Annotated in this window: 52 protein-coding genes, 2 pseudogenes and 1 riboswitch (1 of these 55 running past the window's edge); of the genes and pseudogenes, 28 read left to right on the top strand and 26 right to left on the bottom strand. The window is 67.3% G+C overall.

Features of this window, described 5'->3' with window-relative positions:
- Both HNQ07_RS22335 and HNQ07_RS22330 read left to right on the top strand, forming a co-directional pair.
- Positions 1 to 646: the 3' portion of an MFS transporter gene (locus tag HNQ07_RS22335; RefSeq protein ID WP_184115955.1), read on the top strand. It extends 569 nt beyond the left edge of the window; only the last 646 of its 1,215 coding nucleotides appear in the window; the start codon falls outside the window, past its left edge; it ends in the stop codon at positions 644 to 646.
- Between the two features lie 248 nt (positions 647 to 894).
- Complete coding sequence (locus tag HNQ07_RS22330; RefSeq protein ID WP_184115953.1) at positions 895 to 3,594, top strand: tyrosinase family protein; 2,700 nt, start codon at positions 895 to 897, stop codon at positions 3,592 to 3,594.
- Positions 3,595 to 3,674: 80 nt separating this feature from the next.
- Here HNQ07_RS22330 and HNQ07_RS22325 read toward each other — a convergent pair whose 3' ends face one another.
- A complete protein-coding gene (locus HNQ07_RS22325) occupies positions 3,675 to 5,660 on the bottom strand; it encodes a copper-translocating P-type ATPase (RefSeq protein WP_229832295.1) in 1,986 nt (661 codons plus the stop codon).
- A 39-nt stretch (positions 5,661 to 5,699) separates the two neighbouring features.
- On the opposite strand from HNQ07_RS22325, the gene HNQ07_RS24275 reads away from it, so the two are divergent.
- Positions 5,700 to 6,218 carry a hypothetical protein gene (locus tag HNQ07_RS24275; RefSeq protein ID WP_229832296.1) on the top strand — a complete coding sequence of 173 codons (519 nt, stop codon included), beginning with the start codon at positions 5,700 to 5,702 and terminating at the stop codon, positions 6,216 to 6,218.
- Here the strand turns inward: HNQ07_RS24275 and HNQ07_RS22320 are convergent.
- Positions 6,205 to 6,552 (bottom strand): metal-sensitive transcriptional regulator, encoded by a 348-nt coding sequence (locus HNQ07_RS22320; RefSeq protein ID WP_308430889.1) that lies wholly within the window; start codon positions 6,550 to 6,552, stop codon positions 6,205 to 6,207. The genes HNQ07_RS24275 and HNQ07_RS22320 overlap by 14 nt on opposite strands.
- Entirely contained in the window at positions 6,549 to 6,761 is a 213-nt protein-coding gene (locus HNQ07_RS22315; RefSeq protein ID WP_184115949.1) for a CopZ family metallochaperone, read from the bottom strand. The genes HNQ07_RS22320 and HNQ07_RS22315 overlap by 4 nt, the downstream gene beginning before the upstream one ends.
- Before the next feature lie 161 nt (positions 6,762 to 6,922).
- Between HNQ07_RS22315 and HNQ07_RS22310 the strand changes: the two genes are divergently transcribed.
- The 3 genes from HNQ07_RS22310 (at position 6,923) to HNQ07_RS22300 (ending at position 10,583) form a co-directional block, all read left to right on the top strand.
- A complete protein-coding gene (locus HNQ07_RS22310; protein WP_184115947.1) occupies positions 6,923 to 9,439 on the top strand; it encodes a heavy metal translocating P-type ATPase in 2,517 nt (838 codons plus the stop codon).
- 54 nt (positions 9,440 to 9,493) lie between these two features.
- The gene (locus HNQ07_RS22305; protein ID WP_184115945.1) at positions 9,494 to 9,925 is read left to right on the top strand and encodes a hypothetical protein; all 432 of its coding nucleotides are present in this window, start codon (positions 9,494 to 9,496) and stop codon (positions 9,923 to 9,925) included.
- A 106-nt stretch (positions 9,926 to 10,031) separates the two neighbouring features.
- Positions 10,032 to 10,583 carry a phosphatase PAP2 family protein gene (locus HNQ07_RS22300; protein ID WP_184115943.1) on the top strand — a complete coding sequence of 184 codons (552 nt, stop codon included), beginning with the start codon at positions 10,032 to 10,034 and terminating at the stop codon, positions 10,581 to 10,583.
- A 2-nt stretch (positions 10,584 to 10,585) separates the two neighbouring features.
- On the opposite strand, the gene HNQ07_RS22295 is transcribed toward HNQ07_RS22300, so the two are convergent.
- Genes HNQ07_RS22295 through HNQ07_RS22285 form a run of 3 tightly spaced genes read right to left on the bottom strand, consistent with a single transcriptional unit; the run spans position 10,586 to position 12,959 of the window.
- Complete coding sequence (locus HNQ07_RS22295; RefSeq protein ID WP_184115941.1) at positions 10,586 to 11,674, bottom strand: sensor histidine kinase; 1,089 nt, start codon at positions 11,672 to 11,674, stop codon at positions 10,586 to 10,588.
- A gap of 3 nt (positions 11,675 to 11,677) precedes the next feature.
- A complete protein-coding gene (locus tag HNQ07_RS22290; RefSeq protein WP_184115939.1) occupies positions 11,678 to 12,343 on the bottom strand; it encodes a winged helix-turn-helix domain-containing protein in 666 nt (221 codons plus the stop codon).
- A 10-nt stretch (positions 12,344 to 12,353) separates the two neighbouring features.
- Positions 12,354 to 12,959 (bottom strand): DUF305 domain-containing protein, encoded by a 606-nt coding sequence (locus HNQ07_RS22285; protein ID WP_184115937.1) that lies wholly within the window; start codon positions 12,957 to 12,959, stop codon positions 12,354 to 12,356.
- 248 nt (positions 12,960 to 13,207) lie between these two features.
- Between HNQ07_RS22285 and HNQ07_RS22280 the strand changes: the two genes are divergently transcribed.
- Entirely contained in the window at positions 13,208 to 13,714 is a 507-nt protein-coding gene (locus tag HNQ07_RS22280; protein ID WP_184115935.1) for a hypothetical protein, read from the top strand.
- A gap of 486 nt (positions 13,715 to 14,200) precedes the next feature.
- Here HNQ07_RS22280 and HNQ07_RS22275 read toward each other — a convergent pair whose 3' ends face one another.
- A complete protein-coding gene (locus tag HNQ07_RS22275) occupies positions 14,201 to 17,839 on the bottom strand; it encodes an anti-phage protein Upx-like protein (protein WP_184115933.1) in 3,639 nt (1,212 codons plus the stop codon).
- Between the two features lie 172 nt (positions 17,840 to 18,011).
- Here HNQ07_RS22275 and HNQ07_RS22270 point away from each other — a divergent pair, with 172 nt between their 5' ends.
- Entirely contained in the window at positions 18,012 to 20,036 is a 2,025-nt protein-coding gene (locus tag HNQ07_RS22270) for a hypothetical protein (protein ID WP_184115931.1), read from the top strand.
- A gap of 10 nt (positions 20,037 to 20,046) precedes the next feature.
- Here the strand turns inward: HNQ07_RS22270 and HNQ07_RS22265 are convergent, their stop codons facing one another.
- The 3 genes from HNQ07_RS22265 to HNQ07_RS22255 all read right to left on the bottom strand — a co-directional run bounded on the left by HNQ07_RS22265 (position 20,047) and on the right by HNQ07_RS22255 (position 23,219).
- Positions 20,047 to 20,925: a hypothetical protein gene (locus HNQ07_RS22265; protein ID WP_184115929.1), complete on the bottom strand. Its 879-nt coding sequence runs from the start codon at positions 20,923 to 20,925 to the stop codon at positions 20,047 to 20,049.
- A gap of 160 nt (positions 20,926 to 21,085) precedes the next feature.
- On the bottom strand, positions 21,086 to 22,072 hold the full coding sequence (locus HNQ07_RS22260) for a DNA-binding protein (protein WP_229832317.1): 987 nt from the start codon (positions 22,070 to 22,072) through the stop codon (positions 21,086 to 21,088).
- 196 nt (positions 22,073 to 22,268) lie between these two features.
- On the bottom strand, positions 22,269 to 23,219 hold the full coding sequence (locus HNQ07_RS22255; protein ID WP_184115925.1) for a tyrosine-type recombinase/integrase: 951 nt from the start codon (positions 23,217 to 23,219) through the stop codon (positions 22,269 to 22,271).
- A 167-nt stretch (positions 23,220 to 23,386) separates the two neighbouring features.
- Here HNQ07_RS22255 and HNQ07_RS22250 point away from each other — a divergent pair, with 167 nt between their 5' ends.
- On the top strand, positions 23,387 to 23,686 hold the full coding sequence (locus HNQ07_RS22250) for a hypothetical protein (protein WP_184115923.1): 300 nt from the start codon (positions 23,387 to 23,389) through the stop codon (positions 23,684 to 23,686).
- 61 nt (positions 23,687 to 23,747) lie between these two features.
- On the opposite strand, the gene HNQ07_RS22245 is transcribed toward HNQ07_RS22250, so the two are convergent.
- The 5 genes from HNQ07_RS22245 to HNQ07_RS22225 form a co-directional block, all read right to left on the bottom strand.
- Positions 23,748 to 24,473 carry a hypothetical protein gene (locus tag HNQ07_RS22245; protein WP_184115921.1) on the bottom strand — a complete coding sequence of 242 codons (726 nt, stop codon included), beginning with the start codon at positions 24,471 to 24,473 and terminating at the stop codon, positions 23,748 to 23,750.
- Complete coding sequence (locus tag HNQ07_RS22240; protein ID WP_184115919.1) at positions 24,470 to 25,396, bottom strand: phage NrS-1 polymerase family protein; 927 nt, start codon at positions 25,394 to 25,396, stop codon at positions 24,470 to 24,472. Before HNQ07_RS22240 ends, HNQ07_RS22245 begins: the two co-directional genes overlap by 4 nt.
- Positions 25,393 to 26,829: a zinc ribbon domain-containing protein gene (locus HNQ07_RS22235; RefSeq protein WP_184115917.1), complete on the bottom strand. Its 1,437-nt coding sequence runs from the start codon at positions 26,827 to 26,829 to the stop codon at positions 25,393 to 25,395. Before HNQ07_RS22235 ends, HNQ07_RS22240 begins: the two co-directional genes overlap by 4 nt.
- A 926-nt stretch (positions 26,830 to 27,755) precedes the next feature.
- Entirely contained in the window at positions 27,756 to 29,894 is a 2,139-nt protein-coding gene (locus tag HNQ07_RS22230) for a DEAD/DEAH box helicase family protein (RefSeq protein WP_184115915.1), read from the bottom strand.
- Positions 29,895 to 30,603: 709 nt separating this feature from the next.
- Positions 30,604 to 31,212: a hypothetical protein gene (locus tag HNQ07_RS22225; protein ID WP_184115913.1), complete on the bottom strand. Its 609-nt coding sequence runs from the start codon at positions 31,210 to 31,212 to the stop codon at positions 30,604 to 30,606.
- Between the two features lie 255 nt (positions 31,213 to 31,467).
- Between HNQ07_RS22225 and HNQ07_RS22220 the strand changes: the two genes are divergently transcribed.
- On the top strand, positions 31,468 to 32,364 hold the full coding sequence (locus tag HNQ07_RS22220) for a hypothetical protein (protein WP_184115911.1): 897 nt from the start codon (positions 31,468 to 31,470) through the stop codon (positions 32,362 to 32,364).
- Between the two features lie 331 nt (positions 32,365 to 32,695).
- Positions 32,696 to 33,313 carry a hypothetical protein gene (locus tag HNQ07_RS22215; RefSeq protein ID WP_184115909.1) on the top strand — a complete coding sequence of 206 codons (618 nt, stop codon included), beginning with the start codon at positions 32,696 to 32,698 and terminating at the stop codon, positions 33,311 to 33,313.
- 685 nt (positions 33,314 to 33,998) lie between these two features.
- Here the strand turns inward: HNQ07_RS22215 and HNQ07_RS22210 are convergent.
- From HNQ07_RS22210 to HNQ07_RS22195, 4 genes are all read right to left on the bottom strand, one after another.
- Positions 33,999 to 34,979 carry an aldo/keto reductase gene (locus tag HNQ07_RS22210; RefSeq protein WP_184115907.1) on the bottom strand — a complete coding sequence of 327 codons (981 nt, stop codon included), beginning with the start codon at positions 34,977 to 34,979 and terminating at the stop codon, positions 33,999 to 34,001.
- Positions 34,980 to 35,273: 294 nt separating this feature from the next.
- A complete protein-coding gene (locus HNQ07_RS22205) occupies positions 35,274 to 35,702 on the bottom strand; it encodes a hypothetical protein (protein WP_184115905.1) in 429 nt (142 codons plus the stop codon).
- The gene (locus HNQ07_RS22200) at positions 35,702 to 35,926 is read right to left on the bottom strand and encodes an SOS response-associated peptidase family protein (RefSeq protein WP_184115903.1); all 225 of its coding nucleotides are present in this window, start codon (positions 35,924 to 35,926) and stop codon (positions 35,702 to 35,704) included. The genes HNQ07_RS22205 and HNQ07_RS22200 overlap by 1 nt, the downstream gene beginning before the upstream one ends.
- Positions 35,899 to 36,192 carry a type IIL restriction-modification enzyme MmeI gene (locus HNQ07_RS22195; protein WP_184115901.1) on the bottom strand — a complete coding sequence of 98 codons (294 nt, stop codon included), beginning with the start codon at positions 36,190 to 36,192 and terminating at the stop codon, positions 35,899 to 35,901. The genes HNQ07_RS22200 and HNQ07_RS22195 overlap by 28 nt, the downstream gene beginning before the upstream one ends.
- Positions 36,193 to 36,428: 236 nt before the next feature.
- Here HNQ07_RS22195 and HNQ07_RS22190 point away from each other — a divergent pair, with 236 nt between their 5' ends.
- From HNQ07_RS22190 to HNQ07_RS22180, 3 genes are read left to right on the top strand one after another with little or no spacing between them, the layout of a single operon-like run.
- Positions 36,429 to 36,857 carry a hypothetical protein gene (locus HNQ07_RS22190; protein WP_184115899.1) on the top strand — a complete coding sequence of 143 codons (429 nt, stop codon included), beginning with the start codon at positions 36,429 to 36,431 and terminating at the stop codon, positions 36,855 to 36,857.
- 47 nt (positions 36,858 to 36,904) lie between these two features.
- The gene (gene relB / locus HNQ07_RS22185; protein WP_184115897.1) at positions 36,905 to 38,008 is read left to right on the top strand and encodes a type II toxin-antitoxin system RelB family anti-toxin; all 1,104 of its coding nucleotides are present in this window, start codon (positions 36,905 to 36,907) and stop codon (positions 38,006 to 38,008) included.
- On the top strand, positions 38,005 to 38,493 hold the full coding sequence (locus HNQ07_RS22180) for a PIN domain-containing protein (RefSeq protein WP_184115895.1): 489 nt from the start codon (positions 38,005 to 38,007) through the stop codon (positions 38,491 to 38,493). Before relB ends, HNQ07_RS22180 begins: the two co-directional genes overlap by 4 nt.
- Before the next feature lie 204 nt (positions 38,494 to 38,697).
- On the opposite strand, the gene HNQ07_RS22175 is transcribed toward HNQ07_RS22180, so the two are convergent.
- The 3 genes from HNQ07_RS22175 to HNQ07_RS22165 form a co-directional block, all read right to left on the bottom strand.
- Complete coding sequence (locus tag HNQ07_RS22175) at positions 38,698 to 39,012, bottom strand: hypothetical protein (protein WP_184115892.1); 315 nt, start codon at positions 39,010 to 39,012, stop codon at positions 38,698 to 38,700.
- Complete coding sequence (locus HNQ07_RS22170) at positions 39,009 to 39,596, bottom strand: AAA family ATPase (RefSeq protein ID WP_184115890.1); 588 nt, start codon at positions 39,594 to 39,596, stop codon at positions 39,009 to 39,011. Before HNQ07_RS22170 ends, HNQ07_RS22175 begins: the two co-directional genes overlap by 4 nt.
- Before the next feature lie 404 nt (positions 39,597 to 40,000).
- Positions 40,001 to 41,380: a replication initiator protein A gene (locus HNQ07_RS22165; protein WP_184115888.1), complete on the bottom strand. Its 1,380-nt coding sequence runs from the start codon at positions 41,378 to 41,380 to the stop codon at positions 40,001 to 40,003.
- 906 nt (positions 41,381 to 42,286) lie between these two features.
- On the opposite strand from HNQ07_RS22165, the gene HNQ07_RS22160 reads away from it, so the two are divergent.
- On the top strand, positions 42,287 to 42,496 hold the full coding sequence (locus tag HNQ07_RS22160; RefSeq protein WP_184115886.1) for an ATP-binding protein: 210 nt from the start codon (positions 42,287 to 42,289) through the stop codon (positions 42,494 to 42,496).
- A 48-nt stretch (positions 42,497 to 42,544) separates the two neighbouring features.
- Here the strand turns inward: HNQ07_RS22160 and HNQ07_RS22155 are convergent, their stop codons facing one another.
- Positions 42,545 to 43,744, bottom strand: a complete 1,200-nt coding sequence (locus HNQ07_RS22155; protein ID WP_184115884.1) for an NAD(P)/FAD-dependent oxidoreductase — start codon at positions 43,742 to 43,744, stop codon at positions 42,545 to 42,547.
- 121 nt (positions 43,745 to 43,865) lie between these two features.
- Here HNQ07_RS22155 and HNQ07_RS22150 point away from each other — a divergent pair, with 121 nt between their 5' ends.
- Complete coding sequence (locus HNQ07_RS22150) at positions 43,866 to 44,744, top strand: LysR family transcriptional regulator (RefSeq protein WP_184115882.1); 879 nt, start codon at positions 43,866 to 43,868, stop codon at positions 44,742 to 44,744.
- Positions 44,745 to 45,011: 267 nt separating this feature from the next.
- On the opposite strand, the gene HNQ07_RS22145 is transcribed toward HNQ07_RS22150, so the two are convergent.
- Complete coding sequence (locus tag HNQ07_RS22145; protein ID WP_184115881.1) at positions 45,012 to 45,926, bottom strand: LysR substrate-binding domain-containing protein; 915 nt, start codon at positions 45,924 to 45,926, stop codon at positions 45,012 to 45,014.
- An 80-nt stretch (positions 45,927 to 46,006) separates the two neighbouring features.
- On the opposite strand from HNQ07_RS22145, the gene HNQ07_RS22140 reads away from it, so the two are divergent.
- The 5 genes from HNQ07_RS22140 (at position 46,007) to HNQ07_RS22120 (ending at position 50,176) form a co-directional block, all read left to right on the top strand.
- On the top strand, positions 46,007 to 47,140 hold the full coding sequence (locus tag HNQ07_RS22140; RefSeq protein ID WP_184115880.1) for a TDT family transporter: 1,134 nt from the start codon (positions 46,007 to 46,009) through the stop codon (positions 47,138 to 47,140).
- Between the two features lie 63 nt (positions 47,141 to 47,203).
- Complete coding sequence (locus tag HNQ07_RS22135) at positions 47,204 to 48,496, top strand: molybdopterin-dependent oxidoreductase (protein ID WP_184115879.1); 1,293 nt, start codon at positions 47,204 to 47,206, stop codon at positions 48,494 to 48,496.
- 170 nt (positions 48,497 to 48,666) lie between these two features.
- Positions 48,667 to 49,074, top strand: a complete 408-nt coding sequence (locus HNQ07_RS22130) for a c-type cytochrome (protein ID WP_229832299.1) — start codon at positions 48,667 to 48,669, stop codon at positions 49,072 to 49,074.
- 55 nt (positions 49,075 to 49,129) lie between these two features.
- Entirely contained in the window at positions 49,130 to 49,558 is a 429-nt protein-coding gene (locus HNQ07_RS22125) for a hypothetical protein (protein ID WP_184115877.1), read from the top strand.
- A 12-nt stretch (positions 49,559 to 49,570) separates the two neighbouring features.
- Positions 49,571 to 50,176 carry a response regulator transcription factor gene (locus HNQ07_RS22120; RefSeq protein ID WP_184115876.1) on the top strand — a complete coding sequence of 202 codons (606 nt, stop codon included), beginning with the start codon at positions 49,571 to 49,573 and terminating at the stop codon, positions 50,174 to 50,176.
- An 80-nt stretch (positions 50,177 to 50,256) separates the two neighbouring features.
- On the opposite strand, the gene HNQ07_RS22115 is transcribed toward HNQ07_RS22120, so the two are convergent.
- Positions 50,257 to 51,483, bottom strand: a complete 1,227-nt coding sequence (locus HNQ07_RS22115; RefSeq protein WP_184115874.1) for a polysaccharide deacetylase family protein — start codon at positions 51,481 to 51,483, stop codon at positions 50,257 to 50,259.
- A 132-nt stretch (positions 51,484 to 51,615) separates the two neighbouring features.
- On the opposite strand from HNQ07_RS22115, the gene HNQ07_RS22110 reads away from it, so the two are divergent.
- From HNQ07_RS22110 to HNQ07_RS22075, 7 genes and pseudogenes are all read left to right on the top strand, one after another.
- Positions 51,616 to 52,608 carry a PIG-L deacetylase family protein gene (locus tag HNQ07_RS22110; protein WP_184115872.1) on the top strand — a complete coding sequence of 331 codons (993 nt, stop codon included), beginning with the start codon at positions 51,616 to 51,618 and terminating at the stop codon, positions 52,606 to 52,608.
- A 13-nt stretch (positions 52,609 to 52,621) separates the two neighbouring features.
- Positions 52,622 to 52,686: riboswitch (Fluoride riboswitch) on the top strand.
- 21 nt (positions 52,687 to 52,707) lie between these two features.
- Complete coding sequence (gene crcB / locus HNQ07_RS22105) at positions 52,708 to 53,103, top strand: fluoride efflux transporter CrcB (protein WP_184115870.1); 396 nt, start codon at positions 52,708 to 52,710, stop codon at positions 53,101 to 53,103.
- Positions 53,100 to 53,429, top strand: a complete 330-nt coding sequence (locus tag HNQ07_RS22100) for a putative PII-like signaling protein (RefSeq protein WP_184115868.1) — start codon at positions 53,100 to 53,102, stop codon at positions 53,427 to 53,429. Before crcB ends, HNQ07_RS22100 begins: the two co-directional genes overlap by 4 nt.
- Positions 53,426 to 53,758: a DUF190 domain-containing protein gene (locus HNQ07_RS22095; RefSeq protein WP_184115866.1), complete on the top strand. Its 333-nt coding sequence runs from the start codon at positions 53,426 to 53,428 to the stop codon at positions 53,756 to 53,758. Before HNQ07_RS22100 ends, HNQ07_RS22095 begins: the two co-directional genes overlap by 4 nt.
- Positions 53,759 to 53,776: 18 nt before the next feature.
- Positions 53,777 to 54,511, top strand: a pseudogene (locus HNQ07_RS24270) (phosphatase PAP2 family protein).
- Entirely contained in the window at positions 54,492 to 55,130 is a 639-nt protein-coding gene (locus tag HNQ07_RS22080; RefSeq protein ID WP_184115861.1) for an ABC transporter ATP-binding protein, read from the top strand. The pseudogene HNQ07_RS24270 and the gene HNQ07_RS22080 overlap by 20 nt, the downstream one beginning before the upstream one ends.
- Complete coding sequence (locus tag HNQ07_RS22075; protein WP_184115860.1) at positions 55,127 to 55,927, top strand: ABC transporter permease; 801 nt, start codon at positions 55,127 to 55,129, stop codon at positions 55,925 to 55,927. The genes HNQ07_RS22080 and HNQ07_RS22075 overlap by 4 nt, the downstream gene beginning before the upstream one ends.
- A gap of 304 nt (positions 55,928 to 56,231) precedes the next feature.
- Here HNQ07_RS22075 and HNQ07_RS22070 read toward each other — a convergent pair.
- Positions 56,232 to 56,456: pseudogene (locus tag HNQ07_RS22070) on the bottom strand (PD40 domain-containing protein); the annotation flags it as partial.

The raw sequence follows: 56,456 nt of genomic DNA, 5'->3' as shown, positions 1-56,456 counted from the left end.
GCTGTTCGTGCGGGACACCCGCCACTTCACCCAGGGCCTGACGGTCAGCGGTGTGCAGGCCCGCTTCCTCGACCTCTTCCGCGAGACCAGTTGGCGTAACCGGCGGCTGTTCGCAGGGAGTCAGGCGGGACTGGTGAACAACCTGAACGACGGCATGGCCTGGGGAATCTTCCCGCTGTACTTCGCGGCGTTGGGACTGGGAATCCAGGAGATCGGGTGGCTGAAGTTCCTGTACCCGCTGGTGTGGAGCGTGATGCAACTGGTGACTGGGCCGCTCTCAGATCGCCTGGGCCGCAAACCGCTGATCGTGTGGGGCATGATCCTTCAGGCCGTCGCCCTCGCGGGCATGCTCCTCGTCCCGAAGTTCCCCGGCTGGGTGGGAGCGACGACCCTGCTCGGCCTGGGCACGGCGATGGTGTATCCCACCCTGATTGCCCTGATCAGCGACGAGGTGTCGCCGGACGTGCGGGCGCGCAGTCTGGGGATCTACCGGTTCTGGCGTGACCTAGGGTATGCGGTGGGAGCGCTCCTGGCCGGCGTGCTCGCCGACTGGCTGGGCTACCCCTGGGCCATCGGGATCGTCGCTGTCCTGACCCTGGCTTCGGGCATGGTGGTGGCTGCGACCCGCTTTTCGGGTTCCGACTGACGAGACCCGGACCGCTGTAGTTTCCAAGGTCGGGCTGATCACGCCGTGATCATAGCCACTGGGTACGGTGAGTCCGGGATTGTCGACGGCGCTTGCTGCCGGGCACGTGTAGGCCACTATCGTCCTCCACTTCGGTGAGGGGCCGGGGCGCGCGTCCTGGTCGTTTGGGCACCCTCATCCCATGCAGGCCAGCCAGCCACCGTCCGTCTCACGTGTCCAGCGACCAGAGGGTCGCAGGAGGGTTTGTCATGGCTATAGGAGATGGAGTTCGCCGCAACGTTGCCACCCTTCCCCAGGAGGAACGCGACCGGCTGCTCGCCGCGTTCCTCGCACTCGACACCAGCAAGGTGTACCCAGACGGCGTGACGTACTGGGACAAGCAGGAGGAGATCCACAAATCTGGTCACGCTGGCGGCACCGACGTTCACAGCGGCCCGGCGTTCATTCCCTGGCACCGGGAGCTGTGCAACCGCCTCGAGGGCCTGCTGCGTGAGGTCGATCCCGATCTCTCGCTGCACTACTGGGACTGGACGACCGACCCGCACCCACTGCTCACGCCCCAGTTCATGGGTGGCGCGGGCGACCCGGCCGGGCCGCCCTTCGCGGCGTTCGAGAGCACCGAGCCGGGTCATGCGTTCATCTGGCGGGCGGTGCAGGCGGGCGCGCCGGGCATCCAGTCCGACCACGACATCATTCACGCGAGCGACGGCCAGCCCCACCCGACCCAGTTCCAGGCCTTCAACGCCGCGCTGCAGAGCGCCCACAACACGGTGCACGGTCACATCGGCGGCTCCATCGGGAACGCGCATTTCTCCTTCCATGATCCCTTCGTGTTCCTGCTGCACTCGAACATGGATCGGCTCTACGCGACGTGGCAGACGCAGCCCGGGGAAACCTGGCGCCTTGATCCCGCGCAGGTCTATGGCCTCGACGCGGCGAGCGGATCGCTGCTCGACAACGTCGAGCCGTGGTCCGGCGGGCAGGGCCTGCGCCCGTGGGCGCCGCCCGAGAACCAGCAGGTGCCGAAGCGCTACGACGACCTGTCCATCATTGCGCCGCCGTGTTACGACACGCTGGCGAGCGTGTTTGCCATCCTCGAGGTCGAGAATCCGGCCGGCGTCATCAACTTCAACGACGTGCCCGAGGGTGAGACGGCCGCCCGCGCCAGCGTGTTCCACGTGTACGCCTGCGGCGACGTGACCCTGGAAGTCTCGGCCGCGCCCGGCGCGCCGTACAGCGTGCTGTCGCCACCGAGCGGCTCCCTCACGGTGCACCACCATCCACGGCCGTACGAGGAGGTCCGCTTCTGGTTCGGCTTCACGGGGACGACGGCCGGCAGCGTGGCGCCGACCGGTTCCGTCACGATCCGCTGCGTGGAGAACAACCAGACCTTCACCTTCACGCTGCGCGGCAACACCATCGCCCGGCCGACCGTGGCGGTCATGCTGGCCCTCGACCAGTCCGGAAGCATGGACGATTTCGCCGGCACGACCGGCGCGCGGCGCATCCAGGTACTGCGCGAGGCCGCGTCGCAGTTCGTGGACGTGATCCAGCCGAACAACGGCGTCGGGCTCGTCCGTTTCGACACCGACGCCTACCCCGTGACCGGTGGCCCCTTCCCGGGCCTGCCGGTCGTTCCGATCGGCACCGGTGGGCTCTTCGACGCCAACCGCATCCAGGCGCGCAACGCGGTGCTGGCGCACGCCACCAATCCCGCCGGGGCCACCTCGATCGGGGACGGCGTGCAGGCCGCGCGGAATGTCCTCGCGCCCCTGACGGGCTTCGACCAGAAGGCGATCATCGTCTTCACAGACGGCCTGGAAAACCAGCCGGCCAGCATCGCCAGTGTGGCGGGCGCCATCGACAGCCGCACGTTTGCCATCGGCCTGGGCAGTGAAACGCAGGTGAGCACGGCGGCGCTCCGCGCGCTGAGCAACGGCACGGGTGGCTACCTGCTGCTCACCGGGCTGCTGAGCGCCAGCCTCGACGACCACTTCCGGCTCACGAAGTATTTCCTGCAGATCCTGGCAGGGGTGACGAACACCAGCGTCGTGCTGGATCCAACCGGCTTCCTCGCGCCGGGCGACAAGCTGCGCCTGCCCTTCACCCTCACGGACGCGGACATCGACACCACGCCGATCCTGCTGCATGACCTGCCGGCCATCCAGATGCGGTTGGAGACCCCCGACGGAGACGTCCTGGATCCTGGCATCGTCACGGGCTTCGGCGGCACCTTTGCGCAGGGCGAGGCGCTGAGCTACTACCGGCTGACCCTGCCCGCGCCGGTCGGTGCTGGTGCCCACGGTGGCACGTGGTATGCGCTGCTCGAGGTCGACGAGCAGGACTTCAAGAAGGCGCTGGGGAGGCTCGACAATGACCCCGTGCGCCTGCGGCGCGCCCTTGCACACGGGGTGGGGTACAGCCTGAACGTCCACTCCTTCTCGAACCTCCGTCTGGATGCGCGGCTTGAGCAGAGCAGCCTGGAGCCAGGGGCTACCCTGACCGTGCGGGCGACCCTGCGGGAGTACGGCATTCCCGTCGCCCGGCGCGCGCGCGTCACGGCGCACCTGGAGCGCCCGGACGGCTCTCTGGCCAGCCTGTCACTCGCGGAGGTCGAGCCTGGTCTCTTCGAGGTGAGCACGGTCGCCGCCGTGGCTGGGCTGTACCGGGTGCGGGTGGTGGCCTCGGGGTACACCCTGCGTGGCCTGCCCTTCACCCGCGAGCAGCTGCTCACTGGCGCGGTCTTCCAGGGTGGCGACCGGCCCGTCACGCCGGGGGACGGCGGGGACGGCCACGAGCGCCTGTGTGAGCTGATTGCCTGCCTGCTGGGAGAGCCAGGCCTGCGGGAGTTCCTGAAGAAGGCTGGCATGGACGCAAAAGCCATACTGCGCTGCGTCGAAGCCTATTGCCGGCCCACGCCGCCCCACGAGGGATCAGTCATCCGCTGACGGTGCACGACACGACGGCCCCCAGGTAGTTCCTGGGGGCCCGTGTCACGCTTGTAGGCCTCCTGCTCGCCGTGGTTGGATCAGCGGGCGGATGCTGGAACAGGCGAGGCGGACACCCGTCCCCGGTCAACAGTTGCCCGGTTCAGCAGCAAGGCGTTGACGGTCACGATGATGGTGCTGGCGCTCATCAGCAGCGCCGCCCACTCGGGGCGCAGCAGCAGGCCGTAGCTCGGGTACAGCACGCCCGCCGCGATGGGGATCGCCAGGACGTTGTAGCCCGCCGCCCAGAACAGGTTCTGCCGGATCTTCGACTCCACGCGCCGGGCGAGCACCACGGCGCCCGCGACCGCGGCCGGGTCGTTTCGCACCAGGATCACGTCAGCTGTTTCGACGGCCACATCGGTACCGGCCCCGATGGCGATGCCCACGTCGGCCTGAGCGAGCGCAGGCGCATCGTTCACGCCGTCACCGACCATCGCAACCTTGCGGCCCTGAGCCTGGAGTTCCTGCACCTTCGCCGCCTTGTCCTCCGGGAGCACATCGGCGATCACGGTGTCGATGCCGAGGTCACGGGCCACGGCGCCGGCGGTGCGGGCGTTGTCGCCGGTGAGCATCACGGTGCGTACGCCGGCGTCATGCAGTGCCCGTACCCCCTGGCGGGCGGTCTCCCGCACGGTGTCTGCGACCGCGATCACCCCGAGGGCGTGGCCGTCGGCCGCCACGTACATGGCGGTCTTGCCGTCGCCCGCCAGGGTCTGGGCCGCAACGACCAGGGCCGCGACGTCGATGCCTTCACGGGACATCAGCTTGACGTTGCCGAGCAGCACGCGCCGTCCTGTCACCGTTGCTACCACGCCCTGCCCAGGCACGGAATCGAAGGCGTCCGGTTTCGGGATGTCCAGCCCCCGGGCGCGCGCGCCGGCTACGATCGCCTCGGCCAGCGGGTGCTGCGAGGACAGGTCGGCGCTGGCCGCCAGTCGCAGCAGGTCGTCCTCGGTGGCGCCGTCCGCCGGGATCAGGTCGGTCACCGCCGGTTTGCCCTCGGTCAGCGTGCCGGTCTTGTCGAAGACGACCGTGTCCACGGCAGCCGTGGCCTCCAGGGCACCCGCGTTCTTGAAGAGCACCCCTTCACGGGCACCCCGACCGACGCCGACGGTGATGGCGGTCGGGGTGGCCAGCGCGAGCGCGTCCGGGCACGCGATCACGATGGTGGACACGGCCGCTGTCAGGGCGAAGACCACGTTCTGCCCGAGCAGCATCCACACCAGGAACGCGATCAGGCCGGAGCCCAGGGCCACGAACACGAGGTACTTCCCGGCCGTGTCCGCCAGCTGCTGGGCTGGCGCCTTGCTGGCCTGGGCGTTCTGTACGAGCTGCACGATGCGGGAGAGCGCGGTATCACTCCCGACGGCCGTCGCCCGGAAATTGAACGCTCCGTTCTGGTTGACCGTGCCACCGGTCACCCGGACGCCGGCGGTCTTGGCCACGGGCACGGGTTCGCCCGTGATCATGCTCTCGTCCACGTAGGAGCCGCCGGTGAGCACCTCGCCGTCCACAGGGACGCGGTCGCCGGGCCGCACTGCGAGTTCATCTCCTACGACCACTTGATCCAGCGGGACTTCAGTCTCCTGGCCCTGCCGCACGACGCGCGCGGTGGCTGGGGCGAGCTTCAGGAGCGCCTCGACGGCGCGCCCGGTCGCGAAGCGCGAGCGCATCTCCAGCCAGTGGCCCAGCAGGCTCAGGGCCGTCAGCATGGCCGCCGCCTCGAAGAAGACCTCGGTACCGCCCAGCGCGAGGGTGGAGTACACCGAGAACAGCCACGACACCAGGATGCCGGTGGCGATCAGCGTCATCATGTTCGCCTCGCGCTGGCGCAGGGCGCGCCACGCGGCCGAGATGAACGGCCACCCGCCCCACCACACCACGGGCGTGGCGAGTAGCAGCCCGAACCATGCCATGGACAGGCCGAAGGGCGGCATGGCCGTGAAGCCGACACTTGCCCCGATCGGGGAGTACAGGATCAGCGGCACGGTCACGATGGCGCTGATCACGAAGCGCCGCAGCATGTCATTCACCATGTGGGCGCCGTGGCCAGCATGCGCGTCATGACCGGCATCTGTGTGGGCACTGTGATCCATGCCGTCGTGCGCGTCATGGTTCGTGACGGCATGACCATCTACAGCAGCGTGTCCGGACATCTCATGCGCGTGGTGCTCGTGACCAACGCTGGGATGGCCCGGCTGGGACGCCGACGGCGCGCACTCTGTGCAGGCGCACGCGTATCCAGCGTCGTGCAGGCGCTGGCGCAGGTTCGCCTCGCTGATGACTGCGGGGTCGTAGGAGAGGTGCGCGACGGCTCGGGTGCGGTCGATATGGACGCCCTCGACGCCGTCGACGCGGGCGAGCCGGTCTTCCAGGCCGGCGAGCTCGCTGCCGTCGTGGCAATCGTGGAAGGACACTTCGAGGATGGCGCGGCGGGCGGGGCGCGGTGCGTGGTCGTGCGGGTGGTGGGTCATCCGTGTCTCCTGGAGGTGAAACGGTCGCGTGGCAGCGACAACACAACGGGGCGAACCGCGGTCCGCCCCGAAGGTGACGTGACGGGTCTGGACGTCAGGTGTACTTGAAGAGTTCCATCAGCTCGTCGACGATGCGCTTCTCGTCGCCGCGCTCATGGGCCGCGACGACGTGCGCCTCGAGGTGCCCCCGCATCACCACGCCCGCCGCACCTTCGAGCGCGCCCTGCACGGCCTTGAGCTGCCTGAGCACGTCGATGCAGTACACATCGGGATCGTCAAGCGACTTGCGCACGCTTTCGAGGTGCCCGCGGGCGATGGCCAGGCGCCGCGACGCCCGCTTGCGCGCGTCCTCGGGCATGCACAGGTGGTGTTCGGCGGGCGGGTCGCACTTCCCCCCCGGGTGGGTCGTGTCGGTCGCAGGGCCGGTTGCCTTGGTGGTCACTGTGGAGTCGCCACCTGCGCGCCGTACCCCTCTTCGAGGACGGCCTCGACGAGCGCGCTTGGATCGGCATTTCCGTGCACGACCGCTGTTCCGGCCTTGAGATCCACCTGAGCGTCGGTGACACCGGGCACCGTCTTGAGGGCCTGGGTGACGCCCGCCTGGCAGTGCCCGCAGGTCATACCGGTAATAGTCAGTTCGAGTGTGCTCATGGGACGATCGTAGACCCACCGGGGGGGGATGTCAAGTAGTTTGGGGCAATAGAGTCGTTATAGAAGGAAGATCAACACTGGCTCTCTTGCAATCCACCCCCAGGGGTTCTATGCTGAGCATGTTCCATCCCCCCAGGGGGGATCAAGCAAGAAGGAGACCCATGAGCACAACCATTGAACTCGGAGTCCAGGGCATGACCTGTGCCAGTTGCGTTGGTCGGGTCGAACGCGGCCTGAACAAGGTCGAGGGCGTTGAGCGCGCCAGCGTCAACCTCGCCACCGAGCGCGCCACCGTCACCTATGACCCGGCCGTCACGACCCCCCAGGCCCTGCTGGACAAGGTCAAAGACGTCGGCTACGAACCCGTCGTCAGCACCCTCGATCTTGGCGTGCAGGGCATGACCTGCGCCAGCTGCGTGGGCCGCGTCGAACGTGCCCTCAGGAGGGTAGACGGCGTGCTGAACGCCTCGGTCAACCTCGCCACCGAACGATCCACCGTGACCTACCTCCCGTCCAGCGCAAGCCCCGGGCAGCTCAAGGCGGCCATCCGCGGCGCGGGCTATGACGTTCTCGAGGAACAGGCCGGGCTGAGCCGGGAGGATCAGGAGCGCGAGGCGCGCGCCCGGGAAGTCGAGCACCTGCGCGGTCAAGTCTTGTTCAGCACCCTCTTCGCTGTGCCGCTGCTGCTCCTGGCCATGCTGCCGATGGTGATCCCCGGTGCCGAGCACTGGCTGATGAGCACCTTCGGCGAGGGCGTGATGACCATCCTGACCTGGGTCATGCTCGCCCTGGCCGTGCCCATCCAGTTCGGCCCCGGACGGCGCTTCTACCGCCTCGGATGGAAGAGTCTCACGAACAGGTCACCCGACATGAACGCCCTGGTGATGATCGGCACGAGCGCGGCGTTCCTGTACTCGCTGGTCGCTACGGTCGCCCCCGGCATCTTCCCGGAGGGCACCGCACACGTGTACTACGAGGCGTCCGGCGTCGTCATCACCCTGATCCTGCTGGGCAAATACTTCGAGGCCATCGCCAAGGGCCGCTCGAGCGAGGCCATGAAGACGCTGCTCAGCCTGCAGGCCAAGACGGCCCGCGTGGTTCGGAGCGGCCAGGAACTCGAGCTGCCCACCGACGAGGTGCTGGTTGGCGACGTGATCTCGGTCCGTCCCGGCGAGAAGATTCCCGTCGACGGCGAGGTCGTCAGCGGCAACTCCTTCGTGGACGAGAGCATGATCACCGGTGAACCCGTGCCCGTGAACAAGCAGGCCGGCGCCCCTGTGGTCGGCGGCACCATCAACCAGAACGGCGCTCTGGCCTTCCGGGCCACCCGGATCGGCGCCGACACGGCCCTCGCACAGATCATCAAGCTAGTCGAGACCGCCCAGGGCAGCAAACCCCCCATCCAGGGTCTGGCCGACCGGGTGGTGGCGGTGTTCGTGCCGGTCGTGCTGGGGATCGCCGCCCTGACCTTCCTGCTGTGGCTGTTCCTTGGCGGTCAGTCGGCGCTCAGTTTCGCCCTGATCACCACTGTGGCCGTCCTGATCATCGCCTGCCCCTGCGCGATGGGCCTGGCCACTCCGACCAGCATCATGGTCGGTACCGGCAAGGCCGCCGAACTCGGCGTGCTGTTCAAGGGCGGCGACGCCCTGGAAGGCCTGCAGGACGTGCAGGTGGTCGCCGTCGACAAGACCGGCACCCTGACCAAGGGCCGCCCCGAGCTGACCGACCTGGTCACGGCAGCGGGCTTCGACCGGATCACGGTCTTGCAACTGGTGGCAGCCGCCGAGGAACAGAGTGAACACCCGATTGCCCGGGCCATCGTCGATGCCGCGAAGCGCGAAGACATCGCGGTCGTGACGCCCGAGTCCTTCGAGGCGGTGCCCGGCTACGGCCTGGAAGCGCGTGTGGACGGTCAGCTCGTGCAGGTGGGGGCAGACCGCTACATGACCCGCCTGGGCGTGGACGTGACGGCCTTCGCGTTGCAGGCCGAACGGCTCGGCGACGAGGGCAAGAGCCCGCTATACGCCGCCATCGGCGGTCAGCTCGCTGCAATCATTGCCGTCGCCGACCCCATCAAGGACGGCAGCGCCGCCGCCGTGGGCGCGCTGCACCGCATGGGCCTGAAGGTGGCCATGATCACCGGCGACAACCAGCGGACTGCGAACGCGATCGCCCGTCAGCTCGGCATTGACGAGATCCTGGCCGAGGTGCTGCCCAGCGGCAAGAGTGACGCCGTGAAGGCGCTGCAAGCGAAGGGCCAGAAGGTGGCCTTCGTCGGGGACGGCATCAACGACGCGCCTGCACTTGCACAGGCCGATGTCGGTGTCGCGATCGGCACGGGCACCGACGTCGCCGTCGAGACCGCCGACGTGATCCTGATGAGCGGCGACCTGCGCGGCGTGCCGAACGCGTTCGCACTGAGCCGTGCCACCCTGCGCAACATCAAACTCAACCTCTTCTGGGCGTTCGCGTACAACATCGTCCTGATTCCCGTCGCGGCCGGCGCTCTGTACCCCACCTTCGGCGTACTGCTCAGTCCGGTGCTCGCGGCGGCGGCCATGGGCTTCTCCAGCGTCTTCGTGCTGACCAACGCCCTGCGGCTGCGCGGCTTCCGTCCGCCCGTGCAGCTTGACACGCTCCCGGTCCACACGCATTCCTCTCGCCCCGCGCACAGCTGAACGTCCTCGTGGTCGGGAAGCCTGGCGCTTCCCCACGCTGCTTTGGAGAACCCCATGACCAAACTCACCGTCGGCCCGTATGTCGCCAGCCTCAAGGCCGGCCCCACCCTCGTCCGCGACCGTCAGGCGTTCCTGGAGCGTGCCCGCCTCCGTGATGACGTACCCGTCGTCGCGGGACTGCCACTCATCGGCCTGGGGGGGTCGTGCGGCAAACCTGCGTTCCTACTGCCGTACCTCGTGACGTGGACCAACGCGACGACACTCGCCCTCGAGGCGGTGGCGGAGGCGTTCGATTGCTTCGTCGAGTACGGTGCGTACCCCCACCTCAAGCTCAACGACGGGGGTCAGGAGGTCGCGGCGGTGCAGGACTGGAGCACCCTGGCCATGGTGTTCGTGCGGCCCGGTTACGAGCGCGGCGAGGAACTGCTCATGGAGCTCAGGGACGCACTGGCGCCGGGCGCCCAGCGTCCTCCACAGATCCCATGACCCCTGGTGCAGATCATGGTTGCGCCGTCGTAGCTGGCGTTGAAAACCAGCGTGCTGCACCGTTCGGGGGATGTGAAGACGCGCTCCGGGCCGCACACTGTGACCGATGACGACCGACTCCCTGCAACACGCCCTGCATGCCGCCGCCACCGGCCAGCCGCTGCTCGGCCACCTGGCCGTCTTCCTGGCCAGCGGCCTGATCGCCGTGCTCGCCGCCGGCTTCGCGGCGCTGGTGTGGGTGTACCGCGGTGTCCTGACGCGGGCACTGGCCGTGCGCCTCGTGGTCTCGGGCGCCCTCGCCGTGCTGCTGGCCCTGCTGACCGGACACCTAATTCATGATCCCCGCCCGTTCATCGTCGATCACTACACCCCCCTCGCACACGCTTCGGTGGACAACGGCTTCCCCAGCGACCACACGCTGGTCGCGGCCCTGCTCGCCGGCTGGGTGGCCTGGCTCGCCCGCCGCTGGGTGCCGGTGTTCGTCCTGGGCGTGCTGGCGGTGCTGCTCGGCCGCCTCGCCATCGGCGCACACCACACCCTGGATGTCGTGGGCAGCGTGCTGATCGCCGGTGTGGCCCTCGGGATCGCGGCGGCCCTCCCCCTGAAAGGGGAATGGCTCACGCCGCTGATCGCCCGGCGTCCCCTGACCACGGCCTGAGATCACGCCGGCCCCACGGGGAGGGTCAGAGTGACCGCGGTGCCCTGCCCTGGCGCCGAGCGCGCCGTGAGCGTGCCGTGCATCGCTTCGGCGAGGCCGCGCGCGATGGTCAGCCCCACCCCGCTACCACCGTCCACGCGCGCGCGGGCCGGGTCAGCACGGTAGAAGCGGTCGAAGATGCGCGGCAGTTGCTCCGGCGCGATGCCCGGGCCGGTATCGGTCACCGTCAGGCGCAGCAGTTCCTGGTGCCGATCGACATCCAGCTGCACCTCACCGCCCGGAGGCGTATGGCGGAGGGCGTTCCCGAGCACGTTCGTGAGTACCTGCATTACACGCTCCCGGTCTGCCCACACGGACATGCGCTGGTCGGTTGAACACCCCAACTGCACGCCCTTCTCCTCAAAGGCCAGTTCAAAACGCTCCCGCAGGGCGTCCAGCACCGCATTCACGTCCACCACCCCTGGGTGCAGTTCCACCTGCCCGGCTTCCACCCGGGACACCAGGCTGAGGTCGCGCACCAGGCGCTCCATGGCCCCCACCTCGCGGCCGATAGCCTGTGACGCGTGCCCCGGCGTCATAACCTCATCTGTGAGGGCGTCGGCGTAGCCGCGCAGCGCTGCCAGCGGCGCCCTCAGCTCATGGGCGACGTTGCCGATCAGTTCCACCCGGCCCTGCTCCACGCTCTCCAGCGCCGCCGCCAGGACGTTGAAGTTGTGCGCCAGATCGGCCAACTCGTCCTGTCCGGTCTCTTCCAGGCGCTGGTGGTACTCGCCCTTGGCAAGGGCCATGCTCCGCTCGCGCAGCACCTGCACGCTGCGGAGCACCCGCCGCGACGAGACATACGCGGTGCCCATCGCCACCAGCGCGGCCAGCGGCAGGGCGGCCCACAGCGCCCGCGTGAGCGTCAGACGCATGCCGCGTTCCAGGTCACCGCGCAGCGTTGCGCCGGTAGGCCCCATGGCGTGCACCATCTCCTCGACATGCGCCCGGTAGAACCGAGGTGCGAACAGCTCTGCTGAGATAAAGATGCCGGCGACCACCAGCGCGATTACCAGTAGGTGCGACAGCAGCAGGCGGGGAAACAGGCGCATGCCCTAGTCTTCCCTGAACCGATACCCGACGCCGCGCACCGTCTCGATGAACCTGGGCGCGTCCGAGGTGTCCCCGAGCTTGCGGCGCAGGGCCGTGATGTGCACGTCCACCACCCGCTCGGTGCCAGAGCCATCTGAGGCCCAGACCCGCTCGAGCAGCCGTTCCCGCGTCCACGCCAGGCCCGGGTGGTGGGCCAGGGCTGTGAGCAGGTCGAACTCCAGGCGGGAGAGTTCCAGCGGCGCGCCGTCGAGGGTCACGGTGTGGGCGCGCAGGTCGATGCGCAGTCCTCCGTGATCCACCTGGGCCTGTACCCCGGCGCGCCGGAGCAGGGCCCGCACGCGGGCCACTACTTCGCGCGGACTGAAGGGCTTGACCACGTAGTCGTCCACGCCGGTGTCCAGGCCACGCAACTTGTCCTCCTCCTCACCGCGCGCGGTGAGCATCAGCAGTGGCAGGGTGAGACCATCCCGTCGTGCGTCCTGTGCGAGCTCGGCGCCGGAGACGCCCGGCAGCATCCAGTCGAGGATCGCCAGGTCGGCTCTCGGGAGCAGGGCCCTGGCGTCCTGCCCGTTCGCCGCCTCGAACACCGTATGACCTTCAGCCTGCAGATAGGCCCGCAGGATCTCGAGGATGGCGGGGTCATCGTCGACGACCAGGATGGTGGGCACAGCTGGTCGCTTACTGCCTCAGGTACTGCTGGAAGTCAACCATTTCCTGCGCCTGCGCCGTGACGATCCCCTGGGCGAGCTTCAGGATGGCGGCGTCCTGGGAGCGCATCAGGGCCATGTCGGCCATCATGATGGCGCTGCCGTGGTGCGGGATCATCGCCTGCACGAAGGCCTGGTCTTTATCGGTGGACGCGGCGCCGCTCTTCATCCCGCCCATCATGCCCATCATCTGCCGGGCCATCTGGGTGTTCGGGCCGCCGTAGGCCCGGAGCAGGGCCGTCATTTGGGCGATCTCGCGGTTCTGGTCGGACACGATGGCGGTGGCCCAGGTCTTGATCTGCGGGTCGGTGGTGCTCTTGAGGATGGCCTGGCTCATCTGCACGGCGGCCTGGTGATGGGGGATCATCATGCTCAGGAAGGCGCGGTCGAAGGAGCGACCGGTCAGGTGGTCGAGGCCCCCCATGGATCGCATCATCGTGCCCATGCTGCCGGCCATGCCCTGACCGCCCATCATGGTGACGCCGGTCGTGGAGGTCATGTTGGCGTGGTTCATCTGCGCGGTCGCGAAGGACGTCAGGGTCAGGGTGGTCAGCAGGGTAACGAGTGGGCTGTTCATGGGAAGCACCTCTAGGTGCCATGCTGGGCGCGCCCTGTTAAGTTCGTGTAAAGCGTGATCTGGACGTGCGCCGGCGCACGCTGTTCGAGCCAGGAACGCATAGAACCGGTCGGGCACGAAGCGGGTGACCAACGCGCTGAACGTGCCCTGGATGTGACGCTGGCGGACAGCGCGAACGTCACCGTCGGCGTCGTGAGCACGGTGGCGTTCTCGTTGCCAACCTTGCACATATGTGCTAAGTTAGAAGAGTGAACGACCTCAAGACCATCCGCGTCACCATCATCAAAAAGCTCGGAGATCGCCTCATCGAGCATTTCGCCGAGCAGCCGCGCCTCTACGAGTCCATCTTTGGAGCCAAGGACGCCACACTGGGGCTGTACGAGTCCCTGCTGCAGCCCACTCCTGGGCCCACCGAGCAGTTGGCGGCCGTGCGGCGGTTCGACGCGCGTCTCGTGACGGTCGGGCGCGCGCCGCTGCTCAGCAGCGAGGAATGGGCGCAGCTGGACGAGGCCGATGCCGAGAACCTCGGCATGCTGCTCAGCATCCATGTCCATGCCACTTACCGCCCCACCATCACGGTGCGCGAATGGGCGGCCCGACGCGGCATTCCGGTGCGCACCGCCCTGGGTTGGGCCACGCGTGGCGTCCTGCCCGCTTTCCAGAGCCCCCCGGTGCGTGGCGGCGCGTGGCTGGTGGCGGCGAGCGCGCCGGTGCCGGACGCACTGCCCGAGGGGGCAGCCGCGCACCGACGGTAAGGCAGCATAGAAACCGAGCGCGCCAGACCATGGGCGCGCTCGGTCGTGATGTCAGCCTGATGTGATCACCCCACAGGTCCCGAGCTCAGTCTGCAGGTTCCGCGCCCTCCGGCAGTGCGACGTGGAGCCACTCCAGTATGACCCCGCCTGGCAGTGGTCTCCGTCAGCGCCTCACCCAGCCGCTCGTCCGTGCTGCCCTGCACTTCCAGGTCGCCATGCTGGGCCCTGAGGTGCTGCTGGAGCGCCCACGCGCCCGCCGAATCGGCGCCGCCGAACAGTTGGTCACCCAGGCGTCGGTCTGGTGCCGCTCGATTGTCGTCGATGGCATTCACACAGGGCGAGGCGTGGCCCCACCGCTCGCCTTCGTATGCCCTGCGCCGTGAGCGGCGCCCGGTTCACGGACGGTGATTTCTCTCGAGGTGGAGGTCACGTCAAGGGAACACTTGGCCCAAGGAGTGTCCAGGCACATACACATGTCCGGTTCCTTCAGTACGCCTGACGACGTGTTGGTGCACAACTTGCGGTCATGCGCTGAGCGAACTGTTCAAACGACAGCACCGGGAGAGGCGAGGCCGAGAGCGGGTAGGCCACCGAGTCGTGCTTGAAGACGATCAGTCCCTCCACCACCCACCCCCCAGGACTGAAGCTGAAATGCTCCAGAACGGCGGACAACTGATCGCGCACGTGGTCGACCCGCCGGACATGTCGCTCGACGATAGAGCGTTCTCCTGGCCGCCCGTGTTCCAGCTCCTCAACGAGGCCGTGAACCTCAGCCGCCGTGCGCGCCACCGCAAAATTCTTGCATTCGACGCAGTAAATACGGCGCCCCGGCTCATCGACCGCGAACACGTCGATGTCTCCCAGATCCTGACCCTGCCCGTCACGCATCCGTACGGCGCCAAACACCTTTGCCTGCTCCTGGACGGGGCGGAGGCCCAGGCTGAGGACAAAGGCAGCAACCTGCCGGTTGAACGCCCGGCCACGGCGTGTGTTCACGTCACCCAGAACCCGGCGCAGTGCGGTGCTCCGCGCCCGGTAGCGCCCGGTCTGCAGCAGGTCGAGCAGGTAGTGCGCCGCCGAGGTCACGGCCCTGGGGCCCCAGATGACCCGGAGGGCAGGGCCGTCCTGCCACAGGATGATCGGACGACGCAGATACGACAGCCCACGGTTGAACCGCCACGGCTCGACGTCCTCCCGCCGCCAGGGTTGAGAAGGCCGCAGGAATGCGGCGCGCCCGGTGAGGCTGAACTCGGCCAGACACCGGCGGACAGCCTCCTCATCCCACCCGAGCTCCTGCGCGATGGCCGCAACGAACTCGGGTTCGGCGCGCTGCTCTACTCCTCCCGCCCCACCGGGCAGCGCGCTGACACCGTCAAGGAAGAGCAGCAGGTCGCTCAGCGTCCAGCCGACTTCAGCCAGCATTGCGGTATCCAGTTCTTGGCGCGCCGGCAGCTGGTCGTCCCTAGCACCATCGTTACCCAGATAAGCCTGGGCGATCCGCAGCGACTCCCGGGTGACGTCGCTGAACATCGTCACCTCGAAAGCCGCGCGCGCCGGCTCGTACGCTCCACGCGCCGTGGCGACCCGGCCAGACGGCAGGATTTCAGCTGTGACCTGGGACAGTTCATGGAAGGCGAGGTCGCTGTTGGTACCGAACGCATGGATCAGGGAGGCCAGCGCCACCAGGCGGTCATACCGCTCCAGAGTCGGCGGGAACGATCCGGTGGGCTGTCGCGTCGCCAGGTACTCGAGAACAAACCGCGACGCGATCGCAGTGTTGTTGTTCTGTCCGTACTCTTCCTGGAGCCTGCGCACGATCACCGGGTGAGCCGCGAAACAGCGGCGGGTGAACTCAAAATTGAGCTGTCGAACTGCTGTCCGCGTCACCGTGGCTTCATGCTGCTGCACGAAGTATGGCAACGCCGCCTCGGCACCGAGCTCATCGGCAAGGCGCGTGAACTGGCCAAACAGCTTCGCCACAGCAGCATTGAGAAGCGTGGATGCCGCCTTGCCTTCCAGGACAGTCCCCACGGGGAATTCCGGCCCCAGGTCATTGGCCAGGTCATCCAGGGATCGACTGACCTGATGTTCCTGTACCACCCGGCTCCGCCCCAGCCCGCGGCCATCCAGCAGGAGGGTGGGCCGATCGACCACGCTGATCTTTTTCTTGGCCGGATCACCCATGACCTCGGCAACCACCGCCTCGCTGCTGGGCCAGGGCACGGGTGTGCCGTGGAACACCATGACTTCGATCAGGGCGTCCAAGACGGCGTGCATCCACGTGCGTTCAGGCGTGTTGTCCGGCGTCGTGAAGGCCGCCGTGAACGTTTCATCGACCTGAATGACCACGGTGAATCTGGCGGCGGCGACCAGGAGGCGCAGCCCCGGCAGGGCCGCCGCCGGATCAACCGGCAGCGGCGGCACCGCCACGATGACGACGCGTAGCGGGACGTCCGCCTGAGGGGGCTTGATCACCGGGTGGGCCAGGAGCTGCCACAGCCAATACGCCAGCGTTTCGGCCAGCATGGGAAGATTGATTCCCGGCGCGCCTCCCCGCTCGGCCACCACCCAGCATCGGAAGGCTCCCTCGACCACGAAGTTCAGGAGGCCCTCACGCAGTAGGTCGGTCGACTGGAAGATCCTGATGGTGGGGTCGAGGTAGAAGTTTGTGACCTTGATGGTCTCCGGCCCATAACGCACACCATGCGTCGCCAGCTCTATTCGCCGCTCGCGTCGCACCGTGCCTGCCCCACCGGGCATCACAAAGAGCGTAGCCGGCGGGGCCTGATCCGAGAGGTAAAAGCTGTCGTGGTGACGACAGTAGGCGTCGAACAGATCGAGCATCCCGACTGGGCCAAGGTGATGACGCCGGAACAGACCGTCAACGGCCTGCGCGAAGTAAAGCAGGCCCAGTGGGTTTCCCGCGAAGTCATACGACATCAGGTCGAGGTCTGACACCGCCACGCTGAGGGCGTACGCCGTGCGCGCCGTCAGACTCGGCAGCTGCACCAGGTTGCCGAGCCCCTCAAACACCACCAGGGAAAAGACATGGGGCCCTGCAGGACTGGAAACCGTCAGAGAGGTGGCTAGGGCTGCGTAACTGTCATCCAGCGGCGTCTGGAGCGCGCTCAGATCTGAGGGCTGAAACAGGTCGTGCGGCCGGTAGTTCCTGAAGGGATCGCCGACCAGCACGACGTGCAGCACCGTGTCTCGGTCGATCTGGAACGCCGCGCTGTGGATGGGGAGGGTCAGCTTCCCGGTGAAGCCGGGCAGGCGCTCGACGATCCCCATGCGACGGAGTGACGTCTGGACACCCGCCCAGGCGATCGCGTAGTACCGGGCCTCCAGTACCGCTGTAAAGGTACTGGGCGACAGAAGCAGATGACGCACGGCCCGTAACACGTATCCGACTGGAAAGACCACGTACTGTTCGCCCACGGAGACGATGGGCTGGAGGGACAGCATCCCGCCGTCCAGCATGGGCGAGTGATGCGCTGCCGCCCCAAGGTGGGTGATGCACCGCGCGAGATCGCCGAGCACCAGTCCGCGAGCCGCGAGGAGCTCCGTCAATTGAGATGCCGAGTACGTCGCGGCGTCCATCAAGCCGGCCAGGTCGCTCTCCCCAGGAAGGTAGGGGCTCTGTTCTACCTCACCGGAATTCGTGAACCGGGCACTCCTGCGATGGACATCATCACTGATGGTCAACAGCGCCACACACGTGCGAACGGCATGATCAAGGTCGGATATCTCGTGCTGACGCAGGGTTCGTGCGGCCTCAAGCAGTTGCTCAGCGTGATGTACCGCCTCCTCTTCAATCCCCGGAAACACCACAAAATCCCCGTAGGGCAGAACCAGATGCTCGGTGAAGGTGTTGTCAGAAGGATCTTCCATGACGGAAAAGCCAGAGGCACTCCCTGCCCTGTTGACGAGCATCCGTAGTTCTTGCACGTCCGGACTGCGCCCAGTCTGCGTTGGAGCCACGGTCAGCACCGCCTGCGCGAACGCGCCGAGGCGCAGCAATCGGTCGGCATTTTGAGGGCAGAGCGTCAGTGCAGCGGCTGCCCGCAGCAATGCCAGGGGTGAAAACGGGGTCAAAGTCGTCGAGAAGTCACTCCAGGGTGTCACAGTGAATCATCTCACGTCGCCAGCGGACAGCCCGGAAAGCCAGCGGGTTCAGGGCTGATTCCTTGATGCACGCCACCCGCGCCTATGACGAAGACGGCGGTCGTTAACAGTCACCCCATGGGCATATCCTGCGGCCCCCGCATCGCTGCACACCTACACTGGATGCAGCCACATGTACCTCCTCGCGCACGTCCCCGCCGCCCGCATGATCCTCGGGCAGGTGCAGGATCACCTCACCGCGCAGGGACAACGGCACCCGACCGTGACCGTGCTGGGTCACGACGAGCCGCAGGCCTTCGACCTGTGGACTGGGCTGCACGTCATCGACCACGGCACCCGGCAGCCCTATCTGACCTGCATCCTGTGTCCACCCGGCTCCGGGCATCACCTGCGGTACGAATTCCGCGTGACGACCTTGAGTGGAGAGGTCGTCGGGCCGGTGGGCAGCTCCTGCGTGTTCGTGAGGGTGCTCGGCGAGGACGCGGCGCGACGGATCGGCACCGACCTGGCCGCCCAGGTGCGGGCCCACCACGCCCGGACCCAGACGCTGTCCCAGCAGGCCCTGCTGACGGCCGCCGGCAACTGGCGGGAGTACCTGCGCCGCCAGGGCCTCGACTGGGTGCTCACCGCCATGGCCGGCACCACCGACCTTCCAAAGGACGTCCGTGAGGCCCTGGCCACGCTCCAGGCCAGGCAGAAGCCGCTGACGCTGTCCCTTCACAAGCGCTTGCAGACCCTGACCGCCGAACGTCAGGCCAGGACGGCCTCTACATCACCTGACGCCTCGCGGCTCCCGGCCGTTCCTGCTCCTTCGGCCTTTCAACCGAGCACGCCGGCGCTCGCCCGCCCGAAGGCCACCCAGGGGCGACGCCAGGCCGGGGCTGGGAACCGCATGACGACCGACGACTGGGAGGCCTACCTCCGGACGCACCGCCTCAACGTCCTCGTGGGGCACTGGCAGGACATCGAACCCACCCTGACCCTGGAGGACGACACGCGGGCGTTCCTGAAGGAGACCATCCAGGGCCGTCGCCCCTTCCGGCTGGACGACCTCACGCTCCTTCAGGGGCTGGTCAGGGACGGCGCCATGCGTGCGCAGCTTCGAACGCTCGGCGCTCCACCGAGGCTCCTCGGACGGCTCCCACCGCTGGCTCCGGCGCGGCGCATCGATGTCGAGACCGGCCTGGAAGTGCTGAACGTCCGGGATGATCCCCAGCTGCGAGAAGCGCGGGCGTGGAACCGCGGCCTGCAGGCTGTCCTCCCGGACGAGGTGTGGCAGCGTCTCCAGCACGCCTTCGGGGATGGACGGCTGCGCGCCGATGATTACGCGGCGGTCTGCCGGACGCTGGACTGCCGCGCCAATCCGCCACTGGATCCCGGGCTGCGCACGCCAGAGCGCTTCCTCACGCTGGTGGCCCTCCTGCTGGGCCAGGAGATGAAGTTCAGCCGGGCCCGGATGCTGCTCAACCCGTCACGCCAGGCCGAAGTGGTCGGCCACCTCAGCAGGGAGTGGCACCGATATGAGGCCGGCCAGCGGGTGAATGACCGGGAGATCGTGGCACGCGCCTTGCAGCCCACCCGAGCAGAAGCGGAGGCCGAGCGGGTGATCCGGCTGCGCGAGCTCGCACGTCCGCCGGTGACCGCACGTCTGTCAGGGCGGGCGAAGCGTCCAGGCAACGCCACGCCCGCGGTCACACCCTCACCGGCCAAGATCGGCGCGGCCAGCATTTCCACCACGGATCGGGCCGCACGTACAGCAGTCCCCGTGCCTGCCCCCAGTGTGGTTCTCCTACAGGCCCAGAGGACGGCCCTGCAAGCAGCGTGGGGGCGCGGACTGAGCCACCTGATCCCGCAGACCTACCGCAGGCTGGCCAGCCGGGCCGTTCACCAGGGCACGGGTTCCCTGACGTCCGAGCAGGTGCAGGTGCTCGTGGCCGCCCTGATGGTCTTCGAGGCGAAGACCCTGCTGGAGCCACCTGCCTTCACCGTACCTGGGGATGAGCCCCGCACTCCCGTCCGGTACGCCGCCGCCCTCCACCGCCTGTTCGGCGAGCTCGGCGTCTCGTTCCTCCAGGGAGCGCTCGCGCAGAAGGGGTACGGCTGGCTGCACACGACCTTCCCGGCGGCCTACCAGGCTTACGTAGACACAGGGACCCTGCACCAGGGCTTGGATGTCCTTTGGATCGCCCTACTGTGATCGCTGTCGATCACCAGTAGGTGATATCGCGGGTCGTGGTCTCCGTGGCCACCACCGGCAGACTTTTGGCCTCTTCTGGCCCGTCTCGGACGGTCACGACCCGCTTCACCCAGTTGCCCTTCGCGTCGTATACGTAGGTGGTCTTGATCTCGGAACGCTCAGCCGGTGCGCTCACGAACTCCGTCACGGGGTTGCCACGCGCATCGAAAAAGCGCTTGGACTCGCTCTCCCATCCGGTTTCCACCACGGCCTGCTGCGTATCCTTCCATGTCCACGTGCTCACCTGCGTGAACGGCTTGCCGGTACTGGCCGGGGAAAAGATCTGTGCGATGAGCTTTGTCGGACGTCCCCGCGCATCGCAGAAGGTCTGATGCTCGCGTTTCGTCGCCGGCGGGCGGGTGACCGGTGGCAGGCCCACCACGAGCGGCGCATCCCAGAACAGGTCGGTCGTCGAGAGGTTGCAGCCCGCGGCGTTGAAGCGCTTGGTGCTGTGTACCCGGTGCAGGGTCTCGTCCTCCAGCCAGTCCTCCTGCAGGACGATCTGCCGCTTGCCGGGCGTGACCGTGGCCGTCATGACCGCCCGCGTCGCCTGCTGGTACGAGAGGGTGAGCGACGTGTTGTTCTCGTTCACAGTCACGTCCACGCTATACGCCGACTGGGTAATATCCGCGCGGCTGTCGAAGGCATCGACCTGAATCAGCATCTCCCGCACGCCTGGCGTGTGCTTGACCAGGCCACCTTCCGGGTACGAGAAGGGATTCAGGGCGGACAGGTCGAAGGCAGCTGTCTCGCCGCGTGCCGGTGCGGTGGTGAGCGGACTGCACAGCAGCAGGGTGGTGAGGATCAGGTGCTGTCGCGTCATGCGTCTCCTGGGGATGGTGGTGGTCACGGGTGGTTCCTGCAGCGTACGCGACTCCCGGAGGCTACGGGTGCTGACCTGCTTTCCAGCGTGCCAGCGCATGCGGGGGCCGGCTTCTGGCCGTGGAGTCTTTAACGGGGCGGGCTTGCGACCCATGGCCATGATCAGAGTCCTCGGATTTTCCTTGTCCTCAGGCTTTCGGAGGGCGTTTGCGCGTGGGCGGACGTTTCGGCGCAGGCGCTGGCTTGGCCGTATCGGTGGGGGCACGGGGAGTGTCGGCCGCTTGAGTGCCCTGTCCATCGGGGCGGTGCGCCATCGCCTGCGCGAGCAGTTGCGTCTGGGCCGCCAGTTGTGTCCGCAGGTCGGTCGCTGCGCCCTGGGCCTGTGCGCCCTCACGGACGGCCAGCTCGAGCTGCCCCCGCATCTCGGTGACAGCAGCGTCGTGGGTTTCCCGGGCCGATCGCAGCTCGAACTCCAGCGATGCGGCCCGGGCATGTTCGATGGCCACACGGTCGTCGGCAGCCTGGGTGACACGCTCGAGCGCGGCCGCGTGCTGCTGCCGCTCCATCTCACGCTCCGCCGCGAGCTGCTCACGTTCGACCCGCTGGGCCTCATGCAGCCGCTGGAGTTCAGTGTTGAGGTCAGCGGTATGCGCCTCCAAACCGGCAACCCGGGTCGTCGCCCCCTGCAACGCCTCACGAGCCGCGGCCAGTTCCTGCACCACCACGGCGCGCTCAACCGCTCCCTGCTCCTCACGCTGTAGAGCCGCCGCCAGTTGGTCGTTCAGTTCGGTGATGCGCGCCGTCAAGTCCTCGACCTGCGCCACAACGGTATCGCTGAACGCTGCGGCTTCGGTCTGAGCGGCCATGGCCTCCGCCAGTTGCTGGAGGTGATGATCCCGCTCGCCCTGGAGGCGTTGATCTGCCACCTCACAGGCCATCGCCCAGATGTCCTGCGTGGCACGCTCCAGCACCTGCGCCACCTGAGGCGGAAGCGGGGACGGCGCGACGGCCGCCGTGGCCTGTGCCTGAGACGCCGCCTGGGTGGTCTCCCACTCACGCACCAGCGTGGTCAGTGTGGTCAGCGATCCCGTCCCCAGGACGCTGCGAACGGTCGCGGCCGTCACACGTTGTCCCTGCGCATGCAGCGCCTCGGCCACCGGGGCCACATCCTCCATCGTCACACCTAGTCGTCCCATCAATACCTCCTGCTCATAGCATAGCATAAAATAATTACATATAACGTAATATACGTAATATCGTACGTCATGTCAGGACAGAACAAGGCAAGTGAATGTGGCGTGGGCCGAGCCCACGCCACACCCTGGACGCACAGACCGCTCGTGATTCAGCCTCCGTCTACACGACGAACGGTTACCAGCTGCTCAGCACGCTCTTCAGACCATCGTCGGCCCATTTGGCGTAGATGCGGGTGGTCTCAATGCTGGCGTGCCCCAGGTGACGGGCCGCAGCATCCAGACTCTGGCCCTCGCGCAGCAGGCGGGTACCAGCGTAATGGCGCAGGGCGTGATAGCCGCGCGGCTCGACGTGGGCGCGCCGACACACCCAGCCGAGCCGCTCACGGGCCGCGTCCGCCCCGCCGCCGATGACGGGGCCCGTTCCGGAACCCAGCGTTTCGAGCGCATCGACCAGCGACCGGGACATGTTCACACGCCGAGATTTGCGTCCCTTGCCGTTGATGACGGTGACCACCCGCGCGCCCAGGTCGACGTCGGCCCAGGTCAGGGCGAGTGCCTCGGAAATCCGCAGACCCGCATGGGCACACAGCAGCAGCAGGGCCTGCATGCGGGGATCGGCGGCCCTCAGCAGGCGCTGCACTTCGTCCTCGCTGTAGGGCTGCCGCTTGTCCCACGCGGGGGTGAGGTCACGGGCCGCCTGGGCATCGATGAATGGGTCGACGTCCGTGGCCCCAGCCCAGCGCAGTGCCCGGTACAGTGCCCGCGCGCCAGCAAGCTTGACGCGCACGGTGGCGGGCGACCTGCCCGCCGCCTCCAGGCGCCTCAGGTACAGCGGCCCCACGGTGCGATCCGGGTTCAGCAGACTCACCGCCTGGTCGGCGGCATGGGCCACGAAGGCCTGGACGGCTTCCCGGTACACGCGGAGGGTATGCGGACTGATCCGCGCCCCGGTGGTGCCGTACGACGTCAGGTGGGCCTCGGTGATCACCCACAGCGCCGCCACATTTTTATCCCGTGCCGCTTCGACGGCGCGCCGCTTCAATTCATCCCGGTGCAGGGAAGCGACCTGGGCCGCCCGGCCGACGAGGTCACCCCGGTACAGTTCGATCGCTGTGCTGACGGTCATTTACCCCCATGATAACAGGTCTTGTCGGGGGGTTTGCCTCCCCCTGGGTGGCGCCGGGACTGAATCCCCAGGGGGAATGTCGGGCCGAACCGACACGCCCCCGCCTGTTGTGCTCCGATAGGGTCATGTCACCTCGAGGCCCCCACCCACCGTTTCAATGGCCGGATGTGCCCGACGTGTCCACCGATCGCCTGAAACGCGAGGCGCTCGCGTGCGTTCAGACCGTCGCACCGCTCTACGCACTGCTGCACCTGGTCGCCCCGACAACACCCGGGGGCCTGGGGCTTCTGGCCACTCTGGCGGCGGACCTCTGCGCGTGGGTGCTGACGCCGCTCCTCGGACTGTGCCTGGTCGGTGCTGGCCTGTTCGCCCTCACCGACCGTTCGCTGCGCGACCTGCTCCCCGTGTGTGCCCTGGGCCTCCTGTCCAGCCTGATGCTGCGCGACGTATTCAACGCGCTGGCGTGAACAACGCCAGGTCATCTGTGCATTCGTACCGACACACGCGCCGCCGATCTGCTCAGCGCGCTCAGAGCGTCAGCCACCACCCGCTCTCCAGCTGTTCCACCCGCGCCACGCCCGGCAGCTGGGCCCGACCACCCACGCCCGGCACCGCGGCCCAGGCCTGCTGGAGTTCCGCCACCGACGGCAGGGTCTCCCCCGCTTCCCGGTGCCGACGCAGATCCTGGCGGTACCTCGCCAGCTGAGCCCCGCGGAGCCGGATCGTGGTGCCCTGCGCCCACGCGCACCACGCCAGCCGCTCGTTCCGCCAGCCCTGCACCACCGCAGGCGGCACCGTGTGGTGGGTCAATTCCGCCTCCACCGCACCGTCCACCCCGGCCAAGGTGACAAGCTCGGGCGTCCACACGCTCACCCAAGCAGGGCCAGCAATGGTGATGTCGTAGCGCTCCCACACGTGCGAATACGGCCGTAGGCGACCTGTCTGCTGGCGCTCTTCGTGGATCGCCCGCCAAGTCTCAGTGATCGTCTCGACGAGCACATCGGCCGGGAGATCTGTAAACGACGACAGCAGCAGCAGCGCGGCCACCTCGTCATTCACGGCGTTCGAGGTGGCCGGAGCGCCGTACGCCAGTTCAGCCAGGGTGGTACCGGGCGGCACATGTCCGACCGCCTGGGCGTAACACCAGGTGCGGAGGGTGTTCAGCCGTTCGCCCATAGAGACGAGCCGCCTGGTCTGTTCAGTGGTGGGGTGAAGGGGGACGGTGACGGTGGGCGGGGTCGAGGGAAGGGTCATGGCTGTCCTTTGTGGGATGAACGAACACGCCCGCTGAACGCGAGCGCGCGGGCGACGGTGACGGTGGCGTAATCCCGTCCGTCGCGGTGGGCGGGCCGGGCCCAGCGTTCAGGGCGGTGCAGGGCGCTGCGCGCCCACAGCCGGTGCAGCTGTACAGGATCCAGCGTGTACCAGCGCAGCATGGCGAGGAGGGCGAGATCACCTCGACTGGCGTCGTCACCGTGGGACGACAGGTCTCCCCTGTCGAACAGCGCCGCGAATCGGCGCCCATTGCGGGCGGCGCGGGCGCGCTGGAGCACGAGCTCATCGTCCAGCACGCCAACAGCCACCGTACGGACGGGTGGAGTCGGGGCCTGAAACAGGGTCTGATGAAGTTCGGCCAGTTCCCTGGAGCGAACGTTGAGCGTGGCTGGCGTGCCGGGCAGCCGCAGGCCGGTGACCGCCACATACCCACAGGTGATCACCTCCACCTCCAAGTCTTTGATGTGACCGCGCCGACCCGCCAGGGGCACCTCCCCCGCGACCAGGACATGCAGCCCCGTCCCCGAGACGCTGAGCTCGGTGTAGCTGTCCAGACGCGCCACGAGTTCGCGGGCCGCCGGATGAACTTCCCCACCGCTCACCACGCCGTCGAGGTCGATGGCCACCAGGGGGAGGCCAGCACGCCACGGCTCCATCGCCAGCACGATGCCGACCCCGTCGCACCCGCCCTGGCGCAACACGTCCAGCGCCTGACCGAACCCCAGGTGATACTGCCGGTCGAACGGATCGACCCAGCGGCCATGGGCAGAACACGGGCGCTTGCCCAGCCGGCCCGACGTGCGGGTCACGAACCGGTACGGCAGGTAGGCCCGAACCCCACGCAGGTCGGCCGGCCAGGACGCCGCGAGGTGGTCGGCGTGTGCCGTTTGGATCACCGTCACCGCGTCCCCCGGCGCCGTGGCCTCGGTAGGGCGGCCGGCACCCACGGGAGCGTCGTCACCGGCCACATCGCGGCGGCGCGCTGGTAGATGTTGCGCGCACCGTTGACGTCACGGTCCAGTCGCACACCACAGCCGCGACACCGACCCACCCGGCGCCAGTAGCGCATGGCGTCGGGCAGGCCACAGACCGAGCAGTCCACCGAGGTGCCCTCCGGGGGCACCCAGACCGCGATCCGGCGCGCCGGATCGTGCTGCGCCAGATCGGTCAGGAACCGTTCGTACTGGCGCGTCCCACTGAAGGCCACGAACGGGGCGTAGTCCAGGCCGCGCTGGGCCATGCGGGCGAGCGCCGTGTCCTCGATGGCGACGCCCGCGAACGTCAGGAAGTGGGCCAGGGCGCGCTCGAGACGCGGCTGCAGCTGGGTGGCGTACAGCAGCTGGTGACGGCGCACATGGGCGTACCGCAGGTCATGGGATCGCCGGACGAGGCCGTCTGGCGGCGTCGGGAGCCCTGGCTGCCACGGGTGCGTCTGGGCCAGCGGATTGGGCACCTGGCCCTGGCCGTGGTGAGCGGTGATCCACGTCCACAGGGCCCGCTGCCCGGGATCGATCGCGAGCAGCGCCTGGTGGCGGGGTGGCGAGAGGTGGGTGAGCTGGAACGCCCAGCTGATCTCGTCGCCGGCCACGCTGCGGTGGAGTTGCACGCCCTGGGCCAGGTGCAGGGTGATCGGCGATCCCAGCGCCGGAGTGGATCTCGCCGCGGCCAGATGGAGCTCCAGCGGGCCGTACCTGGCCAGGTGAGCGAGGTACCGGGCACCGGCGTCAGTGTCGCCGGTCAGCAGCGCGGCCTCGAGGTCGCTCCGGGTGGTGCTGAGGCTGGCGAAGAAGGCGTTCTGCCACGCGTGCACGGCGAGCCTGGCCGGCCCGGGCATCAGATACACCGGGGCGAGCACCAGCCCCGAGATGCCCGCAATCTCGACATGCAGGTCGTCCACAGGCCGCGCGAGCCCACGGTACGTCAGCGCAAAGGTCTCTGGCGGGTTTAACGAGATGCACGCCGGATCGGCGACGTGACCCAGAGCGCGCACACTGCGGCCGAATGCCTGGACGAGACCGTCGAGCGTGCTGCTGCCGAGATGCGCCCGCCAGCCCAGCGCGCGCGCGACCGCCTCGAGTTCATTGCGCCGCTCGGCCGTGGTGCGCCGTGGAACGGATCGCGCGGCCCGACTGGTGGGTGGCATGGCCCCGGCCACGACGAGCGCCGCGACCTCCTGCAGGGACTGCGGCTGGCCGTCCGCCTCCAGTCGCGCGTGCACCGCGAGGACACGCCAGATCTGTCGGGCGAGTGCCCAGAGGGCGTCCAGTTCGCGCTGTTGCGTGGGGGTGGGATACAGCGGGTGTCGAAGATGGATGTGCGGATCGGGTGGGGGCATGCTCCTCCTGATCGGTTGCGTTCCTGGCCGCCAGGGCCCCTTGCCCTGGTTGAGGTTGCTGCCGATGTTGCCCCTGTTCCTTGGGTGCCCTTGGAGCTGTTTTGCGCGATTCCTCCTGGGTTCCCCGGCAGTGGGGTGCTCACCCTCAGGTGCCCTGAGGTGGGGTGATGTGTTCCCATCCCCTCCCCGTGTCCATGCGGTTTCGCATTCCAATGAATTCTCGAGCGGGTCACGTCGAGTGGGGTGACGCCCGCAGGGTTCGTTGTCCTGCGCAGTTGCGATCACCCCTTGCCACCTGGGGTCGTCGTGCGGGGGTCACGCGAAGCGATTTCTCAGCAGGTGCCCTGGCGTGCGCAGTCGTGCCGCAGTCGCGCCGCACTTGGACACCTGGGTCTGGAAGCAGGGCCTGAAACGGGTGCAAAATCGGGCCGAAATCTGCCTGAACTTGGGCCGAGATTCCTTAGCGAACACGAAAAGAAACATGGATCACATGTTGCGTTTTAATGCCGACCAGCACGGCGTTTTCACTTAGCGAACAAAAAACCGATGTCTAGGACTGTTCTGACAATGCGCCACCCGCGCCCGATGATTTTTGACCGCATCAGGCCGCCCGAAATCCGACCCCGTCAGAGGGCGAAACCCAGGCCGCCCCGCACCCCCGCAGTGATGCCGCGGTGGGGTGGAAGGTCACGTCACGTGCGCAGGTCGACCGGGTCACGAGGTGTGGGGTCGAGACCGACGGGTGCCCTGCCCTGGGGTCGGATCGACAGGGGGCGCGATGTGGGGTGCTTCCCGTCACTCCCTCTGGTCTGGGGTGACGGTGGTCGGGTCGCGTGCCGTGGGGTGACGGCCACCGGGTCATCCGGTGTGGGGTGACGCGGTTCAGGTCACACGAACGGCCCCGCGTGCCCCCCTCATTCCTGGGGTCAGGGCGCCACCACCGTCAGCGCACGATCCGCTTGTGTCTCGTCCACGGCCCAGACCACGTGGGGCGACCGGCGCGGCGGCCGGGCGATCCGCCAGCGCTGCCACGCCCAGGGCGCAGCACACAGCACCTCCTCGACCAGCCGGTGTGAGTTGTCCCTGAGCTGCGACGTTCCAGGCCACACCTGCAGCCGGCGCCGCTCATGGGGGCCGCTCTGCGCCAGCCAACGGGCGCGCCACGCCGCGAGGGTTTGTAAGTCTTTCCGCGTGGCGTGGCGCAGCAGAATCTGGGTCGCGCGGTAAAGCTGGGCTGGATCCAGCCCAGCCTGCGACGGCACCAGTCCGATCGCCTGCAACGCCAGCAACGGCACGCCCCCGCACAGCAGGTGGAGATCTCGGGCCACAGCCGCCAGGGTGGCGCGTGCGGTGGGGTTGCGGCTCAGCGCCTTGACCGGCACCGCCGCGTGATACGGGCTGACGGTGATTCCGCCGTCCCACTGGGTACAGGGCTGCGGGTGAACCTCCGCCTGCACGCGGCACGCCGTCCGGGCCGCACGCGGGCACAGGGCGCACGGTAGGCCGTGCAAGATCGCGCGCGGCGCGGCCCCAGGGGGATGCTGGCCCTGCCGGCCCCGATGAAGCAGCTGCAGCAGTTCGGCACGCTCATGGTGCCTGTGCAGGGCCCGGCGCTCCGGTGCCTGCGCGGCCAGCGGGTAAAGCGCGCTCAGCGTGCAGACCTCGTGGCTGAGCGGCAGATGCGGCAGGGTCAGGGCCCGCACGTCGCGGCCGTGAAAATGATTGACGCCGCGGCCGCTGTACCAGTGGGTGACGGCCACGTCAGCGGCCGGCGCACCGGCCAGCGTGGCTGCCTCAGCGAGCAGACCCTTCACCGACGGCACAACGTCCTTGGGGACCAGCAGGAGTTGACCCTGTGGGCTGCGCGCGGCATGGGCCTGCACCTCCTGGGCCACCAGCCGCGCCTTGCGGGACTCCAGGCGGGCCGGCTCCAGCGCCAGGCCGGGGGCGAGCTCCACGTGCAGGGGCGGTCGGTGCCCGACGTCGACGATCTGTACCATGTCACCAAAAACCGCCCGGTACTGGGCCTCATCGGCATAGGCATCTAGGACAATGACGGGCCGGTCGACATGCACGCGCTGCAGCAGATCCCACGCCAGGCTCTTGCCGTAGGTCGCTGCAGCGCCGCCCTTCCACACCAGCCCGTAGCGCGTCGTCACCGTTCCGGCTTCCCAGGCGACAAGGTCGGCCAGCAGCTCTCGCACCACGAAGTCGGCGACGGCCTGACGCGCGCCGGCACCGAGTGGGTCGTTCGCAGAACCAGGCCGCAGGTGGACCGCGAGGGCGTCCTCCAGCTGATTCCGCGCGGCGCAGGACGTCTTGAGCAGGGCCAGCGCCGGCGCCGCCGCTTGCCAGAACCCGGCGCCACGCAATCCCGACTCAGTGGGGGACTGACCTGGCGGGAACACCCCGAATTCCTGCACCTGGTGCGCGAGGGAGACGTCCGCCGCCGACCAGCCGAACTCTATCCGGGCGAGCCTGGCGACCGCGGCGCGATCCGCCGCGGTCGCTGTGACCGCGTCCAGGATGCCGACCACTCGCCTGAGCGGCAGGGAGCGCAGCCCGCCCGGCTGCAGGCCACCGTGAAGCGTGAGCGCCCCGAGTGGGTCTTCATCAACGATGATCGCTTGGGCGGCGCGCAGCTGGGTGATCGATCCCTCAAGCCCCGACTGCAGGATCAGCGGCAAGTGGGCGTGTGAGACGACCGCCACGGGGAGCGGCCACCGGAACTGCGCGAGGTACGCCTTTTCGGACAGGTGCTGTTGGCCCAGGATGATCTGCGCACACTCATGCCCCGCCGCCTGATTCAGGGCGGCGACCGTCTGGCTCGCGAGCGATTGCCCAGCCGGCCTTTTTCGTTTCTCAGTTGGCCCTTTCCTTATGGCGACCGTCTCCCGCACCGCCCACACGATGCGCGCCGGCGGATCCTGAAGCCGCTCCACGATGGCCCGCACGGCGCCCGCAGTCTTGCCGCTGCCGGGGGCCGCACGGATCACCGTCACCCCCGGCCCGGCTGCCATCGCCTCCATCACCACCTGCGTCACCTGCTTCTGGATTCCGGACACTGCCGGGCACTCTACAACAGAGACGAGCGCGACATCGACAGAGGCCGTGTGGCACAGTGGATTTTCGCTATTCCAGAATTCTCCGGAGTGCATCTATGTGGATAGCACGTGCACTGAGCGTGACGTTCGAGTCGGGTGCAGGTGTGACGTTCGAGCTGGAACGATGTACAGGTTGTGTGACCCAGGGCCAGGCCTGTGGGAGCACGCAGCGCTCAACTTCGAACATGCTGCCGATCGACTGACCGAGTACGCCACCGTGAACGGCTGGCCGGCACTGTCCAGTCGCCCTGAGCCCTGCGAGCACGACGCCCGTGACCGCCCGCCTGTGGGCATCTGAGCCCCGTCAGGCCAGTCCACCGGGCACTGAACGGCCCGATTCCGCGCCGGTTTGGCCACGACGCCACGGCGTGCCCAGTCCCCGGGATTCCTCGAGCGCGCCCAGCCCGCCCCGTACCCCTGGAGGCCTCACTGCCCCTCGATCGGACGGCGCCCACCGCACCCACCTCTGGCGTCCCCACGTGATTGAACGGATCCAGCACACTTCCGTAACCACCACAGGGGCACGCCCGACGTTGCATGCTGGCCATCGGGCGCGCCCCCCTGCGCGATCACGCGCGTTGTCCTCGCAGGCTGTCACTGATCCGAGTCGGCTCCGAAGACGTGACCTGGTGCAGCGAGCGAGCCGCAGCGCGGCGCTGCGCTCGCGATCTCAGGGGCGTTTCAGCGTCGCCAGATCCTGCACGAGCACCTCGAGCGCGTGGATCACCGGCGTCAGCACCACGTCCGCGATCAGCACGGGGCGCACCCGCGCCGGTTGCCGCACGAGGGGTGCGAGGCACCGCACGACGCTCCTCAGCTCCCAGATCAGCGACCTCACCAGGGTGGGGTGGTCAAGGTAAATCCCTGCGTGGTAGTGGATCGCGGTGGCGAGCGCGCGCTCCTGGACGGCCACCACCGCGCACAGCGCGTCGTCGTTCCAGCTCAGCACCTCCCGCATCTCGGGATAGACCACGGCGATGTAGCCGCGGCTGATCAGCGGGTTCTCCAGACAGAGCATGGTGGCCACGTCACCGGCAACGCACGCCGCATAGTCGGTCGCGACGGCCGCCGGAGTCTCTCCCTCGCGCAGCCGCTCGGCCAGCGCGGGCACGACGATGGTGCGCAGCCACGCCGCGCGGTCGAGGGGGCGGGCCGGCAGCATGGTCGGCAGGGGCTCGAGGTTGTCCAGGGCGTGCAGCAGACCCGGCACGGGGCACAGGCCCTGCGCCATCTGCGCCACGAGCCGAACACGAATGAGATCAAGGGAGGTCACCGTCATGCCCCAGATCCTGGCACCCACCCCTTCGCTGACGTCGACGGATCCGCGCCGCGGGACACATCACAGTTGCGGTCATGCCCTCACGGATCTCGCCACGCTGACTGCCATCGACTCGTGCGCGAAGCCAACGGTCTCCCCCAGCGGGATGAACGCGGCCAGCTGACGTGGCCCGCCCAGCACTGGCCACCCGAGGCCGACTGAGGTTCCAGGTCGACGGCCGGTTTGATCGACCCCCCCCCCTGCCAGGCTATGGGGATGCGACCCTCGCTGCCCAGCCCCCTCCACCTCCCGACCGCCCTGCCGGCCGCCCTGACGCTGACCCGGCACCTGCGCCGCGCCATGACTCCGTATGCGCTGTATCGCCAGCTCATCATCGACATGCACGGCGTCCAGGTGCTGTCCGGGGACGACGAGGCCGACCCTACCGCGACGCTGCTCGTGACGCACAACCTGGGCGATTTCATGACCGACGCCGCCCTGGAGGGCGTGCTGACGACGCACGGGCCCCAGATCAAGGCACTGCAGCTGCTCAGCCGGTGGAGCACGGGCGAGCTCGCGCGGTTCGCCCAGGTGACCAGCCTGCAGGTGGAACAGGCGCTGCTGGTCACCGAACTCGACCCGGCCAAGCACATCCAGCCCTGGACGGCGCCCGAGCTGTTCTCCGGCCTGGCGTGGCGGCTCGCCCGCATGACCGACGTGGAGGCGCACGCGGCCATCAATGAGCTCCTCGGGCCGGAGGGCACCTTCGAGTGGGGCGGGTTCCAGCACTACTGCGGCGGCGACGGGGTGCAACGGTTCGTGGCCGCCGTGCGCGCCGGTCAGTGGCCAACCGAGCGCACCTACACCGGGCAGACCTGCGTGCTCCCCACCAAGGACGTCGGTACCCACCGGGTGGAGGATCGCGACGACTTTTACGAGCAGTTCCAGGCGGTCGCGGAGCTGATGTTCCCGGGCCTCGAGGTGCGGGTTGCCGATTCTGGGGTGACGACCTGCGTGCACCCGACGGTGATCACGGAGACCCTCAGCCGCCAGGCCTGGAACGTGCGTCAGCAGCTCAACCACCGCAATCGCCTCACCACTCAGCTGGCGGCCCTGCGGCAGCAGGAACACGATCTGGTGCTGGCGCCGACCGGTGGGTTCGGCCGGCCCTGACCGCCCCGGGCGTGGTCAGGACGTCCTGACCACGCCCACTCATCGTCGAGTCCGCCGCCTCACCACACCACACTCAGGCCCACTCGCCGCCCACGAGGTATCCATGACGATCCTTCCCACCCCGCCGAACCACATGGCTCCCCTGTCGGCTTCACCCGCGGCCCTGGCCACCACCGGCTCCGAGGTGGCCCTATTCACCGCCCTGGATGCACACGGGTTTTGGCTGACCGGCCCCACCATCAGTCTCCGTGGTGAATCGGGCTCGGTCTATCTCAGCTCGGCACACCACCCGATGTGGGAACGCCGGCGGCCCACACACAGGTGGACTGCCGTGGACACCGGTACCGTGCTCGACGGCTCGCAGGGGCCGGTGGTGGTGATCGTGCGACAGACCACCGGCAGAACGCGGGTGAACCGTTCCCGCGGCCGGCCGAGCCGGGCGGCCGTGCTGGCCGAGGCGACGGCGACCACCGACCGGCTGCTCGCGGCGCTGGCACACGCGCGTATCCCCACGCTCGTGGATCACCAGCACGGCACCATGCTGCGGCACCGTATCCCCGACGTGCCCTACGGCCTGCGGACGCTCATGAACGACCTGGGAAAGCCCCACAGCGCCCAGGTGCAGCTGGCCCCGGTGCTGAGCGCCTGGTTGGCCGGTGGCCAGCTTGATGCCCATGATCCGGACCTCGTGGCCGCGTGCAGCCATGCGGACGTCCAGCTGTACTGGCTGGAACAGGTGGATCACCTCGTCCGGTACCAGGAGCAGCTCACGGACGCGGATCTGGGCCGGCTCGCGCTCGTGGGGGCAAACGACAATCCCGCGGCCGGCGACCTGGTGACGGCGGATCTCCGTACGCTGCCGGGGGATCGGCTGTGCCGGGTGGGTCAGTACGTTGAGGCCCGCTGTGCGCAGGTCTCGGCGCGGCGGCCGTGGTACCAGACCTTCTGAGCTCGACGGGTTCACTCCGCGCGCCGGCAGCTGGGCCGGCGCGCGGCTCATTTCTTCAGACCTCCCCCGAATCACCCGGTCATGCGGGCCAGCCAGACCACAGTCCCTGCCGGCGGCGCCACGCGCGGTATTCAGGAGGCTGTGGGCAGCCGACTCGCCATGGCCGCCCCAGCGTGAGCCGGGTCTCGAGACCATCGGGGTCGACGCTCGCCAGCAGCCGATCCCCGAGTCCAGCCAGCACCGCGGGCCCAACACCCTGCCGGCGCAGGCTGGACTCGGGGTGTCCCGCGAGCAACGCCAGGGCGCGCACGAAGGCGATGTGGCGCTCGGGGAGCGGGCGTGCGGCCCAGCCCCAGGGCGGCCAGCGTCATGTGGCGCAGCACGCAGGAACCCGGCTCCCCGCCGGACTGTGTGAGGAAGGGATTGCGGCAATCCACGCATAGGCGCAGGGGCTCGTGGACGGGCGCATGCAGTACCGCGAGTTCAACGGCCAGGAGTTCCGCTTGCGGTTGGTCACGCACAGTGACCGCCTGCACCAGAGTGCGACCCGGCATGACGGCCGCGATCATGGCCACGCTGGTATACGGCTGCATGGACGCGTCCGTGTCCACCACGCCTTTGGGCGGCTTGCGGGACTGGGATGCTGTGGGAGGTGGCTTCAGCCGCTGAACCCTCAGCGCCCGCCCTATGCCTTCACCTCGCCGGGATACCGGTCACCCTGAATCTGCACAGCCGCCGCTGCCCGCTCAATGTCAGTCAGGTCTGCCGCCGTCAGATCCACGCTCACGGCCCCCAGATTCTCCTCCAGGCGGTGGCGCTTCGTCGTTCCCGGAATCGGCACGATCCACGGCCGCTTGGCCAGCAACCACGCCAGTGCAATCTGGGCCAGGCTCGCATTCTTACGCTCCGCAATCTCCCGCAGGAGCGCCACCAGTTCCAGGTTGGCCTTGATGGCTTCCGGGGCGAAGCGCGGCAGCGTACTGCGGTTGTCATCCGCCCCAAACGCACTGGTTTCCGTGATGCTGCCCGTCAGGAAGCCCCGCCCGAGGGGACTGTACGGCACCAGGCCGATCCCCAGCTCATCCAGCGCCTGCATCACCCCGTTGTGCTCAATCTCGCGCCACCAGATGGAGTATTCACTTTGCAGGGCCGTCACTGGCTGCACCGCGTGGGCACGCCGGATGATGTCCGCCCCCGCCTCGGACAGCCCGAAGTGCCTGACCTTCCCCTCCTGGATCAGATCCTTCACGGTGCCGGCCACGTCCTCGATGGGCACGGTGGGGTCGACGCGGTGCTGGTAGTACAGGTCGATGTGATCCGTGCGGAGGCGCTGAAGAGAACCCTCGATGACCTGCCGGATGTGCTCGGGACGGCTGTTCAGGCCCACGTGGTTGCCTTCCGCGTCGTACTCGTTGGCGAACTTGGTGGCGATGACCACCTGATCCCGGTAGGGGGCGAGCGCTTCACCCACCAGGGCTTCGTTGGTGTAGGGGCCGTAGGCTTCCGCAGTATCAAAAAAGGTCACGCCCAGTTCGACGGCGGTGCGGAGGAACTGGATGGCCTCCCCTTCGGGGAGGGTGGTGCCCCGGTGGTAGTTCAGGCCCATGCACCCAAGACCGAGGGCGGACACGTCCAGGTGATCCTGACCAAGTGTGCGGTGCTGCATGCTTCATCTCCTGTGCCCTGGGAAGCTCCTGCGCGGGCACGTCGCTGGGTGGTGTCCTACGAGCTTACCGGGTGGTGGGGGAGCTCAGGCCGCCAGGAGGTGGCGCAGCACGAGACGCATGGGGTTGAGGTGGTGCGGGGGGCGGCGCGGCAGTCTACTCGGCCTGCTGGGGGCCGCCCTGCCCATGACCGCGTGCCCGGCTTCTCCGCGGCGCTGCTTCCCTGCATGGCCCACCACGCGTGGCAAGGGCTCGGAAGCGGGTTCCCGCAGTGTGCACCTGCCCTGTCAGGAACGCTACTCCTCCCACCCCAGCTCCTGGTGCAGCGCGCGCAGGCGGGCGATGTAGACCCCCAGGGCGACGTGATCCTCACGGGTCATGGCTGGACGTTCGGCCAGCAGCTCAGCGGCCACCCGCGCGGCCTCGACGGCCGTGGGCGTAGGCGGCAGGGGTTCCTGATAGGGCGCTGGGGGCGGCTGCGGCGTCCACGCGCTGGGTGTGATCACCACGTCGGCCGCCATCAGGCCCAGGGCCACCAATTCCCTGCGTCGGGCCTGCCACAGCGCATGTGCGGCCACCCCGCCCGCTGCCAGGGCCATCAGGAGTTCGTGTTCCAGGATGGTGCGCTGCACTCGCGCGTTGTGAAGCTCCAGGGCGCGTACCCGCTGCACGGCCTCAAGCTGCGCCGCCTCCGGGCTGCCCCGCCGAATCCGGTCACGGCCCATCAGGCGGGCGTGACGGTCAGGATCCGCGGCTGCCAGCTGGTCAGGGCGGCGGTGCGGGCCTGGGCCGGCGGGGCGTCCAGCCAGGCCACGATGTCCTTGCTCAGCAACAGCGCTGGCATGCGGTCGTGCACGTCCACCAGATCCGGCGTGGGTGGACGCGTGATGATCGTGCAGCTCTCCAGTAGTCCGTCCGGCGTCACCGTGCGGTTCCACAGCCCCGCCACCAGCAGCGGCTTGCCGTCCTTGCGCCCTTGCGCTTGTACTCCATGGCGAAGTGGCCGCGCTTGAACACGTCCGCGAAGCCGCTGTCGTCCGTGCCGACCTTCTGCACGTGCTTCTCAAAGGCGTAGTCCTGCCCGGTGGTGTCGCTGCTGGGCGTGGGCTGACCGACCAGGGCACACAGGTCACGGAAGTGCTCCTGGTAGGCGGCCCGTTCCGTCACTTTCGGGGCCAGCTCCCGCCACTTGGCGGCGAATTCGGCGGGGTTCACTCCGGCAGTATGGCGCACCACGCGCCCCGGTCAGGGCGCACATGTCGCGCTGGCACGCAGATTCTGGGCAGGCTGAGGGCGCCCGTGCCGTGTCCCTGAGGAGGGTCAGCTCACCGTGCGGGATGGGCAGATCGGGGTGACCGGCTTGCCGGTGTGTCCAGCGGTGCGCGCTGGTGACCTGCCGTATTCCCCGACCTCGACGCAGGCGTCCAGAGCGCACCCCCTGTTGAGCGGTTATGACGGAGTCTTTCGGCGGTACACAACGGAGGTGGGGTGACGGGTGCTACGGGGCCTTCGGCTTCGCCGCTGAGGGAGGGGACGCAGGCTCTCGGTCGAACAGCCCGATCATGGCGCCCGCGACTGCAAAGACGATGCCCGTGGTGACGGCGACCCCAGACCAGGGCAGGAAGAGCTTGAAGCACGCCAGGCCGACGCTCACACACCACAGGGCGAAAAGGATGTTGAAGATCCAACGGCGTGCGGTAAAGCCCATAGGGAACCTCTACTTCGTCTTGACAGGGCGTTTGATGGTCTCGACCACGTGGGTCTGTGGCCTGCTGGTCGCAATCTTCACCGTGGTGAAGCGGCCAGTGCCGGCGTTCCGTCCAATTTTCTGGTTCACATTTGTCACCTCCTTCTGTCCCTCACGGTACCACCTGATATGACAATTGTAAACAGTAAAGCGGCTATACTATGGTCAAGGAGTGAACATATGTCAACCCGAATCAGGGAGCTCCGTGAGCGCTCGAACCTGAACCAGGACGCCCTCGGCGAGCGGCTCGGCGTCACCCGTCAGACCATCGCCGCCTGGGAAAAGGGCCAGCGCGATCCAACGATGACCCAGCTCACCGCCCTCGCTGCCGCCCTCGGCGTGCCCCTCGACCTCCTGCTCCGACAGCCTGAAACCTCCCCCGGCGCCGAGCGGCCCACCCTGCTGTACCGCGCCGACAAGCGCAGCGCCCTGAGCGACCTCGACGAGGCGCTCATGATCCGCAAGGCCCAGGACTACGCCCTGGTCGAGCGCGTCACCGGCACGCTTCCCCTGCTGCCCGAATCCCGCCCCATGACCGGCTTCGACCCCGAGCAGGTCGAGCGCGTCGCCGAGGAGACCCGGGACTGGCTGGGCGTGGAGCACGCGCCCCTCGGGGACGCCATCGCGCTCGTGGAGCGGCGGGGCCTCAAGGTCATCCGGGGCCGCTGGCCAGCCAGTGTCTTCGGCTTCTCGGCCTACACCGAGGACTGGGGTGGGTTGATTTTCGTGAACACCCACCAGGAAGAGCACCAGCTGCCCTATGAGCGCCAGGCGTTCACCGTCATGCACGAACTGGCGCACCTGATCTTCCACCGCCGGGAATACAGGGAACCCACCACGCCGGAGGGCAAGAAGGATCCACGTGAGGACGTGGCCAACCACTTTGCACGCGCTGTGCTCTTGCCAGCCACCGCGCTGCGCGCCGACCTCCGGGGGTACCGCGGACGCTGGTTGCCCGAGCCGCTGCTGATCGACCTCAAACTCCGGTACGGCGCCAGCGTGCAGACCATCCTGTACCGGGCCAGGGATCTGGGCATGATCACGGATCGCCAGTTCGGGATGCAGCTTGGCCAGCTCCGCAAGCGCTACCCCGACAACTTCGCAGAGCCCCCGGAACCCAAGTGCCCGGCATCCCAGGCGCGCCCCCGGCTGGAACTGCTGGTATTCACCGCACTGGTCAACGAGCAGCTGGGCGAGAGCAGAGCGGCGGAGATCCTCGGGTGGCCACTGCAGGCGGTGCGCAAGGAACTGGAATTGTGGCTGCCTGAGGACGACGCCGCTTGATCCTGCTGTCCGACGCCAATGTCCTCATGGATCTCGGCTACGTCGGCGGCCTGCGTCTCCTCCCGTTGCTCGGCCGCTGCGAGGTGCTCACCACGGTACTGCTGGAGTGCATGCACGAACTCCAACCGGGACTGATGCAGCAGATCCTCGCGGCCGGCATTGTCCCAGTTGAAGTGGAACAGCCACTGGTGGAGAGCGCCGTGAATCATCCCAACGAGATCCTGAGTCTGAGTGACCGGCAGTGTCTGATCTATGCCCAGCAGGCGGGACGGATTCTGCTCACCGGCGACCGCTTCCTGCGGGCCGAAGCAGAGGGACTCGGCGTAACCTGCCACGGCTCAGTGTGGCTGGTCGAACAGGCTTGGCGACTCGGGGGATTCAGCCGTGGGGAGCTGTGCGGCTGGCTCAGCACGTGGCCTCTGCAGAAGCGGCGTCTGCCCAGGGCAGAGTTGCAACGTCTGAAACACCTGATCGGCTGTCCCTGAGCCCACCTCTCCCCTCTTTGATCACCACGCTCCGCTGCCGGGGAGGCACCTCTTTGGGTGGCGACTCAGGCAGCGCTTCCGAGAACTTTGGCGAAGTGTCGCTTGAGAGCCGGGCGAACCGTGGTCTGCAGGTTTCTGACCCTCTGGGAAGTCGGTCAAGGCTCAGCTCCGAGACAAGCTAAGGCTCTTACTGAAATACTGAAGTCAGCCTTTGCTTATTGCAGTAAGCACTGCGTTGCGAACCTGCGGATCTGAGTGCAGGATCGCCAGCAGAGCGCGCATGACCTCGCTGGCGTCCGCATCCGCCTCAAGCGCGAAGCGTTTCAAATCTTTATGCACCTCGGGATTGAGATCAAGGGTGAACCGCACGCGCCGGGCCCGCGGGACGGCTGGCGCCGGCGAGGTGGGGGGCATGTCGACGCTGGGTTCATCCGGCGCCGAAGTGGTGCTCGCTGGCTTCTCGCGGCTGGCGGCCGCCTTCATGCGGCTGAGGACGTCGCTGGGCTTGCTCTTCGTCATGCGCGCACCTTCCCGTGCAGATCTGCGAGCACATCGGCGTACTCTCCGAGATCTTCTGTAAGCGGCAGTCCAAACGCGTTCGCATACGCCTCGCGGAGGGACACCTCGGCGTCCAGAACATTCATCCCCAGCTCGGTCAACACCTCGCGGGCCGCGCGGCTGCTGCGGGTACCGCGGCGAACCCGGGTGAGCAGACAGACGATCTGCGGAGTATGCAGGCCCTCGAGGTCGGCCAGCATCTCGAGGGTGGGGCGCAGCCGGTCAAGATCCATCAGGCTGGGCGGGATGGGAATCAACACAATCTCGGCAGCGAGCATGGCCGAGCGCGTGATGGCCAGTTCACCTGGCGGCGTATCGATCACCACGTGGAGGAATCCGTCGGCGAGCTGCGGCACCCTTCGGCTCAAATCCTTGACCGGCGCGGACACCACCGGTAGTGGAAAGGAGCCTGCAGTCTCGCTCCACGACAGTGCGGACCCCTGGGGGTCGGCGTCGATCAGCAGGGTACGACCCTCGATCGCGAGTGCATTGGCCAGGTAAACCGCTGTCGTGGTCTTGCCGGCCCCACCCTTGAGGTTGGCCACGGCCAGTCTCATGACCGTGCGCCCGGGAATGGATCGGGCTGGCGACGTGACGTCAGCTGGCGTTGTGAAGGGATGGAGATGAGAACCACCGTGGGGGCCATGGCCACATTCTAGTCTACTGATCGGAGCAAGACAGCAACGCAGTATTGCAGTATTGAGCCGATCCACCACGCCGCCCCGCAGGGCTGCGCCGCGATGACAGTTGCAACACCAACCTGGATGCGCCCTGAATTCATGTGTGGGTTCAGGGCGCTGCTGCACAGCGAACCCCGCACCTATGCTCGGCCTCGCTGGCGTTGAACCATGTGGACGAACCAGGCAGCACCATTAAGCAAGGGTTGGATACAGTAATAGAGTAGATACTGAATGCAGTATCGCAGTAAATTCCCGAACTGGGTGGCACCCTACGCCGGCTGTTGCAGACGCTTTCTCAGGGCGTCGAGATGCTCCTGGATGCGCAGGTCGGCCATGGCCGCAGCAGCCTGATCCCGCTCGTCGAGCGCCAGAAGTACGCCCGTGCGGCAGCGTTCTTCAAAGACCTCCATCAGATCCTTGCCCAATGGCTTGAGGAGCAGCCTGAGCGAGGGGCGCACCTCGTCGTACTGCTGTGAGGGGCTCAGGGCGGCCACGCGCGACCGTTCACGCAGGGTTTCCTGATCGGCCAGTTCCTCAGCCCTCTGGAGGGCTTCCACAGCCCGCACGGCCGTAACGGATGGCCGCGCCGTACCAAGATGTTCTGGGAGGACGTACTTCCCGTCGTTCCGGAGGAAGTCGACGACCAGTCCCGCAGGATTTTTGACCCCCCCCTCGCGCTGGCGGTGTCGGACGAACGCGACGGCGATCTCGACCCTGTCACCGTGATCGCCGACCAGTGACGCGGCTGCGGTTCGCCCTACCCCCGCGCCGATCAGGAGGTCGACAAGCGCGGGGTCAGGCGCACCAGCCTCGGCAAAGTGGTACCGGATCGTCTGCGCTGTCCCACGACCGGTGATGACCACGTCGGCCAGGTAGCCGATCGACCTGAGCTCGTCGTGGGCCGGCGCGAGGGCTCGGCGGACGAGTTCTGGACGCTCGGTCTGAATACCGCAGGCCAGTCGCCAGTCGACCAGGGTGACCTCCAGCGTCATCCGGCGTTCACCGCTGAAGTCCACCCGGTGGGCCTCCAGCAGCCGGTAGAGGGCCCGCGCCGGGGGTTGCTCGAGCTGCACCAGCAGGCGCCCGTCGAGCACCTGCACATGCCGCTCGCGGATGCTCTGGGCGAGCTGCTCCCCGAGCTTGATGCTGAGGGTCGCCGAAGGATCCAGGCCGGGCAGCTGCTCGAGTTCGCTGTCCATCTCGTGGTACCGAATACGCTCGATGTACCGCAGCGTGTCCGAACTCCACACGCGGCGTCCCCTCACCGGGTCATGCCAGCCCTCACCCACCAGGAAACCCGTGCTCCACAACCTTTTCAGACTATCTCGAAGCCGGCCATACGTGCGGCCATTGTCTGGCAGTCCAGCCGCGCCGCGAAGCTCGTAGGCAGTGGTGTGCAGCCAGTCGTGCTCTGGGCAGCCGTTACGAACGAACAAGGTCTGGGCGGCCAAAATGATGTCGGTATCGATACCGTGCGGGCGTCCGTAGGGCGCCGCGCACTCGACGCGGTAGGGGCGACCGTCGATCTCAAACTCGGCCGTCCAGGTGCGAACCTCATCATTGACCCGGGACTGGATGCTGATGATGCCGAGGCGAGCGATGTTTCGCTCGTCCCGGCGCTCAGTGGTTTTGATGGGTTCGTCAGTCATCCAGGTTCCTGTTGTTGTTCTTGAGATTGATAGTAAAAGATAAAAGCAACAACAGGGGAGTACGCCTTGTGCGTTCTGGCCGCAGTTTTCTGGTCTGAATCACGCAAAGGTGTCGGGGATTTTGCCATGAATCACGCAAAGGTGTCGGTAGTTCTGGGCGTGAATCACGCAAAGGTGTCGTGGGGTTGATGGGCGTACGGTTCAAGGCGCATAAAGCCTAACCTGACCGCTGTTTTCTGCCCAACCACGCAAAAGTGTCGGGCCTGGGGACGCAGCGATCACGCAAAGGTGTCGGTAGTCTTCGGCGCAAACCACGCAAAGGTGTCGGTAGTCGGATCTGTCGGGATCAACTGCCAGATAACGTGCTCTGGAACGCTGAATCGTGATGATGCGTGGGTTGGATGATCCAACGATCACGCAAAGGTGTCGGTACCTGGTAGTGCGGTCAGGGCGACCTCCAAGTAGCATCGAAACCCACTGCAGTCAGTATTTAATGAGTTACTGCATTAAGCAAGTCCTGTATTACGTGTGCATGCCGCGACCCGAGTCGGACGACCTGCCGATGTAGAGTCCGGTATCAGAAACAGCATTTAAGACTGGATATGAGAAATCGGTCGGCACGGGTCTGTCATTGATTCGTTTGCGAATCCCTTGGCTGCCGGAGCTGGAGTTGAAGGCTGTCGTGAGGCGATCCAGCAACAGCCAGGGCAAATAGGGGAGAGCCGCAGACGACACGAAGGTCGGCGCGTTGTGGTTCGTTCCCAGTCTCAGGGTGCTGTCCGGTCATGAAGCGAGTCGAGAACGGAATCCGTTGCGTCAACGTCATATCCAAACTACGATCTCTTGCCCCAACCATTCAATCGATCATGATCTTCGGGGCAACCATTTCGTCCTTGAGGGTTGAAGATGACGGGCCAGAGCGCCCACACGCCGCATTCCGCCATCTGGGCGAGGAGTTCTACCGGGCCGACACCCACTGGAACCGGACTGGGCCTGAGTGTCGTCAAGCACGTCGTGCAGACTCACGGCGGCCAGGCCACTTTTACTCCGGCCTCGCCTCACGGCCGGCGCGTGACGCTTCATGATCAGGCCGACGACGCCTCAGCGCCGGCCTGAAGGTCACATGACGCTGGCCGGGCTGGCGTCAACCGGCCAGCAGCGTGTTCAGGCCAGGCCCTTGAGCATCAGATTCCAGTACAGGAACGGCAGGCCGTGCCGTTTGAGCAGGTACATGTCGTACCGCTCCTTGGCCTGATCAAAGGGGAACGACGGCGTGGCCTCGTTCTTGTAGTTGAATTCGGCCAGGATCAGTTTGCCGCGCCCGGTCACCAGCGGGCACGACCCGTAGCCGTCGTATGCCCCGGTCATGGTTAGGTGCTGGCGCGCCGCGAGCAGGTTGGTCACGACGGTGGGGGCCTGCTTGCGGATGGCCGCGCCGGTCTTGGCGTTCGGCGTGCCAATCACGTCGCCCAGACCGAAAACGTTGGGGTGCGTGGTGCTCTGGAGGGTCGTGTGGTCGACCGCCATCCAGCCCTTGAGAGGGCCTTCCTGGAGGGCCAGCGGGCTCTCCTGCACGAAGGCCGGAGCGCTCATGGGGGGCACCACGTGCAGCAGGTCGTACTTGACGACGACTTCTTCCAGACCAGCGTCGGTCGTCTTGCAGAACACCGCCTCGCGCGACTCGGGGCGGATCTCGTGCAGATCATGCTTGAATTTGTAGTCCAAGTCTTTGCGGTCGGCGACTTTCTGGAGCGCGTCGGCGTACACCTTCACACCGAAGATGACGCCGCCACCGGTGTAGAAGCTGACCTGACTGTTATGCTTTATGCCCTGCTGGACGAAGGTTTCCTCGGCCAGGAACATGATCTTCTGTGGCGCGCCGCCGCACTTGATGGGCGTGGCGGGCGCGGTGAAGATGGCGTGGCCGCCCTGGAAGGTACGAATCATCTCCCAGGTCTTCTCGGCCTGCTGGTAGTCGTAGATAGAGCACACGCCGTTCTTCCCGAGCGTTTCTTTCAGGCCTTTGACCTTCTCCCAGTCGATCCGCAGCCCTGGCGCGACGACGAGTTGCTCGTATTCGACACGCTGGCCGCTGGACAGGACGACGGCGTTTGCATCCGGCTCGATTCGCTCGACGCGGTCACGGATCCAGGTCACGCCACGCGGCATAACACTGGATTCCAGTCGGACGCTGGCTTCCTTGGGTACGATGCCGGCCCCGACCAGCGTCCAGTACGGCTGGTAGTAGTGCACTTCGCTGGGTTCGATGACCGCCACACTCAGCGAGGGATCGCGGCGGCGCAGGCGGGCCGCTACGGAGATGCCCGCCGAACCGCCGCCGATAATCAGGATCTGGTGCCGCATATATACCTCCAGGGGATATCTGGAAGTGTCGCCGCCAGTTTGCCCAAATGCAAATCGCATAAAAGAATAGGATTTATAGGAGTGGCTGATATCATTGGAGAAAGGCTGATAGGCTGCGTCCGTGCGCATCAATCCGGAGTACCTGGTGACCTTCAACGTGGTGGCCGAACTGGGGAGTGTCAGCAAGGCGGCCGAGTACCTCAACCTCAGCCAGCCGGCCGTGAGCGGTCAGCTCCGGGCGTTACACACCCTGATCGGCGAGCCGCTGTACATTCGTCACGCGCGCGGCATCACCCTCACCCCCGCCGGCTTCGACCTGCTGCCGCATGCCCAGACCCTCGCGCGCACCATGAAGCGCGTCTCCGAACTGGCGCACGACAAGCGCCACCGGCTCAAAACGCAGGTACAACTGGGGGTGTCCTGGACGCTGGCGCCCCGGGCCGTGCACCTCGCCGCCGCCTTCCAGCGGGGCACGCCCACCGTCACCATTCAGGCCGCGCACACCCCGGAACTGATCGCGCGGGTGGGCCGCGGCGAACTCGACGCGGCCCTCACCGTGGACGCCAGTCAGGTGCTGCCTGAGGGCCTGGAGGCGCGCCGTTTTTCGAGCGAAGACCTGCGGCTCATCGTGCCCCCAGGGCACGTCCTGAACGGGCAGGGATACGCGCCGTTACACGCGCTGGCTGGTGAGGTATTGCTGCTCCCGATGGTTGAGTCCAGCGTCCGCAAACGCGCCGCGAAGTTGCTGGATCACGCCGGCGTGTCGCCCTGGGCACAGCTCGAGCTGGGGTCTTTCCTGGCCGTCAAGGACGCTCTGGTGCGCGGCGTCGGCGTCGCCATCTTGCCGCGCAGTCTGGTCGACGCTGAGGTGGATCACGGGCTGCTGGCCAGCGTCGGCCTGGAGTCCCCGGAGGTCACTCTGGGGTACCACGCCGTGAGCGCGCCGCTCGCCCTGCTCCCGACCACCGTGCGCGAGGTGCTTGACCAGCTGACCCGCTAGCCTCCGGCACCATAGCGGAGGCAGAACGCTGCATTTTACCCTCTACCAGAGCCGACGCATTGCATTCAGGCGCAATAGGTGAGAAGCGGAGGACACGTTCGTCAAGTATCTGACGCTTAGCGCAACGCCCGGATTCCCTCCGCTCCGACGCCCTGAACCACGATGACCTGCAACTCCACGCGCTTGCTGTTCGGTGATCGACAGAAGGTAGTAAGGCCGTTGTGTATCCAACAGCCAGACACGCCTGTAGGCAGGCCCGAACCGTCTTCAGGTTCCGCCTGGCCCAGCATCCGTGGCGTTCTGCGCGGTGTGCTGCAACAGGTGCAGGAACGCCCGAGCGGCGCGGGACTGCTGCTCTGGCGGGGGTGTGACCTGCGTCAGCGGCCGGCGCAGTCCGGGGAGCTGCACGGGCACCTGCGTGAGAATCCCTGCTCGCAGTTCACGCCGCACCCGCAGATCAGACAGGAAGGCCATTCCCAGGCCACCGATCACCGCTTCCTTGACGGCCTCCGTGCCGGGGAGTTCCAGGAGCGTGATCGTTGACAGACCGGCCCGGGCCAGCGCGAGTTCGGCCACCTCCCGCGTGCCGGATCCGCGTTCCCGCCACACCAGTGGCAGGGCCGTCAGGTCGCTTCCAGCACGCGCCAGTGGATGGTCTGGAGACGTGACCAGCACCAGGTGATCCTCAGCGAAGACCTCGGCCTGCAGATCAGGGCCGAGGGGGCCTGGCGAGCCCTCGATCAGTGCGAGCTCGACCTGACCACCGTGCAGTGCGGTCATGACCTCGCTGGTGTTGCCCTGGCGCACCTGAATGGCCACTGCCGGGTACTGCGCGTGAAAGAGGGCGAGTACGGCCGGCACGATGGCTGCCGCGATGGTGCTGCTCGCGGCCACGCTGAGTGTGCCAGACGCCAGACCGCGTAGATCACGCACGTAGCCCTGGGCACCGTCCAGCGCGCGGGTGAGCGCCAGCGCATGGGGAAGCAGGCCTTCCCCCGCTGTGTTCAGGGTCACGCCAGAGCGGTGTCGGGTGAACAGCGGCTCTCCAACCGCGTGCGTGAGCAGCTTCATCTGGCTGGACACCGCGGGTTGCGTCAGGTTCAGGGTCTCTGCCGCCCCGCTCAAGCTGCCGTGCCGTACCACCTGAACGAACGTGAGGAGATGCTCGGGGTTCAGGGACATGCTCGTGATATACACCAAATTTGGGTCGCTGCTATGAGATGCTATTTGAGTTTATAGCTTGGCATCCCTACCCTGTGGGTATGACCATTACGCACCCGCTGAACCGGCTGGCGGCCCCCACGGAGGCCATCCGGGGCTTCACGCCCAACTGGTTTACCGCCTGTATGGGCACCGGCATCCTGTCACTGATGCTGCCCAAACTGCCCCTCCCAGGGACAGCAGCCATCGGCGAGGTGTTGTGGGCGCTGAATATGGCGCTGTTCGCGCTGTTCACCCTGCTCTCGCTGGCCCGCATCGTGATGTACCCGGCCGACAGCCGGGCCACACTCCACCACCCGGTGCAGAGCATGTTCCTGGGAGCCGTCCCGATGGGACTGGCCACCATCGTGAACGGCCTGATCACCTTCGGTGTGCCGCACTGGGGGCTGGACGCGGCGCGGCTGGCCCGCGACCTCTGGGCCTTCGACGCGCTGCTCTCGGCCGCCGTCGGCCTGCTGGTGCCCTACCTGATGTTCACCCGTCAGGATCACGCGCTGGAGAAGATGACGGCGGTGTGGCTGCTTCCCGTGGTGGCCTCGGAGGTGGCGGCTGCCAGCGCCGGACTGATCGCGCCGCACCTGGATGTCGCGGGCGCTGGAACGCTCGTGTACTCCGGCTACGTGCTGTTTGCCCTCTCGGTCCCGCTGGCCCTGATGATCATCACGATCCTCGTGCTGCGCCTCGCGCAACACAACCTCCCGGGCGCCGAGCTGGGCGTGAGCATGTTCCTGCCGCTGGGGCCGCTGGGCACGGGCGCACTGGCGCTGCTGCAACTCGGGGAGGCCGCTCCACGTGTGCTCCAGGCCCAGGGGCTGAGCGCGCTGGCCCCGGTTGCCGTGGGCGTGGGCCTGGTCGGCGGCGTGATGCTCTGGGGGTTCGGGGCGTGGTGGCTCGCCCTGGCGACCCTGACCACCCTGCGGTTCCTCAAGGGCGGCCTACCCTTCAACCTGGGCTGGTGGGGCCTGACCTTCCCGCTCGGTGTGTACACGGCCGCCACCTTCGGGCTCGCTGCCCTGACCCACCTGGGCTTCTTCACCACCTTGGGACACGTGCTGGTCGTCATCCTGGCGGCTCTCTGGATCCTGGTCACGGCCCGCACGACTCACGGCGCATGGCACGGTCACCTGTTCCAGAGCCCACCCCTGTCGAAGGAAACCGGCCTGCCCCGTCCTTGAGCACCTTGGCGTCCATGCCAGTGCATCTCGCGCTTTCCCCGCTCTCAATCTTCTGGAGGCCACATGAACGACGACACCGACCTACACCCTACGCTCTCGCGCCGCTCGGCCCTGGCCCTGCTGGGCGGAGCGGGGGCCACCCTCGCCCTGGGCCGCAGCGCCCTGGCCCAGCGCAGCGTACCCACCAGCGCTGCCCCGATCTTCAGCGGCCCCGGCCCCCTGAGCACCTGGAACGGCCTGGGGCCGTTGATCACCCTGCCGCAGAAGGTGCCGCTGATCCGACTGGTCGACCGGCCACCGCTCTACGAGACACCCCGCGCCTACTTCGCCAGCGCCTTCACGCCGACCGCCGCGTTCTTCATCCGTTCCAACCTCTCGATCTTCCCAGCCAGCATCGACCTGAGCACCTGGCGGCTAAAACTGGAGGGCCACGTGGATCGAAGCGTGGACTTCAGTCTGGCTCAGCTGCTGAGCGAGTTCGAGCCGGTCACCGTGAACGCCGTGATGCAGTGCACCGGGAACAGCCGCGCCCGGTTTCAGCCGCGCCGTCCCGGCGGACAGTGGGGGAATGGGGCGATGGGCTGCGCCACCTGGACGGGGGTGCGGCTGCGCGACCTGCTGGGGAAGGCCGGTGTGAAGGCGGGCAGCGTGCAGGTGCAGTTCCAGGGCCTGGATCGGGGGGCGGGCGCACCCGGCAGCGGCGGCGCGGAGTACAAGAAGAGCCTGAACCTGGACGACCCAGTGCTTGACCGGTGTGTTGTCGCGTATGCCATGAACGGTCAGCCCCTGCCCCTGGTCAACGGCTTCCCGGTGCGGCTGGTCGTGCCCGGGTACTTTGCCACCTACTGGCTGAAGACCTTGAGCTTCATTCGGCTGCTGACCGAGAAGGACAGCAACTTCTGGATGGCGACCGCTTACCTCCAGCCCGACAATCTCCGGGGGACAACCACGCCGCAGGCGGTCAAAGACAAGACGGTGACGTTCCGGCCCGTGGGCAGCATGCCGGTGCGGTCGTTCATCGTGACGCCCGATGAGACCGTGAAGGTGCCCGCTGGGCTGCCGATGACCGTGTCTGGCCTGGCATTGAGCGGGCGCGGCGCGGTGACGAAGGTCGAGGTGTCGACGGACGACGGCAAGACGTGGAAGGAAGCGAACCTGGGTGAAGACCACGGTGAATACGCGTTCCGGCCCTGGAGCTTCGCCTGGACGCCAAAAAACGCCGGAACCTACACCCTGGCGGTGCGGGCGACGGACGCCAGCGGTGCCACGCAGACGGACGACGCCATCTGGAATCCATCCGGGTACCTGTGGAACACCACCGAGCGCCAGACGGTCACCGTCGGCCGTGCCGGGTAAGGAACAGCATGAAATCACCGGTACTGAAGGCCCTGCTCATCCCGCTGGGGGCGCTCGCCATCGCCGCGCCCTTGTTCGCACTCACTATCAGGCCAGACGCAAACCCAGCCAGCCACTCTGGAGGTACCTCGACCACCGCAGCGCCAGGGAGCGGCACGTCAGGTGCCGTCATGACAGCGTCCCAGAATGGGCAGGCGACCACCATGCCAGCTACCACCGTTGCCCAGTACGTCGATCAGCGACGCGGCGTGATTGATCAAGTGGCCAGGACGCCTTACACCACCGATGCCAACTACGCCATTGGCACCATCCCGCAGGACACACCGCCGCTCATTCCCGGCCAGGACGTGGAACTGGTGCAGACGAACTGCAGCGTCTGCCACGCCACCACCTTCATTTCGTCTCAGCCGCCTCTGCCGGGGAGCACGTGGCACGACGAGGTGTACAAGATGAAGGAGAAGTACGGTGCGACCTTCATCAGCGACGAGACTGCCGGGAAGATCATCGCCTACCTGAGCGCCCACTACACACCGGAAACGCGCATAACAGAACCAACCCAGGCGGCGGAACAGCCATGACCGAACCGCGGCACAGTCCCACCGACTTCCTGCACTCTGGAAGGAGGTTGCCCACATGACCGACATCACCCCTCACCGCCCCCGGATGCTGGCCTCGTTCGCCAACCACCTGATCGCCGTGCTGGATGACCTCGACCACGCGCAGGCGGCCCTGCACGCCCTGCTGGAGCGGGAGCACCTGGATGAGCACGACCTGGAACTCCTGATCGGCGAAACTGGTGAGGCGCGACTCGACTTCAGCGGGGAGCGGCACGGCCTGCTCGCCCGCTTGCGCCGTAGCGTCCAGAAGCTCACGGACGAGTACGAGCACGCCCGGCTCTACGAGCTGGAATTGTCCAGTGGACACGTCCTGCTGGTGGTTCACGTGCATCACGAAGCGCAGGCGCGGCGCATGTGTCACCTGCTGCGCAGGTACGGCGGCCATTTCATTCACTACTACGGGCCGCTGCTCACTGAGTCGTTCTGCCCGGATCCGGAAGAGTGAAGGGAGCGCCGCATGTCTCCTTCCTCTACAGCACGCGTGATGATCCTGGCCCGCCAGACCCTGCTGCGCCAGGGGTTGCGGCGCGCCCTGTCGTCTGCGGGCTTCCAGGTGGTCGCCGACGTGGCAGATGGCCCGGCAGGCGTGCGGTACGCGGCGAACCTGCGCCCTGACGTGATCCTGCTGGATCCTGGCGGCGTGGCCGGGCCGGAACCGTCCCTCTTGGGTGCCCTCCTGAGCGCCGCGCCGCGCAGCCGGGTCATCGCGCTCACGGACGATCTGGGAGCCGCGCCGGGGCGGTATCAAGTGTGCCTGCCCAAGACGGCCGACCTGCGGGCGCTCGCCACCTTGATCCGGGCTGTGCATCGGGGAGACTTCTCTCCGGCAGGTCCCCCGGCCCCTCTGCCGCCCACCTGTACCGCTCCCGCGCTGGGCGAGGGAGACCGCGCCCTGCTGACGCTGCTTGCCGGTGGCCTGAGCAACCGACAGATCGCCGCGCAACTGCACGTCTCGGAGAAGACGGTGCGTAATCAGCTCACCAGAACCTTTGGTCGCCTGCGCGTGCACAACCGTACGCAGGCGGCGGTCTATGCCCTGCGGGCAGGTCTGGTTTATCCGTAGGAGCCGCAATAGCTTGGCCCCTTGGCGACCATCTTGTCTTCGTCCATCAGTTCTGATAACTGCGTGAAATATCCGGCCACTCAGCGCGGCGCGACCATCTGGCTCACGGTCGTTAGAGTGACTCCACGCTCCCGCGCCACACGCAGGAACTCACGCAGCACGTCGATGGCCTCAGGCGCATTGTCGTGGAGCAGCACAATGCCGCCAGGTCGGAGATGAGACACCAGGCGCGACTCGATCACGGCGTCACCCGGGTTGTCGAAGTCTCCCGGATCATCTGTCCAGAAGGTCGTGGTCAGCCCCTCCTGACGGGCCACCTGAAGGGTCAGGGATGAGTAATCGCCCCCGGGCGGCCGGAAATAGCGTACGGCCTGCCCGGTCACAGCCGAGATGGCGGCGTTGGCCTGCGCGAGTTCAGCCTGGACTTGCGCTGGACTCAACCCGGGCAACCGAACGTGATGGTAGGTGTGGTTGCCGACCTCATGGCCTTGCTCGACCATATCGCGCACGAAGTACGGGTACGCGACCGCGTTGCGCCCGATCACGAACAGGGTCGCCCTCACATCTGCACGGCGCAGCAGGTCCAGCAGCAGGGGCTCGTACAGGGGATGGGGCGCGTCGTCGAAGGTCAGTGCCGCCACGCGCCGATCCGTCGGCCCCCGGAAGAGCAGACCGTCGCGCTCGCCCCCGCGGGACTGGGACACGCTTTGCGTCAGGCGCTGGCGAAGTCGGTCGGCGGAACTGCCGAAGAATGTCAGGGCGTCCTCGCGCACCCGTGCAATCACCGTTGGGGACGTGGTGGCGGGCGCGCCGCCCTCATACGCCCGGTCGTACGTACCCTGACCCTGCACGTAGGCCTGGAACTCGGCCAGTCGTGCGCGCGGCACAGACGCAGTGAAGAGCGGCAGCGGACCACCAAAACCCCCATACGAGTCCCGGTCATACACACTCACGTCGACTTCGTTCAGTTCAGGCCGGGCAGTCAGGGCTCGGCTGGCCACGTCCAGCGCCACTTGGCGGCGACGGGCGAGTCCCTGCTCGCCTGACGGAAGGAGCACGATGCCGTGCGCGACCTCAATGAATCCATTCCCCCGGTAGTCCAGCCGCTCAAGCTCGGGAAGCGCTGGCGTCAGGGTCAGTTGCGGCAGCGCCTCTGCCTGGCGTGCGCCGGGCGCCACCGGCTGAACTTCGCCCGGCACACTGCCGCTGTTCGCTGGGGGCGTCTGCACCTTAGGCACCGGCGCCGTACCTGTCTGCGCACCGGCAGTGGAGACGAGAAGGAGCGTGGTGAGCAGAAGGGATCGCACGACTCGACAGTAGGGAGCTCCCACCGGCTTGGGATGAGCCCGGGCCGCACGCCGCGTTTAGGGAGCGGCGCCGACGAAGGGCACCGTAAAATGGAGTGTCATCTGCTTTTCCCGTCGCTTACAGTGGGCCCGATGACCCGACTGTCCGCTCGCCACCGCCCCCGCCTCTGGATCGTCCTCGTGGTGCTGGGCCTGCTGGCGCTGGCCGTGTGGATCAACTCGCCGGTCGTGGGCCGCCTCTTTGACCGCAGCGGCGAGCGGGTCGCCGCCCTGCCGGCCGCCGCGCCGTTCCGCGCCGGGCAGCGCGTGCTGATGCTCTCGCCCCACCCCGACGACGAGACGCTGTGCTGTGCGGGCCTGCTCCAGCAGGCCCAGGCCGCCGGCGCGCAGGTGTCCATCGCGTGGATGACGGCCGGCGACGGCTTCGAGTTCGACGCTGCCCTGACCGAGCGCACCCTGAAGCCCGGTCCGCAGAACATGCGCGCCCTGGGCAACACCCGCGTGGGCGAGGCCCGCCGGGCCGCCGCCGTACTGGGGGTGCCGGCGCAGCGCACCTACATGCTGGGCTACCCGGACGGCGGGCTGTTCCGGCTGTTCACCACCAACTTCACCCAGCCCTACACCGCGCCACGCACCCGCGCCGACGCGGTGTACGTGACGGGCGCCCTGACGCCCGGCGCGCCCTTTACCGGTGAGGCGCTGGAGGCCGATATCACGCGGGTGCTGGACAGGGTGCAGCCTGACTTGGTGTTGGCCCCCGCCCCGCAGGATTTCCACACCGATCACCACACCCTGTCGTACATCGCCCTGCAACTCATGAGCCGGCGCGGGCAGGCGGACCGGCTGCACTTCTGGGTGGTGCACGGCGGGCTGGAATGGCCGGTGCCCAAGGGCCTGCATGCCGAGCTGCCGCTGACGGTGCCGCCGCTGGCGACCCGGCTGCCGTGGACGCGGGTGGACCTGACAGACGAGCAGCGTGAGCACAAGCTGGAGGCGGTGCGGGCGTACCGCACCCAGACCCAGATCGAGCCGCGCTTCATGGAGGCCTTCGTGCGGGCCAACGAACTCCTCAGCCCCCAGCCGCTGCCCGAGTCCGGCTCGGGCGTGGCCGCCAGCGGGGAATAAGAACTGCTATGCTCAATGACCAGGTGATGGCATGCACCTCGAACCGCCCAGCGTCCAGCTGATTATGCCTACTTCTTTCTCAGGACGCCGGGAGTTCGCATGCCAATCTGGATTGGAATTGCACTCGGCGGCGCACTCGGCGCCCTGGCCCGCTACGCACTCAATACCCTGGTGCAAAGCCGACTTGCCCAGGGAAGCTGGGCAGCCTTCCCGCTCGGCACACTGCTGATCAACGTCGTCGGTAGTTTCTTACTGGGTCTGACCATCGCGCTGAATGCCCGAGGGCTGATCAGTCCGGAGCTGCGGCTGGCGTTCGGTACGGGTTTTGTCGGAGCATTCACGACGTTCAGCACGTTCGAATGGGAAAGTGACCTGCTCTTGCGAAGCGGAGAGGGCGTTCGCAGCGCGCTGTACATCTTCGGGAATCTCCTCATGGGCTACGCCGCCGTGCTGTTTGGCCGCTGGATTGCGGGGCGGATCGGAGGCCTGGGATGACCTGGCTGGACGCAGTGCTGCTCAAGGTCTATCTTGGCGCCACCGATCATATTCACGGCGAAAGCGCCTCTGACTGGCTGCTTCAGCGCGCGAAAGCGGCGGGGCTGCGCGGAGCCACGGTCACCCAGGGCAGCCTCGGCTTCGGCCCTGACGGCGTTCTGCGCCGGGCCGCGCTGTTCCACTTCGCCCAGAACCTGCCGGTCATTGTTGAACTGGTTGACGAGGCCGCCGCCATCGACTCTTTCCTGAGTGGGGTCACGCCGGAGCTCCCCGCGTCCACGCTGATCACCACGCAACATGTACAAACGCTTCAGAGAACGCCGTGACGGCGACGTTGGCCGTGCTGCGTATCTATCTTCTCGTCGGCGACCGGATGGAGGGCCGGCCAGCCTCTGAGACGATTCTCGAGGTGGCCCGCACACTGAATGCGTTGCGGGCCAGCTCGCGTCCGGGGATCGCCGGCTTCGGACGCCATGGCGTGGTGGTGGATCTGCTGCTGCTGGAGGTCAAACCGGACCGGATGCCCGTGACCGTTCAGGTGCTGGCGCCGCTGACCACCCTGCAGGCGCTATTGAGCAACCTGCAGGCACGTGGTCTACCTGACCGTGAGGTGGTGCTTGAGCGGCCAGTCGAGGTGTCCTCAGCCACACCCTGAACCCCGGTCCGGCGGTGGATGGTCTGCCGCTTACGTCCTCCGATCCTTCTTCGTTTCGTCAGGAGTCCGCTGATCCGTATGTTCCCCAATGCCATCACGTCACGCCTTCCCACACTGCTGCTGGCCCTGCTGCTCGTCCTGTTGCCCCTGGCCATCTTCGCGAAGACAGCGCAGGAAGTGTGGTCCGAGGGCGGCTTCAGTTTCGATGTCCCCACCCTCCTGTTCATCCACCGCTTCGCCACCCCCGCCCTGGACAGGGTGATGGTGTTCATCACGACCGTTGCTGGGCTGTCCAGCCTGCCGTTCATCACACTGGCCGTGTGTACGCTGTTCTGGTTCCGTCGTCACCACCGCTGGGCCGTTTTCATCCTGCTGGCCGTTGCGGGCTCCGGCGCCCTCATGCTGACCATCAAGGTTCTGTTCCGCCGCGTCCGGCCACACCTGTGGATCTCGCCGGCCCCAGAGACGGACTACGGTTTCCCGAGTGGGCATTCCATCACCACCATCAGCTTTTTTCTGGCCCTGGTGCTGCTGGCCTGGCCCACCCGCTACCGCTAGCCAGCGGTGGTCGTGGGCAGCGTCTGCACCCTGCTGGTCGGCCTCTCCAGGATGTACTTGGGCGTGCACTACCCGTCGGACGTGGTGGCGGCGTGGGCTGTGGGCGTGCTCTGGACGACTGCAGCGTTCCAGATTCTGTTCCGCCGCCATCCACTGAACCAACTCGAGAAGCGTCGTGCTGCTGAGCGCCACTGATCTGCGGCGAACCGTCGCTGATCGCGTCGTCTGGTCAGGCGTGGAGCTCACCGTCAACCCGGGCGACCGGGTCGCGGTCACTGGACCTTCCGGGAGCGGGAAGACCCTGCTGCTGCGGACCCTGGCCGGTCTCGACCCGCTGGAGACGGGCGAGATCACGCTGGCCGGACGGCCGCAGGCGCAGTGGGCGATGCCAGCATACCGGTCACAGGTGATGTACCTTCCCCAACGCCCATTCGTCGGCACGGGAACAGTGCTGGATGAACTGAAGCGGCCCTTCCAGTTCAAGGTTCACGCTGCGCGGCGCTTTGAACAGGACGCTGCGGCGCGCTGGCTGACTGCGTTACACCGACCCGACCTCCTGCAGCTGAATGCCTCCACCCTCTCGGGTGGGGAGGGGCAGGTGCTTGCCCTCGTCCGGGCGCTGCTCCTCAACCCGGCGCTGCTGTTGCTGGACGAAGCCACCGCGTCGCTCGATCCCGAAACCACCCACGCTGCCGAAGCGCTCCTGGCACAGTGGCTCATTGACGGGCCGGAACGGGCAGTGATCTGGGTGACCCACGATCCCGTCCAGCGGGCACGGGTGGCGACCCGTTTGCTGCCGGTGGTGCCAGGATGAGCGTTCCGATCAGCCCGCTGCAGCTCCTCCTGGCAACGCTCCTGATGCTGATCAGCGTCATCCTGTCGTGGCGGCTGCGGCTGGGTCTGGAGCGCGATATCATCATGGCCAGCCTCCGCATGACCGTGCAGCTGCTGCTTGTCGGGCTGATCCTCGGTTGGGTGTTCGCCCTTGAGCACCCGGTCCCGGTCATCGGAATCGGGTTGATCATGACAGTGCTGGCTGGACACGCCGCCGTCAGCCGCTCCCCCAGGCGCTACCCAGGCGTGTACCTCGACAGCTTTCTGGCCGTGTTCGGAAGTTCATTCCTGCTGACGGGTCTGACGCTGTCCGGGATCCTCCAGATTCATCCGTGGTTCACGGCCCAGTACGCCGTGCCCATCCTCGGCATGGTGCTGGGCAACACCTTGACCGGCGTGTCCCTCTCCCTTGACCGTTTTACATCCGACGTCATCACGCACCGGGGCGAGATCGAAGGCCTGCTGGCCATGGGCGCGTCACGGGCAGAGGCCGCGCACCGCGCCATCACGGCGGCTGTCCGGACAGGCATGGTGCCCGTGCTCAACAGCATGGCCGTCATGGGACTGGTCAGCCTGCCGGGCATGATGACCGGACAAATCCTCGCAGGGGCGGCTCCCAGCACCGCCGTGCGCTACCAGATCGTGATCATGTTCGTCTTATCGGCCAGCTCAGCTCTCGGCAGTCTGGCAGTGACCCACCTGGCCTTCCGGTCCCTCTTCGATCATCGGGACCGACTCCGCACCGAACGCCTCACGGACACGGTCCGGCGGCCCTAGCGTGAACCGTCAGGCGCCAGGCGCACACCCGTTCAGGGTGATCCCAATCATCCATCTGTCCCTGTGGCGTCACCACAGTTCGCGCTCCCAGCCGGATACAGCAGTTGCTGGTGTGGCCGACCAGGTCAGAGGGTGCTGACTCCATTCATCTCAGCAGAGCACCGCAATGACCCTGCCCGTGGTCTGACAGCCCTGAAATACGCTTGTCGGGCCGCGCGACTCGCCCCATAGGTTAGGGCACAGCACTAATCCCTACGTTCGGATTTGGCCAGCATCCCGTACGGGCCGGAGATCCGCGCGCTGGTCAGGATACGGCCACCACCGCAAGATGGCCCTTGGGCACCTCCGCCGTCGGTGTTCCCTGGGTACACACCAGCGCGCGTCCATCCGGACTCCAGGCCGGAAAGCTATGCGGTGCGCCAGAAGTGACCTGTTGCCGTTCGGAACCATCCGGGCGCATCACCCACACCTGCGCCTGGCCCCCCCGGGCCGAGGTGAACGCGATCCACCGGCCGTCCGGCGACGGGAA

It is taken from the genome of Deinococcus metalli (assembly GCF_014201805.1).
Classification (GTDB): domain Bacteria; phylum Deinococcota; class Deinococci; order Deinococcales; family Deinococcaceae; genus Deinococcus; species Deinococcus metalli.
Note: the sequence above shows the minus strand (reverse complement) of the source record. Positions and strands in the feature narration are given on the sequence as shown.

Bases quoted from the DNA above. Each gene is read 5' to 3' on its own strand.
- HNQ07_RS22330 (WP_184115953.1), top strand. From the start codon at position 895: ATGGCTATAGGAGATGGAGTTCGCCGCAACGTTGCCACCCTTCCCCAG.
- HNQ07_RS22325 (WP_229832295.1), bottom strand. From the start codon at position 5,660: ATGCTGCGGCGCTTCGTGATCAGCGCCATCGTGACCGTGCCGCTGATC.
- HNQ07_RS24275 (WP_229832296.1), top strand. From the start codon at position 5,700: ATGACCGGCATCTGTGTGGGCACTGTGATCCATGCCGTCGTGCGCGTC.
- HNQ07_RS22315 (WP_184115949.1), bottom strand. From the start codon at position 6,761: ATGAGCACACTCGAACTGACTATTACCGGTATGACCTGCGGGCACTGC.
- HNQ07_RS22310 (WP_184115947.1), top strand. From the start codon at position 6,923: ATGAGCACAACCATTGAACTCGGAGTCCAGGGCATGACCTGTGCCAGT.
- HNQ07_RS22305 (WP_184115945.1), top strand. From the start codon at position 9,494: ATGACCAAACTCACCGTCGGCCCGTATGTCGCCAGCCTCAAGGCCGGC.
- HNQ07_RS22300 (WP_184115943.1), top strand. From the start codon at position 10,032: ATGACGACCGACTCCCTGCAACACGCCCTGCATGCCGCCGCCACCGGC.
- HNQ07_RS22295 (WP_184115941.1), bottom strand. From the start codon at position 11,674: ATGCGCCTGTTTCCCCGCCTGCTGCTGTCGCACCTACTGGTAATCGCG.
- HNQ07_RS22285 (WP_184115937.1), bottom strand. From the start codon at position 12,959: ATGAACAGCCCACTCGTTACCCTGCTGACCACCCTGACCCTGACGTCC.
- HNQ07_RS22270 (WP_184115931.1), top strand. From the start codon at position 18,012: ATGTACCTCCTCGCGCACGTCCCCGCCGCCCGCATGATCCTCGGGCAG.
- HNQ07_RS22260 (WP_229832317.1), bottom strand. From the start codon at position 22,072: ATGGAGGATGTGGCCCCGGTGGCCGAGGCGCTGCATGCGCAGGGACAA.
- HNQ07_RS22255 (WP_184115925.1), bottom strand. From the start codon at position 23,219: ATGACCGTCAGCACAGCGATCGAACTGTACCGGGGTGACCTCGTCGGC.
- HNQ07_RS22245 (WP_184115921.1), bottom strand. From the start codon at position 24,473: ATGACCCTTCCCTCGACCCCGCCCACCGTCACCGTCCCCCTTCACCCC.
- HNQ07_RS22235 (WP_184115917.1), bottom strand. From the start codon at position 26,829: ATGCCCCCACCCGATCCGCACATCCATCTTCGACACCCGCTGTATCCC.
- HNQ07_RS22225 (WP_184115913.1), bottom strand. From the start codon at position 31,212: ATGACGGTGACCTCCCTTGATCTCATTCGTGTTCGGCTCGTGGCGCAG.
- HNQ07_RS22220 (WP_184115911.1), top strand. From the start codon at position 31,468: ATGCGACCCTCGCTGCCCAGCCCCCTCCACCTCCCGACCGCCCTGCCG.
- HNQ07_RS22210 (WP_184115907.1), bottom strand. From the start codon at position 34,979: ATGCAGCACCGCACACTTGGTCAGGATCACCTGGACGTGTCCGCCCTC.
- HNQ07_RS22205 (WP_184115905.1), bottom strand. From the start codon at position 35,702: ATGGGCCGTGACCGGATTCGGCGGGGCAGCCCGGAGGCGGCGCAGCTT.
- HNQ07_RS22190 (WP_184115899.1), top strand. From the start codon at position 36,429: ATGACGGAGTCTTTCGGCGGTACACAACGGAGGTGGGGTGACGGGTGC.
- relB (WP_184115897.1), top strand. From the start codon at position 36,905: ATGTCAACCCGAATCAGGGAGCTCCGTGAGCGCTCGAACCTGAACCAG.
- HNQ07_RS22175 (WP_184115892.1), bottom strand. From the start codon at position 39,012: ATGACGAAGAGCAAGCCCAGCGACGTCCTCAGCCGCATGAAGGCGGCC.
- HNQ07_RS22165 (WP_184115888.1), bottom strand. From the start codon at position 41,380: ATGACTGACGAACCCATCAAAACCACTGAGCGCCGGGACGAGCGAAAC.
- HNQ07_RS22160 (WP_184115886.1), top strand. From the start codon at position 42,287: ATGACGGGCCAGAGCGCCCACACGCCGCATTCCGCCATCTGGGCGAGG.
- HNQ07_RS22155 (WP_184115884.1), bottom strand. From the start codon at position 43,744: ATGCGGCACCAGATCCTGATTATCGGCGGCGGTTCGGCGGGCATCTCC.
- HNQ07_RS22145 (WP_184115881.1), bottom strand. From the start codon at position 45,926: ATGTCCCTGAACCCCGAGCATCTCCTCACGTTCGTTCAGGTGGTACGG.
- HNQ07_RS22140 (WP_184115880.1), top strand. From the start codon at position 46,007: ATGACCATTACGCACCCGCTGAACCGGCTGGCGGCCCCCACGGAGGCC.
- HNQ07_RS22135 (WP_184115879.1), top strand. From the start codon at position 47,204: ATGAACGACGACACCGACCTACACCCTACGCTCTCGCGCCGCTCGGCC.
- HNQ07_RS22130 (WP_229832299.1), top strand. From the start codon at position 48,667: ATGACAGCGTCCCAGAATGGGCAGGCGACCACCATGCCAGCTACCACC.
- HNQ07_RS22125 (WP_184115877.1), top strand. From the start codon at position 49,130: ATGACCGACATCACCCCTCACCGCCCCCGGATGCTGGCCTCGTTCGCC.
- HNQ07_RS22120 (WP_184115876.1), top strand. From the start codon at position 49,571: ATGTCTCCTTCCTCTACAGCACGCGTGATGATCCTGGCCCGCCAGACC.
- HNQ07_RS22110 (WP_184115872.1), top strand. From the start codon at position 51,616: ATGACCCGACTGTCCGCTCGCCACCGCCCCCGCCTCTGGATCGTCCTC.
- crcB (WP_184115870.1), top strand. From the start codon at position 52,708: ATGCCAATCTGGATTGGAATTGCACTCGGCGGCGCACTCGGCGCCCTG.
- HNQ07_RS22100 (WP_184115868.1), top strand. From the start codon at position 53,100: ATGACCTGGCTGGACGCAGTGCTGCTCAAGGTCTATCTTGGCGCCACC.
- HNQ07_RS22075 (WP_184115860.1), top strand. From the start codon at position 55,127: ATGAGCGTTCCGATCAGCCCGCTGCAGCTCCTCCTGGCAACGCTCCTG.